This is a genomic window from Achromobacter sp. 1012554356 (assembly GCF_059760815.1).
In genome coordinates this window covers 1-54487 of the sequence record NZ_JCBANC010000028.1, presented here as the reverse complement: position 1 = coordinate 54487, position 54487 = coordinate 1, and the positions used below count along the sequence as shown (strand labels likewise).

56 protein-coding genes are annotated in these 54487 nt (G+C 65.6%); 24 read left to right on the top strand and 32 right to left on the bottom strand.

The window, feature by feature from the left end; translation table 11 throughout:
- Positions 1–43: 43 nt before the first annotated feature.
- From slmA to argB, 3 genes are read right to left on the bottom strand one after another with little or no spacing between them, the layout of a single operon-like run.
- Positions 44–619, bottom strand: coding sequence for a nucleoid occlusion factor SlmA (gene slmA / locus AC6LJW_RS16095; RefSeq protein ID WP_056560305.1), 576 nt, complete (start codon positions 617–619; stop codon positions 44–46).
- Between the two features lie 51 nt (positions 620–670).
- Entirely contained in the window at positions 671–1417 is a 747-nt protein-coding gene (locus AC6LJW_RS16090; RefSeq protein WP_056566402.1) for a pyrimidine 5'-nucleotidase, read from the bottom strand.
- 43 nt (positions 1418–1460) lie between these two features.
- Complete coding sequence (gene argB / locus AC6LJW_RS16085) at positions 1461–2363, bottom strand: acetylglutamate kinase (RefSeq protein WP_013396740.1); 903 nt, start codon at positions 2361–2363, stop codon at positions 1461–1463.
- A 273-nt stretch (positions 2364–2636) separates the two neighbouring features.
- Here argB and AC6LJW_RS16080 point away from each other — a divergent pair, with 273 nt between their 5' ends.
- Positions 2637–3425: a MetQ/NlpA family ABC transporter substrate-binding protein gene (locus AC6LJW_RS16080; protein WP_056560303.1), complete on the top strand. Its 789-nt coding sequence runs from the start codon at positions 2637–2639 to the stop codon at positions 3423–3425.
- Between the two features lie 298 nt (positions 3426–3723).
- On the opposite strand, the gene AC6LJW_RS16075 is transcribed toward AC6LJW_RS16080, so the two are convergent.
- The 4 genes from AC6LJW_RS16075 to AC6LJW_RS16060 form a co-directional block, all read right to left on the bottom strand.
- Positions 3724–4218 (bottom strand): peroxiredoxin family protein, encoded by a 495-nt coding sequence (locus tag AC6LJW_RS16075; RefSeq protein ID WP_056560300.1) that lies wholly within the window; start codon positions 4216–4218, stop codon positions 3724–3726.
- Positions 4215–4961 (bottom strand): BON domain-containing protein, encoded by a 747-nt coding sequence (locus tag AC6LJW_RS16070; protein WP_056560297.1) that lies wholly within the window; start codon positions 4959–4961, stop codon positions 4215–4217. The genes AC6LJW_RS16075 and AC6LJW_RS16070 overlap by 4 nt, the downstream gene beginning before the upstream one ends.
- Positions 4958–5551 carry a phosphoheptose isomerase gene (locus tag AC6LJW_RS16065; RefSeq protein WP_056560293.1) on the bottom strand — a complete coding sequence of 198 codons (594 nt, stop codon included), beginning with the start codon at positions 5549–5551 and terminating at the stop codon, positions 4958–4960. The genes AC6LJW_RS16070 and AC6LJW_RS16065 overlap by 4 nt, the downstream gene beginning before the upstream one ends.
- A gap of 85 nt (positions 5552–5636) precedes the next feature.
- Positions 5637–6116, bottom strand: a complete 480-nt coding sequence (locus AC6LJW_RS16060) for a YraN family protein (protein ID WP_056560290.1) — start codon at positions 6114–6116, stop codon at positions 5637–5639.
- Positions 6117–6181: 65 nt separating this feature from the next.
- Between AC6LJW_RS16060 and rsmI the strand changes: the two genes are divergently transcribed.
- The gene (gene rsmI / locus AC6LJW_RS16055; RefSeq protein ID WP_056560288.1) at positions 6182–7117 is read left to right on the top strand and encodes a 16S rRNA (cytidine(1402)-2'-O)-methyltransferase; all 936 of its coding nucleotides are present in this window, start codon (positions 6182–6184) and stop codon (positions 7115–7117) included.
- 3 nt (positions 7118–7120) lie between these two features.
- Positions 7121–7705, top strand: a complete 585-nt coding sequence (locus AC6LJW_RS16050; protein WP_498087749.1) for a methylated-DNA--[protein]-cysteine S-methyltransferase — start codon at positions 7121–7123, stop codon at positions 7703–7705.
- 12 nt (positions 7706–7717) lie between these two features.
- On the opposite strand, the gene AC6LJW_RS16045 is transcribed toward AC6LJW_RS16050, so the two are convergent.
- Both AC6LJW_RS16045 and rapZ read right to left on the bottom strand, forming a co-directional pair.
- Positions 7718–8683, bottom strand: a complete 966-nt coding sequence (locus AC6LJW_RS16045) for a septal ring lytic transglycosylase RlpA family protein (RefSeq protein ID WP_056560282.1) — start codon at positions 8681–8683, stop codon at positions 7718–7720.
- Positions 8680–9552 (bottom strand): RNase adapter RapZ, encoded by an 873-nt coding sequence (rapZ, locus tag AC6LJW_RS16040; RefSeq protein ID WP_056566400.1) that lies wholly within the window; start codon positions 9550–9552, stop codon positions 8680–8682. Before rapZ ends, AC6LJW_RS16045 begins: the two co-directional genes overlap by 4 nt.
- Before the next feature lie 195 nt (positions 9553–9747).
- Between rapZ and AC6LJW_RS16035 the strand changes: the two genes are divergently transcribed.
- Together AC6LJW_RS16035 and AC6LJW_RS16030 are read left to right on the top strand one after the other, a co-directional pair.
- Positions 9748–10506, top strand: coding sequence for a c-type cytochrome (locus AC6LJW_RS16035; RefSeq protein ID WP_498087748.1), 759 nt, complete (start codon positions 9748–9750; stop codon positions 10504–10506).
- A gap of 12 nt (positions 10507–10518) precedes the next feature.
- Positions 10519–11802 carry a c-type cytochrome gene (locus AC6LJW_RS16030; protein WP_498087747.1) on the top strand — a complete coding sequence of 428 codons (1284 nt, stop codon included), beginning with the start codon at positions 10519–10521 and terminating at the stop codon, positions 11800–11802.
- Positions 11803–11808: 6 nt separating this feature from the next.
- On the opposite strand, the gene AC6LJW_RS16025 is transcribed toward AC6LJW_RS16030, so the two are convergent.
- The 9 genes from AC6LJW_RS16025 to AC6LJW_RS15985 all read right to left on the bottom strand — a co-directional run bounded on the left by AC6LJW_RS16025 (position 11809) and on the right by AC6LJW_RS15985 (position 19284).
- Complete coding sequence (locus AC6LJW_RS16025) at positions 11809–13242, bottom strand: aminotransferase-like domain-containing protein (RefSeq protein ID WP_427988079.1); 1434 nt, start codon at positions 13240–13242, stop codon at positions 11809–11811.
- Between the two features lie 25 nt (positions 13243–13267).
- Complete coding sequence (hprK, locus tag AC6LJW_RS16020; RefSeq protein WP_006216298.1) at positions 13268–14194, bottom strand: HPr(Ser) kinase/phosphatase; 927 nt, start codon at positions 14192–14194, stop codon at positions 13268–13270.
- Between the two features lie 20 nt (positions 14195–14214).
- A complete protein-coding gene (locus tag AC6LJW_RS16015) occupies positions 14215–14670 on the bottom strand; it encodes a PTS sugar transporter subunit IIA (RefSeq protein ID WP_056560272.1) in 456 nt (151 codons plus the stop codon).
- Between the two features lie 346 nt (positions 14671–15016).
- Positions 15017–15355: a ribosome hibernation-promoting factor, HPF/YfiA family gene (gene hpf / locus AC6LJW_RS16010; protein WP_056319592.1), complete on the bottom strand. Its 339-nt coding sequence runs from the start codon at positions 15353–15355 to the stop codon at positions 15017–15019.
- Between the two features lie 216 nt (positions 15356–15571).
- On the bottom strand, positions 15572–16366 hold the full coding sequence (lptB, locus tag AC6LJW_RS16005; protein ID WP_056560267.1) for an LPS export ABC transporter ATP-binding protein: 795 nt from the start codon (positions 16364–16366) through the stop codon (positions 15572–15574).
- A 33-nt stretch (positions 16367–16399) separates the two neighbouring features.
- The gene (gene lptA, locus AC6LJW_RS16000; RefSeq protein ID WP_427987722.1) at positions 16400–17023 is read right to left on the bottom strand and encodes a lipopolysaccharide transport periplasmic protein LptA; all 624 of its coding nucleotides are present in this window, start codon (positions 17021–17023) and stop codon (positions 16400–16402) included.
- Positions 17020–17652, bottom strand: coding sequence for an LPS export ABC transporter periplasmic protein LptC (gene lptC / locus AC6LJW_RS15995; RefSeq protein WP_056560260.1), 633 nt, complete (start codon positions 17650–17652; stop codon positions 17020–17022). Before lptC ends, lptA begins: the two co-directional genes overlap by 4 nt.
- A gap of 37 nt (positions 17653–17689) precedes the next feature.
- Positions 17690–18298 (bottom strand): KdsC family phosphatase, encoded by a 609-nt coding sequence (locus tag AC6LJW_RS15990; RefSeq protein ID WP_082578795.1) that lies wholly within the window; start codon positions 18296–18298, stop codon positions 17690–17692.
- Positions 18295–19284 (bottom strand): KpsF/GutQ family sugar-phosphate isomerase, encoded by a 990-nt coding sequence (locus AC6LJW_RS15985; protein WP_056560248.1) that lies wholly within the window; start codon positions 19282–19284, stop codon positions 18295–18297. Before AC6LJW_RS15985 ends, AC6LJW_RS15990 begins: the two co-directional genes overlap by 4 nt.
- 104 nt (positions 19285–19388) lie before the next feature.
- Between AC6LJW_RS15985 and purT the strand changes: the two genes are divergently transcribed.
- The 8 genes from purT to AC6LJW_RS15945 all read left to right on the top strand — a co-directional run bounded on the left by purT (position 19389) and on the right by AC6LJW_RS15945 (position 28525).
- Entirely contained in the window at positions 19389–20606 is a 1218-nt protein-coding gene (purT, locus tag AC6LJW_RS15980; RefSeq protein WP_498087754.1) for a formate-dependent phosphoribosylglycinamide formyltransferase, read from the top strand.
- A 314-nt stretch (positions 20607–20920) separates the two neighbouring features.
- Positions 20921–21466 carry a GbsR/MarR family transcriptional regulator gene (locus AC6LJW_RS15975; RefSeq protein WP_056319609.1) on the top strand — a complete coding sequence of 182 codons (546 nt, stop codon included), beginning with the start codon at positions 20921–20923 and terminating at the stop codon, positions 21464–21466.
- Positions 21467–21592: 126 nt separating this feature from the next.
- Positions 21593–23167 (top strand): cytochrome ubiquinol oxidase subunit I, encoded by a 1575-nt coding sequence (locus AC6LJW_RS15970; protein WP_427987725.1) that lies wholly within the window; start codon positions 21593–21595, stop codon positions 23165–23167.
- A gap of 14 nt (positions 23168–23181) precedes the next feature.
- Positions 23182–24336, top strand: a complete 1155-nt coding sequence (gene cydB / locus AC6LJW_RS15965) for a cytochrome d ubiquinol oxidase subunit II (protein ID WP_056560233.1) — start codon at positions 23182–23184, stop codon at positions 24334–24336.
- A gap of 16 nt (positions 24337–24352) precedes the next feature.
- The gene (gene cydX / locus AC6LJW_RS15960; RefSeq protein ID WP_056560232.1) at positions 24353–24478 is read left to right on the top strand and encodes a cytochrome bd-I oxidase subunit CydX; all 126 of its coding nucleotides are present in this window, start codon (positions 24353–24355) and stop codon (positions 24476–24478) included.
- 77 nt (positions 24479–24555) lie between these two features.
- A complete protein-coding gene (gene cydD / locus AC6LJW_RS15955; RefSeq protein WP_498087753.1) occupies positions 24556–26223 on the top strand; it encodes a thiol reductant ABC exporter subunit CydD in 1668 nt (555 codons plus the stop codon).
- Positions 26220–27917: a thiol reductant ABC exporter subunit CydC gene (gene cydC / locus AC6LJW_RS15950; RefSeq protein ID WP_498087745.1), complete on the top strand. Its 1698-nt coding sequence runs from the start codon at positions 26220–26222 to the stop codon at positions 27915–27917. Before cydD ends, cydC begins: the two co-directional genes overlap by 4 nt.
- A gap of 53 nt (positions 27918–27970) precedes the next feature.
- Positions 27971–28525 carry an adenine phosphoribosyltransferase gene (locus AC6LJW_RS15945; RefSeq protein ID WP_056319625.1) on the top strand — a complete coding sequence of 185 codons (555 nt, stop codon included), beginning with the start codon at positions 27971–27973 and terminating at the stop codon, positions 28523–28525.
- Between the two features lie 30 nt (positions 28526–28555).
- Here AC6LJW_RS15945 and AC6LJW_RS15940 read toward each other — a convergent pair whose 3' ends face one another.
- Positions 28556–29446: a LysR family transcriptional regulator gene (locus tag AC6LJW_RS15940; protein WP_056319627.1), complete on the bottom strand. Its 891-nt coding sequence runs from the start codon at positions 29444–29446 to the stop codon at positions 28556–28558.
- A gap of 385 nt (positions 29447–29831) precedes the next feature.
- Between AC6LJW_RS15940 and AC6LJW_RS15935 the strand changes: the two genes are divergently transcribed.
- Together AC6LJW_RS15935 and AC6LJW_RS15930 are read left to right on the top strand one after the other, a co-directional pair.
- Positions 29832–30212, top strand: coding sequence for a DUF4148 domain-containing protein (locus AC6LJW_RS15935; protein WP_056560229.1), 381 nt, complete (start codon positions 29832–29834; stop codon positions 30210–30212).
- A 451-nt stretch (positions 30213–30663) separates the two neighbouring features.
- Positions 30664–31776: a porin gene (locus tag AC6LJW_RS15930; protein WP_056560225.1), complete on the top strand. Its 1113-nt coding sequence runs from the start codon at positions 30664–30666 to the stop codon at positions 31774–31776.
- Positions 31777–31948: 172 nt separating this feature from the next.
- On the opposite strand, the gene ilvA is transcribed toward AC6LJW_RS15930, so the two are convergent.
- Positions 31949–33457, bottom strand: a complete 1509-nt coding sequence (gene ilvA / locus AC6LJW_RS15925; protein WP_056560222.1) for a threonine ammonia-lyase, biosynthetic — start codon at positions 33455–33457, stop codon at positions 31949–31951.
- A 95-nt stretch (positions 33458–33552) separates the two neighbouring features.
- Between ilvA and AC6LJW_RS15920 the strand changes: the two genes are divergently transcribed.
- From AC6LJW_RS15920 to AC6LJW_RS15905, 4 genes are all read left to right on the top strand, one after another.
- Entirely contained in the window at positions 33553–34089 is a 537-nt protein-coding gene (locus AC6LJW_RS15920) for a YqaA family protein (RefSeq protein ID WP_056560219.1), read from the top strand.
- 133 nt (positions 34090–34222) lie between these two features.
- On the top strand, positions 34223–38182 hold the full coding sequence (locus AC6LJW_RS15915; protein WP_056560218.1) for a DUF3683 domain-containing protein: 3960 nt from the start codon (positions 34223–34225) through the stop codon (positions 38180–38182).
- A 219-nt stretch (positions 38183–38401) separates the two neighbouring features.
- Positions 38402–38845: an Hsp20/alpha crystallin family protein gene (locus tag AC6LJW_RS15910; protein ID WP_056560217.1), complete on the top strand. Its 444-nt coding sequence runs from the start codon at positions 38402–38404 to the stop codon at positions 38843–38845.
- A 32-nt stretch (positions 38846–38877) separates the two neighbouring features.
- A complete protein-coding gene (locus AC6LJW_RS15905) occupies positions 38878–39273 on the top strand; it encodes an Hsp20/alpha crystallin family protein (protein ID WP_498087744.1) in 396 nt (131 codons plus the stop codon).
- 171 nt (positions 39274–39444) lie between these two features.
- On the opposite strand, the gene AC6LJW_RS15900 is transcribed toward AC6LJW_RS15905, so the two are convergent.
- The gene (locus AC6LJW_RS15900) at positions 39445–40413 is read right to left on the bottom strand and encodes a Bug family tripartite tricarboxylate transporter substrate binding protein (RefSeq protein ID WP_427985044.1); all 969 of its coding nucleotides are present in this window, start codon (positions 40411–40413) and stop codon (positions 39445–39447) included.
- Positions 40414–40565: 152 nt separating this feature from the next.
- Positions 40566–41285, bottom strand: coding sequence for a YggS family pyridoxal phosphate-dependent enzyme (locus AC6LJW_RS15895; RefSeq protein ID WP_056560206.1), 720 nt, complete (start codon positions 41283–41285; stop codon positions 40566–40568).
- Positions 41286–41496: 211 nt separating this feature from the next.
- On the opposite strand from AC6LJW_RS15895, the gene AC6LJW_RS15890 reads away from it, so the two are divergent.
- Both AC6LJW_RS15890 and AC6LJW_RS15885 read left to right on the top strand, forming a co-directional pair.
- On the top strand, positions 41497–42738 hold the full coding sequence (locus tag AC6LJW_RS15890) for an aminotransferase-like domain-containing protein (RefSeq protein WP_056560203.1): 1242 nt from the start codon (positions 41497–41499) through the stop codon (positions 42736–42738).
- A gap of 171 nt (positions 42739–42909) precedes the next feature.
- A complete protein-coding gene (locus AC6LJW_RS15885) occupies positions 42910–43926 on the top strand; it encodes an amino acid ABC transporter substrate-binding protein (RefSeq protein WP_056319656.1) in 1017 nt (338 codons plus the stop codon).
- Between the two features lie 333 nt (positions 43927–44259).
- Here AC6LJW_RS15885 and AC6LJW_RS15880 read toward each other — a convergent pair whose 3' ends face one another.
- The 3 genes from AC6LJW_RS15880 to dprA form a co-directional block, all read right to left on the bottom strand.
- Positions 44260–44733 carry a hypothetical protein gene (locus AC6LJW_RS15880; RefSeq protein WP_056560201.1) on the bottom strand — a complete coding sequence of 158 codons (474 nt, stop codon included), beginning with the start codon at positions 44731–44733 and terminating at the stop codon, positions 44260–44262.
- Between the two features lie 24 nt (positions 44734–44757).
- A complete protein-coding gene (locus tag AC6LJW_RS15875; RefSeq protein ID WP_427985681.1) occupies positions 44758–45666 on the bottom strand; it encodes a hydroxymethylglutaryl-CoA lyase in 909 nt (302 codons plus the stop codon).
- A gap of 93 nt (positions 45667–45759) precedes the next feature.
- A complete protein-coding gene (gene dprA / locus AC6LJW_RS15870) occupies positions 45760–46875 on the bottom strand; it encodes a DNA-processing protein DprA (RefSeq protein WP_427985683.1) in 1116 nt (371 codons plus the stop codon).
- Positions 46876–47113: 238 nt separating this feature from the next.
- Between dprA and def the strand changes: the two genes are divergently transcribed.
- Positions 47114–47626, top strand: coding sequence for a peptide deformylase (gene def, locus AC6LJW_RS15865; RefSeq protein WP_056560192.1), 513 nt, complete (start codon positions 47114–47116; stop codon positions 47624–47626).
- 66 nt (positions 47627–47692) lie between these two features.
- A complete protein-coding gene (fmt, locus tag AC6LJW_RS15860) occupies positions 47693–48634 on the top strand; it encodes a methionyl-tRNA formyltransferase (RefSeq protein WP_498087743.1) in 942 nt (313 codons plus the stop codon).
- A 41-nt stretch (positions 48635–48675) separates the two neighbouring features.
- On the opposite strand, the gene AC6LJW_RS15855 is transcribed toward fmt, so the two are convergent.
- From AC6LJW_RS15855 to AC6LJW_RS15835, 5 genes are all read right to left on the bottom strand, one after another.
- Positions 48676–49197, bottom strand: coding sequence for a class IV adenylate cyclase (locus tag AC6LJW_RS15855; protein WP_056560190.1), 522 nt, complete (start codon positions 49195–49197; stop codon positions 48676–48678).
- Between the two features lie 14 nt (positions 49198–49211).
- Complete coding sequence (locus AC6LJW_RS15850) at positions 49212–49838, bottom strand: pyridoxamine 5'-phosphate oxidase family protein (RefSeq protein WP_498087742.1); 627 nt, start codon at positions 49836–49838, stop codon at positions 49212–49214.
- Positions 49839–49850: 12 nt separating this feature from the next.
- Positions 49851–50477 (bottom strand): HAD hydrolase-like protein, encoded by a 627-nt coding sequence (locus tag AC6LJW_RS15845; protein WP_056560188.1) that lies wholly within the window; start codon positions 50475–50477, stop codon positions 49851–49853.
- A 65-nt stretch (positions 50478–50542) separates the two neighbouring features.
- On the bottom strand, positions 50543–51109 hold the full coding sequence (locus AC6LJW_RS15840) for a hypothetical protein (RefSeq protein ID WP_056560182.1): 567 nt from the start codon (positions 51107–51109) through the stop codon (positions 50543–50545).
- A 36-nt stretch (positions 51110–51145) separates the two neighbouring features.
- On the bottom strand, positions 51146–51736 hold the full coding sequence (locus tag AC6LJW_RS15835) for an LOG family protein (protein ID WP_056560179.1): 591 nt from the start codon (positions 51734–51736) through the stop codon (positions 51146–51148).
- 234 nt (positions 51737–51970) lie between these two features.
- On the opposite strand from AC6LJW_RS15835, the gene AC6LJW_RS15830 reads away from it, so the two are divergent.
- Entirely contained in the window at positions 51971–52528 is a 558-nt protein-coding gene (locus tag AC6LJW_RS15830; protein ID WP_056560178.1) for a ferritin-like domain-containing protein, read from the top strand.
- Between the two features lie 77 nt (positions 52529–52605).
- On the opposite strand, the gene rimO is transcribed toward AC6LJW_RS15830, so the two are convergent.
- The gene (rimO, locus tag AC6LJW_RS15825) at positions 52606–53952 is read right to left on the bottom strand and encodes a 30S ribosomal protein S12 methylthiotransferase RimO (RefSeq protein WP_105241744.1); all 1347 of its coding nucleotides are present in this window, start codon (positions 53950–53952) and stop codon (positions 52606–52608) included.
- A gap of 142 nt (positions 53953–54094) precedes the next feature.
- Complete coding sequence (locus AC6LJW_RS15820) at positions 54095–54346, bottom strand: helix-turn-helix domain-containing protein (RefSeq protein ID WP_056559990.1); 252 nt, start codon at positions 54344–54346, stop codon at positions 54095–54097.
- Positions 54347–54487: the final 141 nt, after the last annotated feature.

The window sequence follows — 54487 nt, the reverse complement described above, 5'->3', positions numbered from 1 at the left end:
CACCACCGGGATTGTTCCGCGAAACGGCGCTAATGCCGGCGCGTCAACCCAGGGCCAGGCGTAGCTGTTCGTCCAGATGCAGCGTGGGCGTGACCCGCCATCCGCTCTGCGCGTAACGCAGCCAGCGGCCCAGCACCAGATGCGTGAGCAGGCTGGCATGCGCGGCGACGTTGGCTTCCTGCGGCAGGCCGCCGTCGGTGATGGCGATGCGCAGCGATTGCTTCAACGATGCCTCGATGCGGTCGTTGATGTGATTGATGCGTTCCTGTAGCCGGTTGTCTTCCGTGACCAGCGCATCGCCAGTCAGCACGCGCGTCATGCCCTTGTTGCGCTCCGAGAAGGTCAGCAGCATGGAGACCGTCTTGTGAGCCTGCGGCAATCCATAGGGCTCGGCGGTGGCGATCTGGTTCACCAGCGTGAAGATGCTGGTTTCAATGAACTCGATCAGCCCTTCGAACATCTGCGCCTTGCTCGCAAAGTGCCGGTAGAGGGCGGCTTCGGAGACTTCGAGGCGCGCGGCGAGGGCGGCCGTGGTGATGCGGGACGCGTGCGGCTGCTCCAGCATTTCGGCCAGAGTCTGCAGAATCTGGGTCTTGCGCTCGCCGGGTTTGCTCGCCATGGGAGGGACTGCTTCGCGCAGGATGACGGGTGGAGGGGATACTGCGTGCCGTCAGCCCCGCAGGGGGCGCCGGCGTAACAATAAATCACTGACGCAGTTTACCCGCAAGTCGACGTAGGCCGGGCGGTGCGAGCGTCCGCGTCCGAAGGGGGTGCCGGGGTGATACACGTGGACCGTCTTCAGGCCTGCCAGGCGGGCGCCCCGCAGGTTGGCCAGCGTGTCTTCCACCAGCACGGCGCGGTGGGCGGGCACGCCTTCGCGCGCCAGCACGTAGCGCAGCAGCGCCGCGGAGGGCTTGGGCCGGAACTCGCCGTGCAGCCGCATGTGCTCGATGGCCCACAGGCTGTCGAACTGGCGCAGGATACCCAGGTGCGACAGGACAGAGCGCGCATAGTGCAGCGGCGCGTTTGTCAGCAGCACCTTGCGCCCAGGCAGGCGGCGCAGCTTGTAGGCAAGCGCCTTTTCCGAGCGCAACAGCGGCGCGACGTCGAAGTCGTGGCTGCGATGCAGGAACTCGTGGGCGTCGACGCCGTGGTGGCGCACCATGCCAATCATGGTGGCGCCGTAACGCTTCCAGTATTGCGACCGCACGAGGTTGGCGGCGTCCACGTCCACGTTCAGCGCCTCGGCCACCGCCATCGTCATGCCGTGGTCGATCTTGGAGAAGATGGCGTGCGATGTGTCGTGGAGCGTGTTGTCCAGATCGAACAGCCACAGGCGCTCGGGCGCGCCTGTGGCAATCCCGCGGGAGCGGCGCATCCGCACTGCGGGCCGCAGCAATTGGCGTCGCACTTGCATCATGAGGCTTGCGCGGCGCGCCGTGCTGCTGGGGTGTGCTTCATCAGTGCGAGCTGATCATCGTGCCGACGCCCTGGTCGGTCAGGATTTCCAGAAGCAGGCAGTGCGGCACGCGGCCGTCGACGATGTGCACCGAGTTCACGCCGTTCTTGGCGGCATCCAGCGCGGACGAGATCTTGGGCAGCATGCCGCCGGAGATCGTGCCGTCGGCAAAGAGCTCGTCGATGGTCTGGGCCGACAGGCTGCGCAGCAGCTTGCCGCCCTTGTCCAGCACGCCCGGGGTGTTGGTCAGCATGAGCAGCTTCTCGGCGCCCAGCACTTCGGCCATCTTGCCGGCGACGACGTCGGCGTTGATGTTGTAGGCCGTGCCGTCCTCGCCATAACCGATGGGCGAGATGACGGGGATGAACTGGTCGTCCTGCAGGGCCTTCACGACGGCCGGTTCCACCATCGTGATGTCGCCGACGAAGCCGATGTCGATGGGTTCGGACGGGTTGTCCTTGTTGGCCATCAGCTTTTTCTGGGCCTGGATCAGGCCACCGTCCTTGCCAGTCAGGCCCACGGCCTTGCCGCCGACCTCGTTGATCATCATGACGATGTCCTGCTGGACCTGGCCGCCAAGCACCCATTCAACGACTTCCATGGTCTCGGCGTCGGTGACGCGCATGCCCTGGATGAAGGTGCCTTGCTTGCCGATGCGGCGCAGGGCGTCATCAATCTGCGGACCACCACCGTGGACCACCACCGGGTTCAGACCCACCAGCTTGAGCAGCACGACATCGTGCGCGAAGCTGCGCTGCAATCGCTCTTCCGTCATGGCGTTGCCGCCGTACTTGACCACGATGGTCTTGCCGTGAAATCGTCGGATATACGGCAGAGCCTCGGACAGCACGGCGGCTTTGACGGCGGGAGACGAAACGGCAGCAGGGTCGGGGGTGTCGGTCATGGCAGCTAAGTCGGCAGATAAATAACAGAAAAGTTGATGGGCGTTAAAAAAATGCCTGCACAAGAACGCGGTTGGAACGCGGCTAGCGCAAGCATACGACGGATTGTAGTACCCACAGGTTTCTTATGCTGCAAACCTATGTCCATATGCCCGACAAATAACGGGCATTCAGGTAAATTGGGGGCGTTTTCACAACGGCACGCCCCGCAAAAGGGGGCCTGCCCGAACCTGCGGGACATCGATCCCCGATTTTCACCATAAAAGAGGCAAGACATGCGTTTGAACTTTGTCCGTTCTGCCCTGGCGGCGTCGGTCCTCCTGGTTGCCGCCAACGCGGCCCACGCCGAAAAGGTCGTCGTGGGCGCCACGCAGGTGCCGCATGCCGAGATCCTTGAAGTGGTCAAGCCCAAGCTGGCCAAGGAAGGCGTGGAGCTCGACATCAAGGTGTTCAGCGACTACGTGCAGCCCAACCTGCAACTGGCGGACAAGCAACTGGACGCCAACTTCTTCCAGCACAAGCCGTACCTGGAAAGCTTCAACAAGGACCGCAAGGCGACCCTCGTGCCGGTGGCCCTGGTCCACGTCGAGCCGTTCGGTGGCTACTCCAAGAAGATCAAGAGCCTGTCCGACCTGAAGGACGGCGCCACGGTCGCCATCCCCAATGACCCGTCCAACGGCGGCCGCGCGCTGGTGCTGCTGCAAAAGCAGGGCGTCATCAAGCTCAAGGATCCGGCCAACATCCTGGCGACCGCCGCCGATGTCGTCGAGAACCCCAAGAAGCTGAAGTTCCGTGAACTCGAAGCCGCCATGCTGCCGCGTGCGCTGGACGACGTGGATCTGGCGCTGATCAACACCAACTACGCGCTGGAAGCGGGTCTGGTGCCGACCAAGGACGCGCTGTTCATCGAAGGCGCCGACTCGCCGTACGCCAACGTGCTCGTGACCCGCAGCGACAACAAGGACGCGCCGGGAATCAAGAAGCTGGTCGACGCGCTGCACTCGCCGGAGGTCAAGACCTTCATTCAGGAAAAGTACAAGGGCGCGGTCGTTCCCGCGTTTTGATGTGCGGAGCGCGGGTGGTTTGAACTGCCCGAGCCCGGCAATCGCCATGCCCTAAGTGAAAAGCCGCCCGCAATAAACGGGCGGCTTTTTGCATGGAAAGGTGTCAAAGGCCCTTTCGGCATACCGAGGTGTCTGACACCCGCAGAACCGCATGTCACATGCTGACGACACGCTCACCCGGGTGTCTGACGCCGTCCCCGCAGCGCCCCGTCCCACGCGGGTGCCGGATGCCCGAACCGCCCAAAAAAAATCGCCCGCAAGCGGCGGGCGATTCTTGGGGGCGCGCCGAGACGGCAGATCAGCCGGCGGCCAGGGCCTTTTCCACTGTGGCGTGGAACTCGGCCTTGTCGTATTCGCCCAGATAACGCTTGATGATGTGTCCCTCTTTGTCGATGAGGAACGCCGTGGGCGTCAGGCGGATGTCTCCGAAGGCGCGCGCGATCTCGCCTTTGGTGTCCAGCGCAACCGGGAACGGCAGCTTGCGCGTTTCGGCGAAGTTGAGCACGAAGTTGGGCGGGTCGTAGTTCATGGCGACCGCGATGGCTTCATACCCCTTGTCCGCGTACTCGTTGTAGGCGGAGATGGTGTCGGGCATCTGCTTCACGCAGGTCACGCAGCTGGTTGCCCAGAATTTGACCAGCACGACCTTGCCGCGCAGGTCCTGCATGGAGAAGGTCTTGCCTTCGAGCGTGGTGAAAGTAACGTCGGGCGCGGTTTGGGCCGGGCGCATGGCAAACCAGGCGCCGATGCCGACCGCCACGAGAACTGCGAGGGCTACGATGGCTTTTTTCATTTGATGGGCATTGCCTCGACGCCGCTGCTCGTGCCGCCGGTGCCAGCCGCGTTGTCGGTGGCCGGACCGGTGCCGCTTTCGATGGGCGCCTTGCTTTCGGTGGTGGCAGGTTTGGAGCCGCTGCCAGACAGGCGGATGGCTTCTTCGCGGCTGATGGTTTCAAAGAGCTTGACCACCTTGGTCACGCCGCCGACGTCCGCAGTGGCATTGGCGGCGTAGTCGCCTTCGGCCTGGGTGACCTTGCCCATCAGGTAGACGACGCCGCGGTCGGTGGTGACCGCGATGGTGCCGGAGGGCACGTACTTGGTGTTCAGGAGCGCGGTCTTGACCTTGGAGGTCAGCCAGGTGTCGTTGGAGCGCTGGCCGAACGACGCGATGGGGCCGACGTTGAGCTGGTTGATGACCTGCTTCACGTTTTCGACGCTTTGCGCGATGGCGGTGGCTTGGCTCTTGGCTTCTTCCGAGGGCACGTCGCCCGTCAGCAGCAGGTGGCCGCCGTAGGCCATGGCATTGACGCGCGCGGCGTCGCCCAGCTTTTGAGCGATCTGGCTCTGCGCCTTGAAGGCCATGTTCTGGTCTTCGAGCTGGACGCCGGACGTGCGGCGGTCGGTGACCACGACCGCCGTGGTGGCGGCGGCGCCGCCCACGATCAAGGGCGCGCAGGCCGTCAGCGAAAGCGCCGCGGTGGATAGCGCGGCGGCAAGCATCAGCGGGCGGACTGCGGGTCTGGCGTCAAGAATCATTCGGTGTCTCCAAGCAGAAGAGCGTCGATGCCGTCACACAGCGCGTGCAGCAGCAGAATATGGACTTCCTGGATGCGCATGGTGCGATCGCTGGGAACACATAGATGGACGTCCATCGGGGTAATGAGTTCCCCCATGACGCCGCCGCCCTTGCCGGTCAAGGCAAGTACGTGCATCTCGCGCGCGCTGGCGGCTTCCATGGCGCGGACCACGTTGGGCGAATTGCCGCTGGTCGAGATGGCCACGAGCACGTCGCCGGCCTGCCCGAAGGCGTTGACCTGCCGTTCGTAGACTTCGTCAAAGCCGTAGTCGTTGCCGACCGCCGTGAGGATCGAGGTGTCGGTGTTAAGCGCAATGCCCGCGAGCGGCAGGCGTTCGCGTTCGAAGCGGCCCACCAGTTCCGCGATGAAATGCTGCGCGTCGGCAGCCGATCCGCCATTGCCGCAAGCCAGAATCTTGCCGTTGTTCGCCAGGGCGCCGAACAGCACGTCCACGGCCACCGCCAGGGGTTCGGCCAGGACGTTCATGCTTTGTTCGTGAGCGGCCATGGCATCGCGAAAGTGCGACGTCATGCGAGAGGTCATATCCATGGGCGCGATTATCTCACGGGGCCGGGCTGCGGTTCTGTCCTTGCGCAACGAGGGCGGGGGCGGGCGCCGGGCAAGGCCTGCCGCATCACGGCAGCCAGAATGCGCCGCGCAGCCAGGCCGGGTCGCCGCCGTCGAAAACCACGGCGTCGAAGCGGGCGGGCGGGGCCGAGCCGCCCCAGTGCCGGCGGGCGAGTTCGGGCAGCCAATACGCCGCCGCCCGGGCAAGCCGCGTCTGCTTTTCGCGGCCGATGCTGGCGGCGGCGCCGCCGAAGCGGATGCTTGCGCGCGCCCGGACCTCGACGAAGACGAGCGTGTCGCCGTCGCGCATGACCAGGTCGATTTCACCGGCGCGGCAGGCCAGGTTGCGCGCCAGCAGCGTCAGGCCCCGCGCCGCCAGCAGGCGCAGCGCAGCTGCTTCATGGTGATCGCCCCGACGCTGGGCGGGGGAGCGGCGCGGGGGCGGACGGTCGGCAGGCAGGCGCCCCGCGCGGCGCTTGCGTTTTGCGGCGCGGCGGCGGGCGGCCAGGGCAAGTTCGCAGGCCAGGCGCAGGGTGTCGTCCGTCATGGGAATCCAAAAGCAGCGTGCATAGGCGGCTACACTGACATGGTTTTCCGTGTCAGCAGGCAGCAATGAATCAAAACGTCTCACCCCCCACTGCCGGCGATGCCTGGTCCCGCGTGTCGGAACGTGTGGCCGGCCAGCATTGGCCAGCCTCGACGTTGTATGTCGTGGCCACGCCCATCGGCAATCTGGGCGACCTGGGCCTGCGCGCCTGGCACGCCCTGCAGCGGGCTGACGTGATCGCTGCCGAGGACACGCGCGCCAGCCGCACGCTGCTCGATGCCTGGGGTGTCGGCACGCCGCTCATGGCGGCGCATCGCCACAACGAGGCCGCCGCGGCGCAGGCCATTTGCGAGCGCCTGGCGCAAGGCCAGCGCGTGGCCTTGGTGTCCGATGCCGGCGCGCCCGCGGTCAGCGACCCCGGCGCCCGTGTGGTCCGGGCCGTGCGCGCCGCCGGCTTTGCCGTCGTGCCGGTACCCGGCCCCAGCGCCGTGATCGCCGCCCTGATGGGGAGCGGCGTCACCACGGACGAGAACCCCGCCTACGCCTTCGCGGGCTTTGCCCCGCCCAAGGCGGTGGCCCGGCAGCGTTGGCTGCGCCAGTGGTGCGCGTTGCCCGCGCCGGTCGTGATGTTCGAATCGCCCCACCGCCTGGCGGCCACGTTTGCCGACCTGCTCGAGGTCTGTGGCCCGGAACGCGAACTGACCGTCGCGCGCGAGCTGACCAAACGCTTCGAAGAGATCGGCACCGTCAAGCTGGGCGAGGCTGCGGCATGGCTGGCCGCCGATGCGCATCGCGAACAGGGCGAGTTCGTGCTGATCGTCCATGCCGAGGCGGACGCGCCCGAGACCGGCGATGTCGATCCCGCCCACGACGTCCTGCTGGACGCCTTGCTGGAATCGCTGTCCGTGCGCGACGCCGCGCGCGTTGCGGCCAAGGTCACCGGCCAGCCGCGCGACGTGCTCTACAACCGGGCCCTGACCCGCAAGAAGGCGCAGGAGTAAGCCATGGTGTATTCGACTGTCGTGTCCAACAAGCCCGCCGACCCGCAAGAGCGGTTGACCTACCGCGACATGCCCACCCCGCTGGGAGATCTGCGCCTGTTGGCCAGCCCGAAGGGATTGCGCGGCGCGTGGTTCACCGATCAGGCGCTGTTGCCGTTGCCGGATGGATGGACGCTGACAGACAGCGATCCGTTCCTGGAACAGGCGCGGCGCGAGCTGGAAGAATGGTTTTCCGGCGAGCGCCGCGGGTTCGACGTAACGCTCGACCCGGTCGGCACCACGTTCCAGCACGAGGTCTGGCATGCGCTATGTGCGCTGGAATTCGGCACGCTGACCAGCTATGGCGAACTGGCCCGCACGGTGAACCGGCCCAAGGGCGCGCAGGCGGTGGGCGGCGCGGTGGGCCGCAATCCCATCAGCATCATCATTCCGTGCCATCGCGTGATCGGCGCGGACACTTCGCTGACGGGATTCGGCGGCGGATTGCCGCGCAAGCAGGCGCTGCTGGCGCATGAAGGCAACCGTTACCTCAGCCGCAGCGCGCACGCGCGCCGCGTGTGCGACGGGCAGGCGGAGCTGCCCTGGTAGCCGTCTTGCCGCTTACTGCGACGCGATCGTCGGCAGGATGCCGATGCGGTCGGAAACCATCGGCACGGCATTCAGCGCGCTTTGGCGATCGGGATACGGGCCGATCCGCACGCGGTACAGATTGTTGGCCTGTTCCACCGACGCCGGCGGCGCGCCTTCGGCGCCGAGCTGCGTGTTGATGCGGCTGACCAGCGATTGCGCATTGCCGGGCTGGCTGAACGCGCCCACCTGCAGGTAGATGCTGCCTGTACCCGTCCCGGCGCCGGCCGCCGGCCGCATCGGAGCGGGGCTGGGTGAAGCCGGCGCGAGGGGTTCCGGGGCCAGCGCCACGGGGGTGGACGCCACCGGCGCCATCACCGGCGTGGAGCCCGTGGCGGATTCGGGTTCTGGCGCAGAGGCCGCGGGCGCGCCTTGCGAGGCCAGGCGCCGGATCTCTTCGGCCTGGATGGCTTCCACGACCACTTGCCCGCTGCCCGGGCCGATGATGCCCAGCTTGTAGGCCGCGACGTAGGACAGGTCCATGATGCGGTCGCTGTGGAAGGGGCCGCGGTCGTTCACTCGCACGATGATCGTCTTGCCGTTGACCATGCTGGTCACCCGCGCGTAGCTGGGGATCGGCAGCGTGGTGTGCGCGGCCGTCATGGCGTACATGTCGTAGGTCTCGCCGATCGACGTGGAGTTGCCGTGGAATTTCTTGCCGTACCACGAGGCGATGCCGCGCTTCTTGTAGGCCTGGCCGCTGGTGTCCGGCACATAGCGCTGGCCGAACACGACGTAGGGCCGGTTCGCGCCGCTGGCGTAGGGTTCCAGCTTGGGCACCGCGTCGGGGATCTGATCCAGGTTGGACGGCGGATTGGCGTCCGGCCCGTCGTCCTTGTAATAGCCGCCCTTTTTGCGTCCGCCGGTGGAGGAACAGCCTGCCACCGCGATCGCGAGCAGCAGCACAAAGAGGAAATGCAGGGGGCGGGAACTCGTCATGCGGTTTCGTCGGGCAGTTGGGTGCGGTGGCGCACCAGCAGCGGGTCGTGGTCGGCAAAGCGCAGCGCCAGTTGCTCCACGACATACACCGAGCGGTGCTGGCCGCCGGTGCAGCCGATGGCCACGGTCAGGTAGTTGCGGGTGTCCTGCGTGTACAGCGGCAGCCAGCGCTTCAGGAAGCCTGCGATGTCGTCAATCATCAGGCCGACCTGCTCGTACCCGGCGAGCCACGTGGCCACGGGTTCGTCGCGGCCCGTCAGCGGACGCAGGTTGCGGTCGTAATGGGGGTTGGGCAGGCAGCGCACGTCGAACACCAGGTCCGCGTCGCCCGGCACGCCGCGCTTGTAGGCAAACGATTCGAACGTCAGCACCAGCGGCGCGCGGTCTGCCTTGATGAGATCGCGGATCCAGGCGCGAAGCTGGCCGGGCGTCAGCTCTGACGTATCGATGACGTGTTCCTGCTCGCGCAGCGGCGCCAGCAGCTCTCTTTCCAGCGCAATGCATTCGGTCAGCGACGGCGCCGTGCCGCCGCGTTGCAGGCGGTCGGTCAGCGGATGGCGGCGGCGCGATTCGGAGTAGCGCTGCACCAGCGTGGCCGTGTTGGCATCCAGGAAGACGACCCGCAGACTCGTGCCCATGGCGCGCAGCGCGGTGACCACGTCGGGCAGTTCGGCGAGTTCCCCCGGCGAGCGCACGTCGATGGCGACGGCGACGCGTTCCATGCCGTCATCGCGCGCCTGCGCAATGAATTCGGTCAGGAAGCGGACGGGAAGATTGTCGACACAGGTGTAGCTTGCGTCCTCGAGCATACGCAGCGCGACGGATTTGCCGGAGCCGGAAATGCCGGTGACGAGGACGACTTTCAACATGGACATGATTGTGGCACGCTTTTCCAGGACGATGCCGGCGGGATAGCATCTGATATGGCCATAAACTCAGGATCTGCGCCTGTTCCCTGCTGCACGCCCTGACGTAAGCTTGGGGCCGCAGACGCCGCAGTTCCATCGCAGTTCCACTTTTACGCGCCCCGCCGTCACGATTCGGGGTGTGGGAATTTGACCTAGATGTTAGCCCTCATTTCCTCTTGTAGTGTTTCACTGCCGCGGTTTTGGGCCTTCCGCAGCGCCTTTGCCGCTGCGGCTGTTGTGTTTATGTCCGCGCCGTCGCTGGCGCAGCAGGCGGCGCCGCCGACCCTGCAGCCGGACACCATGGCGGCCCGTGTTGCGGCCTGTACGGCGTGTCACGGCGCGCAGGGCAGGGCGGGCGCCGACGGCTACTATCCGCGGCTGGCCGGCAAGCCGCAGGACTATCTCTATCATCAGCTTCTGAACTTTCGCGATGGGCGTCGGCAGTACCGGCCCATGACGCACCTGCTGGCTGGGTTGCCCGACGACTACCTGCGCGACATGGCCGCGTACTTTTCTGAGCAGCATGTGCCGTATCCGGCGCCCGTTCGCGCGGACGTGTCCGCCGCCACGCTGAAGGCCGGACGCAAGCTTGCCAAGGAGGGCGATGCGGCGCGCGGTCTGCCGGCCTGTGCATCCTGTCACGGCGCGGCCCTCTCCGGCATGCTGCCCGCCATCCCGGGCCTGCTGGGCCTGCCGCGCGACTACATCGGCGCGCAGATCGGCGGCTGGAAGAACGGCCTGCGCCGCGCCGCCGCGCCGGACTGCATGGCCGACATCTCCCACAAGCTCACCCCTTCGGACATCGGCGCCCTGACGGCGTGGCTGTCGTCACAGCCCGTGGTCGAGCCCTACGTGCCCGACGCCGCGAACTCGGTCCGGCTGCCCGCGGAATGCGGCAGTCAGGCGCAACGCTGAACGGGGCCGCGAATGACGCTGATGAAAAGAATTCTGGTTGTTCTGCTGCTGGCGGTCGTGGTGGCCGCCGGCGGGTTGTATTGGCTGGGCACGCGCGACGATGCCAGCACCGGCCCCGCCGCGGCGGCGGCCGAGGGCGCCGCGCAGATCGAGCGCGGCCGCTACCTGGCGCTGGCCGGCAACTGCATGGCCTGCCATACCAGCCGGGGCGGCAAGGCGTTTGCCGGCGGCACGCCCGTTCCCACGCCGTTCGGCACGGTCTACGGCCCGAACATCACGCCCGACCCGGATACCGGCATCGGTGCGTGGACGGCCGACGACTTCTGGCAGGCGCTGCACAACGGCAAATCGAAGGACGGCACGCTGCTGTACCCGGCGTTTCCGTACACCGAATACACGCGTGTCACGCGCAGCGATTCCGACGCGCTGTATGCCTATCTGCGCAGCGTTTCGCCCGTCAAGCAGGCCAACCGTCCGCCCGAGATGGAATTCCCGTATGACCAGCGGATGCTGCTGGCGGCGTGGCGCGCGCTGTATTTCAAGCCGGGTGTGCAAGATGCGGACCCCGGCCAGTCTGTCCAGTGGAATCGCGGCCGCTATCTGGTCGAAGGGCTGGGTCATTGCGCGGCCTGCCACACGCCACGCAACAGCCTGGGCGCGACGCGCGCGGGCGATGCGCTGGCCGGCGGCGTGATTCCCGTGCTGGACTGGTACGCGCCGCCGCTTACTAACGACATGCAGACCGGCATGGGACGCTGGACCGCGCAGGATATTGCCACGCTGCTCAAGACCGGCATTGCCGCGCATTCGACGGTCAGCGGGCCGATGGCGGAAGTCGTGCTGGGCAGCACGCAGCACCTGACCGACGACGACGCGCTGGCCATCGGCGTCTATCTGAAATCGCTGCCCGCCACGCCGCCCGCGACGGACGCGCGTGCGGCTGCCCCCGCGCCTGCGGCCATGGAGCTGGGCGGCAAGCTGTACAGCCAGCAGTGCGCGCAATGCCACCAGGCCGACGGCAAGGGTAGCGGCACCGCGTGGCCCGCGCTCGCCGGCAATCCGTCGGTGACCGCGCCGTCGTCCGTCAACGCCATCCGCATGGTGCTGGACGGCGGGTATGCGCCCGCCACAGCCGCGAACCCGCGTCCCCACGGCATGCCGCCGTTCGGCCAGGTGCTCAACGACAACGACATTGCGATGCTCGTGACATACATCCGCAATAGCTGGGGCAACGAGGCGGGCGGGACGAGCGCGCTGGAGGTCAAACGCGCGCGGGCGTCGTCAACGTTGAATTAGCGCCGGCTAGCGCGCTGCGGCAGCCGCCCGGCAGGCCTCGTGCGCCAGGTCGCCCAGCGTGCGGATCGCCGCTTCGATGCCGGCTTCCCACGGATGCCCGTAGTTCAGGCGTAGCGCGCTGCCAAACTGGCCGCTGGCCGAGAAGATCGGGCCGGGCGCCACGCTGATGCCGCGCGCCAGCGCTTGGCGGTGCAGCGACAGCGCATCCACGGCGGCGGGCAGTTCCAGCCACAGGAAGAATCCGCCCTGCGGCCGCGTCACGCGCGTGCCGGCGGGAAAGGCCTGCGCGATGGCGTCGGCCATGCGCTCCTGCTGCGCCTGCAAGGTTTGGCGCAGGCGCCGCAGGTGGCGGTCGTAGCCGCCTTGTTCCAGGTATTCGGCAATCGCACCCTGCGCGGGGCCTGATGCCGACAGCGTCGATGACAGCTTCAGGCGCTGCACCTGCTGGGCATAGCGTCCGGCGCTGGCCCACCCAATGCGATAGCCGGGCGCCAGGCATTTCGAGAACGACGAACAATGCAGCACCAGTCCGCGCGTGTCGTAGGCCTTTGCGGGCACGGGCCGCGTCGTGCCAAAGTACAGCTCGCCATAGACGTCGTCTTCGATCAGCGGAATGTCGTGCCGCGCAAGCAGTTCGACCAGCTGCCGCTTTCTGTCGTCCGGCATCAGGCAGCCCAGCGGGTTCTGAAACTGCGTCATCAGCCAGCAGGCGCGCGGCGAGTGCCGCTGGATGGCGGCCTGCATCGCGTCCAGGTCGATCCCGGTGCGCGGATGGGTAGGCACTTCCAGCGCTTTCAGCCCAAGGCGTTCCAGCGCCTGCAGCGCACCGTAAAAGGTGGGCGCCTCGACCATGACGGTGTCGCCCGGTTGCGTGACCGCTTGCAGGCAGAGATTCAACGCTTCCAGGGCGCCGTTGGTGACGACGATATCGGTGGCGGGCAGGTTGATGCCGCCGATCAGGTAGCGCAGCGCGATCTGCCGTCGCAGGCGCGGATTGCCGGGCGCCAGGTCTTCGACGGTGTCACGCGGATCCTGACGCTTCAGATGCGCGGCCATGGCCTGCGCCAATCGCGGTAACGGAAACAACAGCGGGGAGGGGAAGGCCGAACCGAGCGGCGTGACGTCGCGGTTGCGGACCGAGCCGAGGATGTCGAAGATCCGCTCGCTGATTGCCAGTTCGGTGGATTCGCCGTCGGGGCACGAGGCCCCCGGTTCGGGCGGCAGCGATTCGGCGGGGGCGTTGACGTAGTAGCCCGAGCGCGGCTGCGCGCGGATCAGGCCGCGGGCTTCGAGCAGGTAGTAGGCCTGGAAGACGGTGGAGGGGCTGACGCCGCGCGCGGCGCACGCGTCGCGCACCGAGGACAGCTTGTCGCCGGCCCGCAGGACGCCGCTTGCGATCGACGAGGCGATCTCGTCGGCCAGGGTTTCGTAAAGGCTCACGATGCCGCAGGGCGACGTTGCGGGCTCATTTGCTGCTTTGGAGGATCGCCATGGCCTGGCGTTCCATGAATTCGCCCAGCGTGTCGATGCCGCGCAGCTTGAGGATGGTATTGCGCACCGCCGCCTCGACCAGCACAGCCAGGTTGCGGCCCGCGGCCACTTGCAGCATCACCTTGCGTACGGGCAGGCCCAGCATGTCTTGCGTGATGTCCTGCAGCGGCAGGCGTTCGAACTTGTCCTGCGCGGTGGCGCGCACCAGGTGCACGATGAGTTTGAGCCGCATCTTGCGGCGCACCGAGGTTTCGCCAAAGATCGTGCGGATGTCGAGCAGGCCCAGGCCGCGGACTTCCAGCAGGTTCTGCAGCAGTTGCGGACAGTGGCCTTCGATCATGTTGGGCGCGGTGCGCGAGAACTCGACCGCGTCGTCGGCCACCAGGCCGTGGCCGCGCGAAATCAGTTCGAGCGCCAGTTCGCTTTTGCCCAGACCCGATTCGCCCGTGATCAGGACGCCCAGACCCAGCACGTCCAGGAACACACCGTGCACCGTGGTGGTGGGCGCGAGCTTCTTGCCGAGATAGATGCGCAAGAGGTCAATGAGCTGCGCGGCGGCAACCGGCGTGGACAGCAGCGGCACCTGGTGCTGGTCGCACTGGTCGACCAGATCCTGCGGCGGCGTCAGGCCATCGGCCAGCAGAATCGCCGGCACGCCGCCGATCAGCAGCTCGTCCATGTGGTGCATGCGGCGGCGCAGGTCGAAACGCGTGTAGTACGCCAGCTCTTCCTGGCCGAACACCTGGATGCGCGACGGGTGAATAAGGTTCAAGTGGCCGACGAGATCGGCGGCCGCCATGCCGTCATCGGGAATCGCGCGGTCCGCGGCGCCCTGGCCCGAGATCCAGTTAAAGGGGATTTTGTCGGCGTTGTCGTCGACGAGTTCCTGCACCGTGAGCATGGCAGCGATTCCGCGTGGGATCAGAGTTGGCCGGTCGTGAGCATTCTGTGGACGATGGCCGCATCCGGCTCGGTGGCCAGGGCCTCGCGCAATGCCTTGTTGGACATGAGCTGGGCGAGTTCGGCCAGGATGTCCAGGTGCTGCTGCGTGGCGGTTTCAGGCACCAGCAGACACAGCAGCATCGACACGGGCTGTCCGTCGGGCGCGTCGAAGGTGATGGGCTGAGCAAGGCGGATGAACGCCGCCAGTGCCTGCTCCAGACCTTTCACGCGGCCGTGCGGCACGGCAACGCCCTGACCCAGGGCGGTAGACCCCAGGCGCTCGCGGGCAAAGAGGCTGTCGAACACGAGGGCGCGTGCCAAGCCGTTGTTGTTTTCAAAAAGCAGACCGGCCTGTTCGAACGCACGTTTCTTGCTCGTGGCGAGCATATCGAGCACGACGTTGCCGGCGGGGAGGATGCGCGACAAATGATTCATCAGGTCATTATATGGTTATATGACGCACTGCAACAATCAACCGCCCCGTGCCTCGGAGGACCGAGGAGCCAACGGGACCACAAGAGCGACAGCATAGTCTGATCGCGATACCTTGTGGACATTCTGGGCCTGGCAGGGTTCCCGCAGACGCACGTATCGGACAAACGCAGGGAAAACGCCAAGTGGCCGGCAGGCGGCAGCGAGATGAAACAGGGGATTGGGTGGTGCAGGAGGGGAGTTTGCCGATGCCCCAGCTGGACGTGAGGTCTAGCGGGACACCGGGACTTAGGCAGGATCGTGGGATCGCTGTACTGCTAGTCGCTCAGGTGAGCGGTCATGAAGCGCGTTACTGCTGGGGTGGCGAGAGGGTCGCCGCTTGCCGCTTCACGGACTCTGCTGAATGACTTCTTACCTTGTCCTTGTGCTTGATGACCTGACGGTCGACTTTGTCAGCAAGAAGGTCGATGGCTGCATAGAGGTTTTCATCGGTTGCTTCACAATGAATGTCCTTGCCGCTCAGACGCATGGTGATTTCGGCTCTATGCCGCAGGGGCTCTACTGAGAGCATGACCTGGGTATCGATGACGTGATCGAAATGCCGCAGCACTCGCGCCAGTTTGTTCATGACATATTCCCGGATGGCCGGGGTGACGTCGAGGTGACGACCGCAGATGCTCAGGTTCATAGTGTGCTCTCCTTCTAAAAGAGGAAAAAAGTGCGCAAAAGGCGCGGTAAGTTCGTAGGCGTTCTCCTTCAATAAGCAGGGTTCGTTTAGCTCTAGTGTATAGACTCGGGCCGATAAAACAAGCTGACCTACCGCAACTTCATGGCATTTTTATGGCTGAGCCCGAGAGCGTATGGCGGTCTTTTTTCATGCGTTACGGGGTCTTTCAGGCGGTGGTTACATACGGAAGTGTTCGCCCAGGTATACCCGGCGAACGGCGGGGTCGCCCACGATTTCCTCGGGGTGGCCGTCGGTCAGCACCTTGCCTTCACTGATGATGTAAGCGCGATCGCAGATGCCCAGGGTTTCGCGCACGTTGTGGTCGGTGATCAGCACGCCGATCCCGCGGCCCTTCAGGAAGCGCACGATGCGCTGGATCTCGATGACGGCGATGGGATCCACGCCGGCAAACGGTTCGTCCAGCAGGATGAAGCGCGGGCTGGTGGCCAGCGCGCGCGCGATTTCCACGCGCCGGCGTTCACCGCCCGACAGCGAGATCGCGGCGTTGCTGCGGATGTGCCCGATCTGCAGCTCTTCGAGCAGCGATTCCATCTGTTCGTTGATCTTGGGCGTCGTCAGCGGACGGCCATCCGGACCCACTTGCAATTCCAATACCGCGCGGATGTTCTGCTCCACCGTCAGGCGGCGGAACACGGAGGCATCTTGCGGCAGATACGACAGGCCCATGCGCGCGCGCTTGTGGATGGGCATCGCGGTGATGACGGAGCCGTCGATTTCGATACGGCCCGCGTCCGCCGGCACCAGGCCGACGATCATGTAGAAGCTGGTGGTCTTGCCTGCGCCGTTGGGGCCCAAGAGGCCTACGACTTCGCCGCTGACCACGGACAGGGACACATCCTGCACGACGGTGCGGCCGTTGTAGGTCTTGCGCAGTCCGGTTGCGCGCAGGCTGCCCTGCTTGACGCCCGAAGGGGCGGAGGTCACGGGGGTCGGCACTGAAGGTTGATTCATCGTGGCTGCGATTGGTGTGGCGGGGGAAGCGCTTCAGCGCCCTTTCTTGGTTGCCTGCTGCTTGCGGCATTCAGCGACAGCGGCGTCCAGCTTGGCGCGCGGTTCGGCCAGGGACCGCACGCGTCCGCCAGCCGCGGCGGAGTTCGGGCCGCCTTGCGCTTCGTAGGTGCCGGACTTCTCGTTGTAGCGTACCCGCTCGCCGCGAATGGTATCGAACGGTTTCCCACAGACGTAGCGGACGATGACGGCCTGGCCGATCAGGTCGAACGTGCTGTTGGTGCCGTCGTATTCGGCGCGCAGGCCCTTGCCTTCGATGAGTTCGAAGCTGTCGGGGCGCTCCTGGCGGATCGTGACCACCTTGCCTTTGTCGGCGATGGCCGTGCCGTATTGGTTGCCCTGCGCATCCTCGTTCATTTGCAGCGTGTCTGACGACAGCGTCATCAGCCCGCGCGTCAGGTTGACGTTGCCGGTGAACACGCTTTGTTTCTTCACGTCGTCGTAGTGCAGCGTGTCCGACAGGATCAGCGTGCTGGGCTCTTCGGCCGGCGTGGCCGCTTTCGGTTCCGCCGCGTGCGCCGGCGCAAGCGCGCAGGCCGTCAACAGCACGGCGCCCATCAGGCGGGTCGTCGGGGCGAGGAAGGTCCGAAGGTCGGTCATGGCTTTTTCTGGTTAGAGTTGTTGGCAGGAATTTCGGTGCGGCGCTGCTGCTTGCCTTCCGAACCGGCAATTTCCACGTCGGTCGATGCCGAAACCTGCAATTGGCGAGTCTTGTTGTTGTAGTGCATGCCCGTGCCCTGCATGCGCGAGCGGCCCTTCAGGACCGTGGCGGGCAGGTCGGTGAAGACCACGTCTTCGTCGGGCAGGATGATGAGCTGCTGGCTGCGCACGTCCAGCATGTCGTTCTCGGCGTCGGGCTGGCGCAGCACATGGGCATCGCCTTGCATGACGATGCGCTTGCCGCCCTGTTCCATCACGGCCGTTTTGGAAACGGCCACCGTGATCGGATTGGACTCGCGCTGGCCCACGGCGCGCGGCGCCGTGACGTGATACGAGTCGTCGTCGGGAAAATGCTCCATATAGTCGCCTTCGAGGCGGTTGATGGGCTTGCCCGTGGGATCGGTGCGCAGCATCACGAATTCGCGCGACCACGCATCCATTTCGTGGGTGACGCGGCGCGGCGGGTCCACCTGGATGGCGCGCTGCGCGTAATCGGCCGCCCACCACGAACTGGTGACCAGCACCAGCAGCAGGAACAGCGCGATCAGTGAGGGAAAACGTTCTTTCATCGGGTGCGCCGCGAGGGCGTATTCGTTGAGGGCGGAATCACTGGATCGCCCCGGGGCCCAGCAGGCCCGGCGCAGCCAGGAAGGCGCCCAGGCGGCCTTGCGAGGCCAGGAGGAGATCGCAGCATTCGCGCACGGCCCCGCTTCCGCCGGGCAGGGTCGAAACCCAGTGCGCGGTCTGGCTGACGTAGCCGGGGGCGTTGGGCACGCTGGCGGCAAAACCCGCGCGCTGCAAGGCCGGCAGGTCGATGATGTCATCGCCCATGTAGCCGGTTTGATTCAGTTGGACACCGCAGCGCTGCGCAAGTTCGGTCAGGGCGGTGCCCTTGTCGCGCACGCCCTGGATCACTTCGGCGATGCCGAGTTCGGCCGCGCGGCGCGCGACGATGGGGCCGGAACGGCCGGTGATCAGCGCGACTTTCAGCCCGCCTTCCATCAGCAGCCGCAGCCCGTGGCCGTCCAGCGCGTGGAAGCGTTTTTGCAGTTCGCCGCCTTCGCCGTAATAGAGGCTGCCATCGGTCAGCACGCCGTCCACGTCGAAAACCATCAGCCGCACGGCCGCGGCGCGTTCGCGCACGATGGCGGGGATACGGGCAAGCACCAGCGCTTCGGCCGGGTGATTCACGGAAGCAGAGAGATTCATAGTCATACCACTTTAGCGGCCATCAGATCGTGCATGTGCAATGCACCGACCAGCGCGCCGTCATTGTCCATCACCAGCATGTGATTGAGCCGTTGTTCGTCCATCTGCCGGGCGGCCTCGACGGCGAGTGCCTCGGGGTTGATGCTGCGCGGCGATCGCGTCATGCCCGCCTCGACGGTCAGGCTGCGGATGTCGCCGTGCCGCGCGATCAGACGGCGCAAGTCGCCGTCGGTGAAGATGCCCAGCGGGCGGTGCTGTGCGTCGGTCACGACCGTCATGCCCATGCCCTTGGCCGACATGACCTCCAGGGCCTGCGACACCGGGGTGTCCGCCGTGACGATGGGCAGGGCGTTTCCCTGGCGCATGACGTCGCGCACGTGGGTGAGCAGCCGGCGGCCCAGCGCGCCGCCCGGGTGCGAGCGGGCAAAGTCCTGCGGGCCGAAACCGCGCGCTTCCAGGCAGGCGACGGCCAGGGCGTCGCCCAGCGCCAGTGCGGCCGTGGTGCTGGCGGTGGGGGCCAGGTTCAGCGGGCAGGCTTCCTGGGCCACGCTGGCATCCAGATGGATGTCGGCCTGGCGGGCCAGTTCGGATTGCGGGTTGCCGGTGATCGCCACCAGCCCGGCGCCCATGCGACGCACCACGGGCAGGATGGTCAGCAGTTCCTCGCCCGAGCCCGAATAGGAGATGGCGATGAGCACGTCGTCGCGGGTGATCATGCCCAGGTCGCCATGGACGGCCTCGGCGGCGTGCACGAAGAAGGCGGGGGTGCCGGTGGACGCCAGCGTCGCGGCGATCTTGCGGGCGATGTGTCCCGTTTTTCCGATGCCGCTGACGACCACCCGGCCGCGGCAGGCAAGCAGCAGGTCGACGACCCGCGTGAAGCTGTCATCCAGCCGGGCGGACAGGTCTTGCAGGCCCTGGCATTCAATCTGTAGCGTTCTGCGCGCAGATGCCAGCGCGGTGCCGGACGATGAGGTGGGATGGTCGGTCATGGGGCGGATTTTAATCTCAGTATGCTAGTTTGCCCCGCGCAGGGGCGTATGGCATGCTGGCGAGTCTTTCAATGGCTTTCAAACTTTCCTTCCAGGCCCGCTCCATGTCCAGCATTTCCAGTCCCGTCCTTGGCACGCCACTGTCCCCCCTGGCCACCCGCGTCATGCTGCTGGGGTCCGGTGAACTGGGCAAAGAGGTCATCATCGCCCTGCAGCGCCTGGGCGTCGAAGTCATTGCGGTGGATCGGTATGCCGACGCCCCGGGCCATCAGGTGGCGCACCGGGCGCATGTGGTCTCGATGACGGACCCGCAGGCCTTGCGGCAGGTCATCGAGCAGGAGCAGCCGCACGTTATTGTCCCTGAAATCGAGGCCATTGCCACCAGCTTGCTGGTGGAACTGGAAGCGGCCGGCGTGGCGCGGGTCACCCCGACGGCCCGCGCGGCCCAGCTCACCATGAATCGCGAAGGCATCCGCCGCCTGGCGGCCGAGACCCTGGGCCTGCCGACTTCGCCCTACAGCTTCGTCGACACCGAGGAAGAATTGCGCCAGGCGATCGACGGCGGCATCGGCTATCCGTGCGTCATCAAGCCGGTCATGTCGTCGTCGGGCAAAGGCCAGTCGGTCATCAAGAGCGCCGACGACGTGGCCTCCGCCTGGCGCTATGCCCAGGAAGGGGGCCGGGTCGGGGGCGGCCGCGCCATTGTCGAGGGGTTCATCCGCTTCGACTACGAAATCACGCTTCTGACCGTGCGCGCCCGTGGCGCCGACGGCCAGGTCGAGACCCGGTACTGCGAGCCCATCGGCCACAAGCAGGTCGACGGCGACTACGTCGAAAGCTGGCAGCCGCACCCCATGTCGCCGGCGGCGCTGCAGCGCGCCCGCGACATCGCGCTGGCCGTCACGTCCGAGCTGGGCGGCCTGGGCATCTTCGGCGTCGAGCTCTTCGTGGCGGGCGACCAGGTCTGGTTCTCGGAAGTCAGTCCGCGTCCGCACGACACCGGCATGGTCACCATGATTACCCAGGTGCAGAACGAATTCGAACTGCACGCCCGTGCGCTGCTGGGGCTGCCGGTCGATCCCAGCCTGCGCCAGCCGGGCGCCAGCAGCGTCATCTACGGTGGCGTGGAAGCCGGTGCTGTGTCGTTCCATGGCGTGGCCGAGGCCCTGGCTGAGCCCGGCACGGACATCCGTCTCTTCGGCAAGCCCGAATCGTTCGTCAAGCGCCGCATGGGCGTGGGCCTGGCCGTGGCCGAGGACGTAGCCGCCGCCCGCGCCAAGGCCAAGCGCGTGTCCGCCGCCGTGACCGTCAAGGCCGGCTGATCGCCCTGAACCCTGCGTCGCTGACGGGGTAAAAGCCCCCGGCAACCCCCAGCTTTTCCTCCCCTTGAACGCCACCCGCCTCACCGGCCGGTGGCGTTTTTGCCGTCCGCCGCCTCCGCCAAGTGTTGTATGGCTGTCACGTTGAACGGCTAATTTGCCGTGCGCGCCCTCTGAATGGCGTTGGTTTGCGCTCTTGCCCCTGCTGCAGGTGTGGTTTGCGCTTTCTCATCGTTTGTTCGATAATTTCAGAAATTTCTGAAATCAACGTAACTGCATATGTCGTGCAGGATTCGTTGTGTGACTGGCTGATCCTCATGGCGCTTTCCCCCCAGATTGAACGTTTCGTCCTGCACTTCGGTGAGATGGGCAGCCGTTGGGGCGTAAATCGCACCGTCGGCCAGATCTACGCACTGCTGTTCCTGGCGCCGCAGCCGCTCAACGCCGACGATATCGCCGAGGCCCTGGGCTTTTCGCGCTCGAACGTCAGCCTCGGGCTGAAGGAGCTGCAGTCCTGGCGCCTGGTCAAGCTGATGCATCAGGTGGGCGACCGCCGCGACTACTTCGAGACCCCCAAGGACGTCTGGGAAATCTTCCGCATCCTCATGGAAGAGAAGCGCAAGCGCGAAGTCGACCCCACCCTTACGCTCCTGCGCGACACGCTGCTGGAGTCGCCGTCCGGGCCCGACGAGGCTTACGCGCAACAACGAATGACCGAAATGCTGGAGCTCATCGAACTATCCACGGGGTGGTTCGATGAGGTTCAACGGCTGCCGCCCGAAACCCTGCAAAGCCTCATGAAACTTGGTTCCAAGGTGCAGAAGGTGTTGGGATTCGCCGGCAAATTGCGGGGCAAGGGCTGACCCGTCACGCCTCGATTTTTCAGGAAACCTCTATGAAGTTGTATGCAACGCCCCTAACATGGCGCGTCAGACGGCCTGGGAACCATGCCGGTTGCCGCAGCGCGTCGACGCCTTGGGAGCAGCCTCATGATTGATATCGATGTCGTGAATCTCTCGCGGTTCCAGTTCGCCGCGACCGTGCTCTACCATTTCATCTTTGTCCCGCTCACGCTTGGCCTGTCGTTCATCCTGGCCATCATGGAAAGCGTGTACGTCATGACCGGCCGCCCCATCTGGAAAAAGATGACGATGTTCTGGGGCACGCTGTTCGGCATCAACTTTGCGCTGGGCGTGGCGACCGGCGTGGTGATGGAGTTCCAGTTCGGCATGAACTGGTCCTACTACAGTCACTACGTGGGCGACATCTTCGGCGCGCCGCTGGCGCTTGAAGGGCTGATGGCGTTCTTCCTGGAAGCCACCTTCGTCGGCCTGTTCTTCTTCGGCTGGAACCGCATGTCCAAGGTCAGCCACCTGGCCGTGACCTGGCTGGTGGCCTTTGGCACCAACTTCTCGGCCCTGTGGATCCTGATCGCCAACGGCTGGATGCAGAACCCGGTCGGCGCGATCTTCAATCCGGACACGATGCGCATGGAAATGACCGACTTCGCCGCGGTCATCTTCAACCCTGTCGCGCAAGCCAAGTTCGTGCACACCGTCAGCGCCGGCTACGTGGCAGGCGCCATGTTCGTCATGTCGATCAGCGCCTGGTATCTGCTGCGCGGCCGCCATATCGACCTGGCCAAGCGCTCGATGGCGGTGGCCGCCAGCTTCGGTCTGGCCGGCGCGCTGTCGGTGGTCGTGCTGGGTGACGAAAGCGGTTACCTCACCACCGAACACCAGAAGATGAAGATCGCGGCCATGGAGTCCATGTGGCACACCGAGCCCGCGCCCGCATCGTTCAACCTATTCGCCATCCCGAACCAGGCCGAGCGCCGCAACGATTTCGCGATCGAGATTCCCTATGTCATGGGCATCATCGGCACGCGGTCGCTGACCACGCCGCTGCTGGGCATCAACGACCTGATCCTGCGCGCCGAGAATCGCATCCGCGACGGCCTCGTGGCCTATGAAGCCCTGCAGAAGATCCGCGCCAATCCCAAGGACGTCGATGCCCGCATGGTGTTCGACAAGACCTGGCCGGACCTGGGCTATGCGCTGCTCGTCAAGCGCCATGAGGAGGACCTCAGCAAGGTCACCGAGGCGCAGATCAAGCAGGCCGCGATCGATACCGTGCCGACCGTGGCGCCGCTGTTCTGGGCGTTCCGCATCATGGTCGCAGTGGGCATGTACCTGATCCTGTTCTTCGGCGTGGCGTTCTGGCTTGCGTCTCGCGGCCGCCTGGATAGCAGTCCCCGTCTGCTCAAGGTGGCGCTGTGGAGCCTGCCGCTGCCGTGGATCGCCATCGAAAGCGGCTGGTTCGTCGCCGAGTACGGCCGCCAGCCCTGGGTGATCGAAGGCGTGCTGCCCACGTATTACGCGGCATCGGGCCTCACGATCACCGACCTCGTCATCAGTCTGACGATCTTCCTGGTGCTGTACACGATCCTGCTCATCATCGGCGTGAAGGTCATGCTGCATGCCATCAAGGCCGGACCGAAATCCGACGGGCCGGCGCCGGGTGATGCCGCCGCCGATCCCGTCCACGCCGCCGTGCGCGCCTAAGGGGAGAAACGCAAATGGATACCCTTATTCCTTTCGACTACGGCACGCTGCGCGTGGTGTGGTGGGCGTTGATGGGCGCGTTGCTCATCGGCTTTGCCGTCATGGATGGCTTTGACTTGGGCGTGGCCGCGCTGTTGCCGGTGGTCGCCAAGACCGACGCCGAGCGCCGCATCGTGATTAACGTGGTGGGGCCGGTGTGGGAAGGCAACCAGGTCTGGCTCATCACTGCGGGCGGCGCCATCTTCGCCGCGTGGCCGTTGCTTTATGCCGCGTCGTTCTCGGGCTTTTACCTGGCGATGATGCTGGTGCTGCTTGCGCTGATTCTGCGGCCGGTCGGCTTCAAGTACCGCAGCAAGATGGAAGGCACGCGCTGGCGCAACCGCTGGGATGCCGTGCTGTGCTTCTCGGGCGTGCTGGCGTCGCTGGTGTTTGGCGTGGCCATGGGCAACGTCATCCTCGGCGTACCGTTCACGTATGACGCGGTGACGCTGCGTCCGATGTACGAAGGGCATTTCTTCCAGCTCTTCATGCCCTTCGCCTTGCTGGCAGGCGTACTGAGCGTGGTGATGTTGACCATGCACGGCGCGGTGCTGCTGGCCTGGCGCACGGATGATCCCGTGTCCTCGCGGGCGCGCAACTGGGGCCGGCTGTGCGCAATGCTCACCGCCGTGCTCTTCGTGGCCGGTGGCTTCTGGGTCGCGGGCGGCGTGCCGGGCCATGCGATCACCAGTGTGGTCGACCCGGCCGCGCCGTCGGACCCGATGCTCAAGTCCGTGTCGGTGCAGACCGGCGCCTGGATGGCCAACTACGCGAAGTGGCCGTGGATGTGGATCGCGCCCGCGCTGGGCGTGGCCGGCGCCTTGCTCGCGGGGCTGCTGCTGACCGTGCGCGCCAACATGCTGGCGTTCCTGTCGTCCTCGGCGTCCATCGCCGGCGTGATCCTGACGGTGGGCTTCTCGCTCTTCCCGTTCATCATGCCGTCCTCGGTCAATCCGAAGGCAGGCCTGACGGTATGGGACGGCTCGTCCAGCCATCTGACGCTGTGGATCATGGTGATCGCGGTTGCCGTATTCCTGCCCATCGTGACCCTCTACACCGCCTGGGTGTATCGCGTCATGCGCGGCAAGGTCACCCATGATTCGGTTGGCGATACGCCCAACTCGTACTGATAAAGGAACCAACACCATGTGGTATTTCTCATGGATCCTCGGCCTGGGCCTGGCGTGCGCTTTCGCCATTCTTAATGCGATGTGGTTCGAGTTGCGTGAAGGTCAGAGCCATGACCCGCGCGCCAGCCGCGGCGACGAGTGAGCGGCGGCGCAAGCAGCCTCGAGCACGACCCGTCGGCGTCCCTGCAGAAGCCGCCGCGCGAGCAGTCGCGGTGGCTGATGGGGCTGGCCCGGTCGGCGCGGTTCCCGCTCATTTTTGCGGGCGCCGCGCCGCTGGTAAGCGGCGTCTTGCTGGTCGTGCAGGCCTGGCTGCTTGCCAGGGTGCTCGATTCGGCGATCGTCGGCCATTTCCCGCGAGCTGAACTGCTGGGCAGCATCGCCGCCATCGCGGGGCTGATGCTGGTGCGCGCGTGCATCACGTGGGCCGGCGAGCGCGCCGGCGCGGATGCTTCCGAGCGCATCAAGCGCCACGTGCGCCAGTCCCTGTTTCAGCGGCTGGTGCAGAAAGGTCCTTACTGGAGCCGCGGCAAGGCGTCGGGTGAACTGGCGAGTGCGGTGGTCGACCAGGTGGAGGCGCTGGATGGCTTCTTTGCCAAGTACCTGCCCGCGATGGCCGCGGCCGCAATGCTTCCCGTGGCGTTTTCGGTGGTGCTGCTGCCGGTTGACGTGATTGCCGGCCTGGTGCTGTTGATCACCGCGCCGCTGATTCCGCTCTTCATGGCGCTGGTAGGGTGGGGCGCGCAAGGCGCCAGCCGCCGCCACTTGCGCGCCTTCGCTCGCCTGTCGGGCTTTTTTGCTGACCGGCTGCGCGGGCTGTCCACACTGAAGCTGTATGGACGCGCGCAGGCCGAGGCCCAGTCCGTCGTGGCGGCCAGCGATGCGCTGCGCCAGCGGACGATGTCGGTGCTGCGCATCGCGTTCCTGTCGTCGGCCGTGCTGGAATTCTTTGCCGCGCTGGGCGTGGCGGGCGTTGCCGTCTACATCGGCCTGACCTACCTGGGATTCCTGGACGTGCGCTGGTCGCCTCTGACCTTGCAGGCCGGGCTCTTCTGCCTGCTGATGGCGCCCGAGGTCTATGCCCCGCTGCGCCAGTTTGCGGCCCACTATCACGATCGCGCGACAGCGCTTGCCGCCGTGACGCAGATCGCCGTGCTGTTCGATGGCCTGCCGCAAGCCGAAGCCGAGGACACGTCCGCATTGCGCGGCCGGCCCGCGCACGCCGGCCTGGGCGCTGCGGTCGCCATCGGCGGTCTGCGCGTCGAGGCGCCGGGCCGTGGCCAGCCAGTGCTGGCGGATGCCGCTTTTGATCTGGCGCCGGGCGAACACGTGGCGCTGATGGGACCCAGCGGCGTCGGCAAATCCACATTCATCGAGGCCATCGCGCGTCTGCGGCCAGCCGACGGCGACATCCGCATCGATGGCCTGCCCCTGGCGCAATGGGATGAGGCCGCCTTGCGCCAGCGCGTGGCGCTGATCGGCCAGCGGCCGCAGTTGCTGGCTGGCTCAATCGCCGACAACATCCGGCTGGGGCAGCCGGGCGCCACGGATGCGCAGGTGCAGGACGCCGCGCGCCGCGCGTGCGTGCTGGAATTCACGCAGGACCTGCCGCAAGGCCTGGACACTGCGCTCGGCAGCCGCGGCCATGGTCTGTCCGGCGGCCAGGCGCAGCGCGTGGCGCTGGCCCGCCTGTTCCTGCGCGACCCCGGCCTGATTCTGCTGGACGAACCCACCGCCCATCTGGACGAAGCAACGCAGGCCCGCGTGCTGGACGAGATCCTGCAGTTTTCCGCCGGCCGCACCCTGGTGCTGGCGACGCATTCGCCCGCGGTGGCGGCAAGATTTGGCCGCGTGGCGCGCGTCGCCAACGGCACGGTAATAGACGCATGAAGAACCTGTTGTTGCTCCTGCCCCTGTACGCGCGCCGAAAAGGCGGGCTTTTGCTCGCATTGTTCTGCGCGCTGGCCACCGTTGCCGCTGGCGTGGGTCTGCTGGGCGTGTCGGGCTGGTTCCTGACCGGCGCGTTCCTGGCCGGCGCAGGCAGCGTCTTCAACCTGTTCGCGCCTTCCGCGCTGGTGCGCGGGCTGTCGTTCCTGCGCATCGTGTCGCGCTACGCCGACCGCGTGGTCGGGCATGCCGCCACCTTGCGTCTGCTGGCGGATCTGCGCGCCATGGTGTTCGCGGCGCTGATCCGGCTGACACCGCGCCAGTTGGCGCGTTATCGAAGCGGCGACCTGGTCGCCCGCATGACGAATGACGTCGACGCGCTGGATACGGTCTTTCTGTTTGTGCTCGCGCCGCTGGCCACCGCAATCATTGCCGGCGCGGTGCTCACCGCCGTGCTGGGGCAATGGGTGCCCGCCGCGGCGCTGGTCTTTGCGTTGGCGGTGCTGACGGCGTGCGCGGTGGTGCCGTTGTGGCTGTTGCGCGCGGCGCGCAAGCCCGGCGTGGCAGCACAGGAAAGCGCGGCAGGGCTGCGCGCCGCCACGCTGGACGCGGTGGACGGCCACGCGGACATGGTCGCGCTGCATGCGCAGGACCAGACGTTGGCGCACTTCGAGCGCCTGTGCGAAGCCAGCGCCCTGGCGCGGCGCAGTCAGGCGCGGGTGGCTGTGCGCGGGCAATGGTTCCTGCAGGTGGCCGCGGGCGCCGCGGTGATGGCGCTGCTGTGGTTCGGTCTGGCCGAGCATGAGGCGGGGCGGATCGAAGGCCCCGTCCTGGCCGGCCTGCTGCTGGCCGTCATCGGCATCTTCGAGGTTGCGGGCCCCATCATGCGCGGCGCTTCCCGGATGGGATCCGCGATGTCGGCAGCCGCGCGCATCCGAGAGATCACGCAATGCGAACCCGACATGCAGGATCCGGTTGTGCCGCGCCCGCTGCCCAATCACGGGGCGCTGGAACTGGAAGGCGTGCGCTTTGCTTACCCGGCGCGCGCGGCTGGCGACAGCGCGCCGGTGCTGCAGGACATCAACCTGCGCATCGAACCGGGTGAACGCGTGGCGATCGTGGGTGCAAGCGGCGCGGGCAAGTCCACGCTGCTGCATCTGATCCTCAGGCTGGAGGATCCGCAGGGTGGACACGTGCGGTTCGGCGGTTGCGATGCGCGCGAATGCGCGCAGGCGGACTGGCATCGGCGGATCGTTCTGCTGTCGCAGGATGCGCCCGTGTTCCTGGGCACGCTGCGCACCAATCTATTGATCGGCGATGCCACAGCCGACGATGCCGCCCTGTGGCGCGCCCTGGATGCGGCAAGGCTCGGCGAATTCGTGCGCGGCCTGCCCGACGGCCTGGACACGTGGGCGGGCGAGACGGGCTCGCAGTTGTCGGCCGGACAGGCGCGGCGCCTGTGCCTGGCCAGAGCCTTGCTGGCGCCTGCCGCGGTCATCGTGCTGGACGAGCCGACCGCGGGACTGGACGCCGCGGCTGAAGCCGCGTTCTTCGCGGACCTGGAACAGGCGGTGCGCGGGCGCACGGTTGTGCTGGCCACGCATGCGGCGTTGCCTGAAGGCGCGGTGCATCGTTGCCATGTGTTGCGTGACGGGCAATTGCATGACATGTCATCGCGCGCGGCAATCCTGGCTTAAGCGCGGCGGCGCGGTTATAGTTCGCCTTGCTTCAATTCTTCAGGGCCGTATCCATGCAGACCGACAACGCCGAGTTCATCCGGCGCACCATCCGCAGCGTTCCGGACTGGCCCCAACCCGGTGTCACGTTCCGCGATATCACGCCGGTGCTGCAGGACCCCCGTGCGTTCCGTGTCCTGATCGATCTCTTCGTCTATCGCTACATGCGCCAGCGCCTGGATCTGGTGGCGGGCGTGGACGCGCGCGGCTTCATCGTGGGCAGCGTGCTGGCTTATGAACTGAACCTGGGGTTCGTGCCCGTGCGCAAGAAGGGCAAGCTGCCCTACCGCACGGTGGCCGAGGAATACTCCCTGGAATACGGCAATGCCGCCGTCGAGATGCACACCGATTCGGTCCGCACGGGCCAGCGCGTTCTGCTGGTGGACGACCTGATCGCCACCGGCGGCACCATGCTCGCGGCCATCAAGCTGCTGCAGCGCCTGGGCGCCAACGTGGTGGAAGCGGCCGCCATCATCGACCTGCCGGATCTCGGCGGTTCCGCCAAGGTGGCCGCCACCGGCACGCCGCTCTACACGGTCTGTCAGTACGGCGCGGACACGACGCCGTAATTCGACGCCGTCCCTGACGACTTCCCTGGCTTACGCGTCGGACAGGCGAGGCTGGATGAAATCCAGAAACGCCTTCGTTTTGGCGGGCAGCATGCGCGAAGGCAGCAGCGCAAACAAGGGCAGGGGAGTCAGGCTCCATTCCGGCAACACGCGAACCAGGCCCGTCTGCTTGATGGCGCGCTCCATCGCATCAAACACCAGCAGCGGCGTGATGCCCAGCCCTTGGCCGGCCAATCGCCCCAGCATCCCAACGTTATTGGCCGACAGACGGCCAGATACTTGCACGCGCTCGACCTTGTCGCCCGAATGGAGCATCCAGAAGGATGACTCCTCGCGCATGGTCGGGCGCAGGCATTCGTGGTGCGTCAGGTCCGCCGGCACACGCGGTTCGCCGTGGCGGGCCAGGTATTCCGGCGACGCATAGAGCTGGTGCGCCATCAGCACGATCTTGCGCGAGATGAGGCTGGAATCGGGCTGTTGCCCGAAGCGCAGGATCAGGTCGAACGGATTGCTGATGGGATCGATCGGGCGCATGCTCAGGTCAAAGTCGCACTCGATGTCGGGATGCTGCTCGCGGAATTCGCGGATCACGGCGGGCAGGAACAATTGCGCAAGACTGGTGGGCAGCGAGATCCGCAGGCGGCCCTTGGGCTGCACGGCCATGTCCAGCAATTGGTCATGGGCGATGCGCGCCTCTTCGACGATGTGCCGGCAGCGTTCGAAATAAATGGCGCCCGCTTCGGTCAGGTCGATCTTGCGGGTGCTGCGATTGAGCAGCCGCATGCCAACGCTGCGTTCCAGCTCACTGACCCGGCGCGACAGCGTGGAGGTCGGGATATTCAGGGCTTCGGCGGCGTGGCTGAAGTTCTTGCGCTTGGCGACCTCGACGAATAGCGCGATGTCGTTAAGCTGGATGTCCATGAATGCCCTCGAGACTCAAATTTCCATTTCTGGCAGATTCGTATCATAAATGGAATTATTGTCCCGCCAGTAGAAATGTCTATTTCTCCACCTTGCACAACAGGGCCCTTGCGTGGCGCGTTGCGATTGCGTTACCTAGCTTGCGGGAAACTGAATGGCGGCAAGGGCCTTCACCATAGTGCATGCGCACGCAAAGGCCTTCATGCGCGGCGCCCGCCGCGGATACGACTTGCAATTGTCCCATCCGTGCAAATATGTTCACCAAATTAAGGGTTTTTACTAGGCGCTAATAACCAGATACTTCGTCCCAGCAATCAAATTGTCATATCGAATGCCGCCAACCCGGCGCAAGACGATGTGCAACGTTTAGGATGGAGTCATCAAAATGAAAGCCCTAGCAACCGCACTCATGGTTACCGCTACCCTCGTCGGCATGTCCGCCGCTCACGCCGATGGCAAGACGCGTGAACAGGTCCAGCAGGAACTGCAAGCCGCCAAGGCCGCCGGCACCGTCACCTTTGGCGAGCTGGACTATCCGCCCGCCGTCGCCCAGACCACCAGCCTGTCGCGCGAACAGGTGCAGCAGGAACTGCAAAGCGCCAAGGCCGCAGGCCAGGTGACGAGCGCCGAACTGGATTACCCGCCCAAGGCCGTGGCGCAGACCGCCGGCAAGAGCCGTGCAGAAGTCCGCCAGGAATTGGCCGACGCCAAGGCGCGCGGCGAATACACGTTTGGCGAACTGGACTACCCGCCCAAGGGCCGCTGAGTTCCAGCGCCGGCGCACCGCGCCGCCCGGCAGGTCACCGAAAGAACCCCTTGTGACGCCGAGGGGTTTTTTTGCGCCTCGCGCTTTTGTCGCCTGCCGAAACAGTGTGGCGTTTACGCCGCAAAAATTATTCCGCCTGCGCCACATGTGTTGGCGGTGGGCATGTCGCCGAACGCCGCATCCGGCCTTACTGTTCCGTGATGCGAGCAATGATTCATATTTGAGATCAAGGCCTTAGCAAGCGTTTTGGATCAAGCCGGGGCTTCAGCTTCGCGTCATTATCCCAACCATGGAAAGTAGTTCGTCGAAATCCGGGTTACTACGAACTGCTACAAGCCGGACACTACGCCCAGTGCATCGCCGCTCGATTCAACGTTGCGGCATGCGAGGGCTCGCGGTGTTTGCCGGCGCCCCGCAATGCGCCTTTCATCTCGCCATTTTGGGGATTCAAATGAAGAAGACGTTTTTGGCCGTCGCGTTGCTGACCGGCTTTGCCGGCGCCGCGCAGGCCGCCGATTCCGTGACGCTGTACGGCTTGATCGATGCTGGCCTCGGCTACGAAAAAGTGAAGTTCAAGGGCAACTCGCAAAGCCGTATCGGTGCGGTTCAGGGCGTGAGCAGCGGTTCGCGCTTTGGCCTGCGCGGCACGGAAGATCTGGGCGACGGCCTGCGCGCCGTGTTCACGCTGGAAGGCGGCTTTGGTCCCCTGAACGGCAACTCGCTGCAGAACGACCGCCTGTTCGGCCGCCAAGCAACGGTTGGCCTGGACAGCGATTCGTGGGGCCGTCTGGAATTCGGCCGTCAGACGAACCTGGCGTCGAAGTACTTCGGCTCGATCGACCCGTTCTCGATCAGCTACAACAACGCCAACATGGGTACCACGTTCGGCAGCGCCAACACGATGCGCCTGGACAACATGGTCCTGTATCAAACCCCGAGCCTGGGCGGTTTGAAGGTCGGCCTCGGCTACGCGTTCAGCGCGGACGACACCGTCACGGATACGACGCAGAAGGGCTTCGCCACGGGCGACAACAACCGCGTGATCACCGCCGGTGTGCAATACGTCAACGGCCCGCTGAACCTGGCGGCTGCTTACGACCGCTTCAATCCGTCCAACGACCGCGTTGGCGGCAAGGACGCGGCGCGCATCCAGGAATACATCGTCGGCGGTTCGTACGACTTTGAAGTCGTGAAGGTCGCGGCTGCGTTCGGTCAGACCCGCGACGGCTGGTTCGTCGGTCAGAACATGGGCACCACGCCCGACGGCATGAACAAGCTGGGTTCGTTCAAGCTGGCTGATGGTTTCCGCGCCAACTCGTACATGATCGGCGCCACCGTGCCGCTGGGCCGCCACGCCGTGTTCGGTTCGTGGCAGCGCGCCACCGCCAGCAACGACAAGCTGACGGGCGACGACGCGACGTTCAACGTGTACAGCCTTGGCTACACGTACGACTTCACCAAGCGCACGAACCTGTACGCGTACGCCTCGTATGGCGACAACTACGCGTTCCAGCACGACGCGACCGACACGGCTGTCGCCGTCGGCCTGCGTCACCGTTTCTAAGCAACGGGACGTCCGGCTGAACCTTGCTGAATGTGCGGGCCATTCTCCGTGGCCCGCTGAGTGACAGCGAACCCCCCCCTAGATCGGGTTCAGCCGGGCGCGCCTCGCGCACAGAAGGGAAGGGCCTCCGCAAGGAGGCCCTCTCGCATTCAGGACACCTGAATCCCGCCCGTTACAGGAAAAGCTTGTACGCCGGGTTGTCGGTTTCGTTCCAATGCGGATAGCCCAGTTCCGCCACGAAGTTGCGGAACTGCTTCTTGTCCGCCGGCGGCACCTGGATGCCGATCAGGATGCGGCCATAGTCCGCGCCCTGATTGCGGTAATGGAACAGGCTGATGTTCCAGTCGGGATTCATCGCGTTCAGAAAGCGCATCAGCGCGCCCGGCCGCTCGGGGAACTCAAAGCGGTACAGCAGTTCGTTGCGCGCCAGCGCCGAGCGGCCGCCCACCATGTGCCGCAGGTGGGTCTTGGCCATTTCGTCGTGGGTCAGGTCCAGCGTGTCGAACCCGTGTCGGCGGAAGTTCGCCGCGATCTTGTCGGGTTCCGCGGCGGAAGAGACCTGGATGCCGACGAACACGTGGGCACGGTCCGCATCCGAGATGCGGTAGTTGAATTCGGTGACGCTGCGTTCGCCCACCAATTCGCAGAAGCGTCGAAAGCTCCCGCGCTGCTCGGGCATGGTGACGGCGAACACGGCCTCGCGCATTTCGCCGACCTCGGCGCGCTCGGACACGAAGCGCAGCCGGTCGAAGTTCATGTTGGCGCCGCACGCAATGGCCACCAGCGTCTTGTTCTTCAGGTGGTGTTCGGCAACGTACTGCTTGGCGCCCGCCACGGCCATGGCGCCGGCCGGCTCCAGCACGCTGCGCGTGTCCTGAAAGACGTCCTTGATGGCGGCGCAGATCGCATCGGTGTTGACCACCACGTAATCGTCCACGTACTTGCGCGCCAGCTTGAAGGTTTCAGCGCCCACCATCTTGACCGCCGTGCCGTCCGAGAACAGGCCCACGTCGTTCAACTGAACGCGCCGGCCCGCGCGCACGCTGCGCAGCATGGCATCGGAGTCCTCGGTCTGCACGCCGATGATCTTGATCTCGGGCCGCAACTGCTTGATGTAGGCCGCCACGCCGGCGATGAGGCCGCCGCCGCCGATCGCCACGAAGATCGCGTCGATGTGACCGGGATGTTGGCGCAGGATTTCCATGCCCACGGTGCCCTGACCGGCGATCACGTCGGGATCGTCGAAGGGATGGACGAAGGTCAGCTTTTCTTTCTTTTCCAGCACCTGCGCATGCGCGTAGGCGTCCGAAAAGCTTTCGCCGGCCAGCACGACTTCGCCGCCAAGGCGGCGCACGGCGTCGATCTTGACCTGAGGGCTGGTCGTGGGCATGACGATCACGGCGCGGCAGCCCAGGCGGGCGGCCGCCAGGGCGACGCCCTGCGCGTGGTTGCCGGCCGAGGCCGCGATGACGCCGCGATTGCGCGCCGCCGGAGCGAGGTTGGCCATCTTGTTGTACGCGCCACGCAGCTTGAAGCTGAACACCGCCTGCGTATCCTCGCGCTTGAGCAGCATCGTGTTCGACATCCGCTGCGACAGCAGGGGCGCTGCCTCGAGCGGGGATTCGACCGCGACGTCGTAAACCTTGGAAGTCAGGATGCGTTTCAGATAATCAGTGGACATGGACCGCGCGACAGGGCAAGAGTGGGGACTGGCCTGGATTATTGCAGGGAATGCGTGTCGCCTTCCGGGTTTCCCGCGGCTACACTGCCGCAACCATGGAAGAAAGTCTCTTATCCGCAGTTCATTGGCTCTTGGGGGTGCTGGCGCTGCCCTCGGTGGGCCTGTCGGCCATCTTCACCGTTTCGCTCGTGTCCGCGACGCTGCTGCCGCTGGGCTCCGAGCCGGCGGTGTTCGGCTACATCAAGCTTTCGCCGGACATGTTCTGGCCCGCCATCCTGGTGGCCACCGCAGGCAATACCGTGGGCGGGGCCATCAGCTACGCCATGGGCCTGGGCGCCGAGAAGGCGGTCGAGCGCTGGAAGGAAAAGCACCCCCATCCGCATCCCGATGCGACGGAAGGCGGCCGCATGCGCGGGCGCTGGAACGAGCGCGCCCATGACTGGCTGCACCGGATGGGACCGCCTGCGCTGCTGTTGTCCTGGTTGCCCGCCGTGGGCGATCCCCTGTGCGCGGTTGCCGGCTGGCTCCGTCTGCCGTTCTGGCCCTGCGTTTTCTACATGGCCATCGGCAAATTCATGCGCTATCTGTTCATGACCGCCGGGCTGCTCTGGTTCTTTCCCGGAAAAATCTAGCCCTGACACCGGTCTTAAACGGGGACGTTACATACCGTCCCCGTCGCGCTTTTGGACGCCTTTCCAGACTTATTAGGGGTCAAGTCGGGACAATGGCATAAAATACTTTTTTAAGGGCCCCCTTCTTGCCGCCATGAACGCCCCACTCGCCAGCCACATCTTGAACGGGGCGATGCCGCCCGCCGCACCCGCGCGATTGCGCGAAATCCCCTACAACTACACGTCGTTTTCCGACCGCGAAATCGTGGGCCGGTTATTGGGTGAAGACGCCTGGAGCCTGCTGAGCGACCTGCGCGGCGAACGGCGCACCGGCCGCTCCGCCCGGATGCTGTACGAAGTGCTGGGCGACATCTGGGTCGTGCGCCGCAATCCGTATCTGCAGGACGACCTGCTCGACAATCCCAAGCGCCGCAAGCAGCTCATTGAAGCGCTGCATCACCGCCTGGGCGAAATCGACAAGCGCCGCGACCCCAGCGCGCCGGCTGAAGCCGGCCACGATCCGCATCGCGACGAAAAGGTCGTCGGTCTGCTGGCCCGCGCGCGTTCCGCCATCGCTGCCTTTGAAGGCGAATTCGACCAGACGGCCATGATGCGCAAGCAGGCGCAGAAGGTGCTGGGCCGCATCACGGCGCGCGACAACATCAAGTTCGACGGCCTGTCGCGCGTATCGCACGTAACGGACGCGACCGACTGGCGCGTGGAGTATCCCTTCGTCGTGCTGACGCCCGACTCCGAGGACGAGATCGCCGCGCTGGTCACCGCCTGTATTGAACTAGGCCTGACCATCGTGCCGCGCGGCGGCGGCACCGGCTACACCGGCGGCGCCATTCCGCTGACCTGGAAGTCGGCGGTCATCAACACCGAAAAATTCGACAAGCTGGGCAAGGTCGAGTCCTGTATTTTGCCCGGGCTCACCGAGCCCGTTGCGGTCATCCACGCCGGCGCCGGCGTGGTCACCAAGCGCGTGTCCGAGGCGGCCGAGGCGGCCGGCTTCGTGTTCGCCGTGGACCCGACGTCTGCCGAGGCCTCGTGCGTGGGCGGCAACATCGCCATGAACGCCGGCGGCAAAAAGGCCGTGCTGTGGGGCACCGCGCTGGACAATCTGGCCTGGTGGCGCATGGTCGATCCGGACGGCAACTGGCTGGAAGTCACGCGCCTGGACCACAACATGGGCAAGATCCATGACGTGGAGCTGGCCCGCTTCGAGCTCAAGTGGTTCGACGGCAAGGGCAAGCCCGGCGAGCGCCTGCTCAAGACCGAAACGTTGGAAATCCAGGGCCGCGTGTTCCGCAAGGAAGGCCTGGGCAAGGACGTCACCGACAAGTTCCTGGCGGGTCTGCCCGGCATCCAGAAAGAAGGCTGCGACGGTCTCATCACGTCGGCGCGCTGGGTGCTGCACCGCATGCCGCGCCACACGCGCACCGTCTGCATGGAATTCTTCGGGCAGGCACGCGACGCCATCCCGTCGATCGTCGAGGTCAAGGGCTATCTGGACGGCGAGGGCAAGGCGCGCGGCGCCATCCTGGCCGGCCTGGAGCACCTGGACGAACGCTATCTGCGCGCGGTGGGCTACGCCACCAAGAGCAAGCGCGGCGTGCTGCCCAAGATGGTCCTGATCGGCGACATCGTCGGCGATGACGACGACGCGGTGGCCGCGGCCGCCAGCGAAGTCGTTCGTCTGGCCAACACGCGCCACGGCGAGGGCTTTGTCGCCGTCAGCCCCGAGGCGCGCAAGAAATTCTGGCTGGACCGCTCGCGCACCGCCGCGATCGCGCGTCACACCAATGCCTTCAAGATCAACGAAGACGTCGTGATCCCGCTGCCCCGCATGGGCGAATACACGGATCACATCGAGCGCATCAACATCGAACTGTCGACCAGCAACAAGCTCAAGCTGCTGGGCGAACTGGATGCCTACCTGTGCACGCCGCTGCCGGTCGGCAAGATCGACGACGCCGACATCGAAACCACGCGCGCCGAGGTGCTGGCCGAGCGCACGCGTCAGGCGATCGAATTGATCGCCGCGACGCGCCAGCGCTGGCAGTGGCTGCTGGACAATCTGGACCTGCCGCTGGGCGACGCGCTGCCGCAGCTCGAAGGCCTTGGCCTGGGTGAGCTTCACGCCACGCTGACCGCACGCCTGGCCGCTCAACCCGCCGCCCGCGTCTTCGACGTGGTGCAGGACCGCACCATCCGCGTGTCGTGGAAGACCGAAGTGCTGGCCGGCCTGCAGCGCGCCTTCTCGGGCGCGGCCTATAAGAAGATCGTCGACGAGCTCGTCGCCATCCATGGCCGCGTGCTCAAGAGCCGCGTGTTCGTCGCGCTGCACATGCACGCCGGCGATGGCAACGTGCACACCAACATTCCGGTCAACTCGGACGACTACGGAATGCTGGGCGAGGCGCATGCCGCCGTCGAGCGCATCATGCAGATCGCGCGCGACCTGGACGGCGTGATTTCGGGCGAGCACGGCATCGGCCTGACCAAGTACGAGTTCCTGACCGAAGCCGAACTGGCCCCGTTCCAGGACTACAAGCGGCGTGTGGACCCCAACGGCCACTTCAACGCCGGCAAGCTCATGCCCGGCGCGGACCTGCGCCACGCCTGGACGCCCAGCTTCAACTTGATGGGCCACGAGTCGCTGATCATGCAGCAGAGCGACATCGGCGCCATCTCGGAGTCCATCAAGGACTGCCTGCGCTGCGGCAAGTGCAAACCCGTGTGCGCCACCCACGTGCCGCGCGCGAACCTGCTGTATTCGCCCCGCAACAAGATCCTGGCGACGTCGCTGCTGGTCGAGGCCTTCCTGTACGAAGAACAGACCCGTCGCGGCGTCAGCCTGAAGCACTGGGAAGAGTTCGAGGACGTGGCCGACCACTGCACCGTCTGCCACAAGTGCTACAACCCCTGTCCGGTCGATATCGACTTCGGCGACGTGTCGATGAACATGCGCGCCGTGCTGCGCCGCATGGGCCGCAAGTCGTTCAATCCGGGCACGGCCAGCGCCATGTTCTTCCTGAACGCCAAGGATCCGGCCACCATCAACGCCACCCGCAAGGCGATGGTGGGCGTGGGCTACAAGGTGCAGCGCGCCGCGCACGACCTGTTCTCCGGCCTGGTCAAGAAGCAGACCGCCAAGCCGCCGGCCACGGTGGGCAAGCCGCCGCTGCGCGAGCAGGTGGTTCACTTCGTGAACAAGAAGATGCCCGGCGGATTGCCCAAGCAGGCCGCGCGCAAGCTGCTGGATATCGAAGACGCGAACTACGTGCCGATCATCCGCGACCCGAAGGCCACCACGGCCGACACGGAAGCGGTGTTCTATTTCCCGGGCTGCGGTTCCGAACGCCTGTTCTCGCAGGTCGGCCTGGCCACGCAGGCGATGCTGTGGCATGCGGGCGTGCAGACCGTGCTGCCGCCGGGTTACCTGTGCTGCGGCTATCCCCAGCGCGGCAACGGCATGACCGACAAGGCCGAGCAGATCATCACCGACAACCGGGTGCTGTTCCATCGCGTGGCCAACACGCTGAACTACCTGGACATCAAGACCGTGGTGGTCAGTTGCGGCACGTGCTACGACCAGCTTGCCGGGTATGAGTTCGAAAAGATCTTCCCGGGCTGCCGGCTGATCGACATCCACGAATACCTGCTGGAAAAGGGCATCAAGCTGGAAGGCGCCAAGGGCGTGCGCTACATGTACCACGACCCCTGCCACACGCCGATGAAGCTGCAGGAGCCCATGAAGACGGTGCGCGCGCTGGTGGGCGATGGCGCGGTCAAGAGCGACCGCTGCTGCGGCGAGTCGGGCACGCTGGCGGTCAGCCGTCCCGACATTTCCACGCAGGTGCGCTTCCGCAAGCAGGAAGAACTGCTCAAGGGCGACGCCGCGATGCGCAGCGATGGCTTCACGGGGGACGTGAAGGTCCTGACTTCGTGCCCGTCGTGCTTGCAGGGCCTGTCGCGCTACGAGGGCGACACCAAGATGGAGGCCGACTACATCGTGGTCGAGATGGCCCGCCACATCCTGGGCGAAGGCTGGATGGAAGACTACGTGCGCCGTGCGAACGCGGGCGGGATCGAACGGGTCCTGGTGTAGGCGTCAGCACGCACCAAACAGAAACCGCGGCCAGCGATGGCCGCGGTTTTTTTTGTGCTTCCGGGCAGCGGGCGTCGCGTGTTCAGCCGGGTCGCATAGACCTCTTGAAACGCCAAAAACCGATCCCATACTCGGACTGAAGCGATCAGACCTGCGGTCGCCGGCATCGCGGCTGTGATGGGTCTGCGTCGGTCCCTTTTTTCGTTCGAGGAGATCTTCATGAGCAACTTTCCCTTCAACGATAGTGGCTTTGCCAGCGCGTTCGACGCGATCCAGGAACACATGGGCCGCGTGCTGCGCAATGCCGGCGTGCCTGCCGCCTTGCGGGCCACGCCGCAGGCGTACTTTCCGCCGGTAAACGTGGGCGTGTCGGGCGATTCCATAGAAGTCGTGGCCTTTGTGCCCGGGATGGAACCCGAAGGCCTGAACGTGTCCATCGAGAAGAGCCTGCTGACCATCAGCGGCGAACGCAAGCCGCAGGCGCTGCCCGAAGGCGCCCGTTATTACGCGCGGGAACGCACGCAGGGCCGCTACACGCGCATCATCGAGCTGCCCGCGGACGCGGATCCCGACAATGTGCAGGCGCGTTATACGGATGGCTGCCTGGCCATTTCCATCAAGCGCCGCGAATCGGCCAAGCCGCGCACCGTGACCGTGCAGTGACCCGCTAACGCAACCGCATAGGAGTATCGATCATGAATGAACGCAAAGACCTGACCGTGCCCGCCGAAGCGGCCGTTTCCGATAAGCGCGACGGGCGCAGCGTGACCGTGCCAACCGTGGATATCTTCGAGGACAAGGAAGGCATCACGCTGCTGGCGGACCTGCCCGGCGTGTCCAAGGAAAGGCTGCGCATCAACGTCGAGGCCGACGTGCTGCAGATAGAAGGCGAAGCCTCGGTCGACACGCCGAGCGACCTGCGGCTGGTGCTGGGCGAAATGCGTGCGCCGCTCTATCGCCGGTCGTTCCGGCTGGGGCAGGAGTTTGACCGCGCGCAGATCAGCGCCAGCCTGAAGCAGGGCCTCCTGACGCTGCGCATCCCGCGCGTGCGTGAGGCACAGCCGCGGCAGATTCCTGTAGTGGCTGGCTGATCCGGGCATCAGGGCGTCATTTGCGACCCAGGTGTCCGACACCCGTTGAGATGGCGTCACAATTTGACGACCGTCTCCGCCGGGTGTCTGACACCGTCCCAAGCACGCCCACGAAAAAGCCGCAGTCGACTGACTGCGGCTTTTTGCCTTGCCGGATGACGCCGGGGGCGATCACTCCAGCTTGATGTTCGCCTTCTTGATGACGTCCGCCCAGGCGCTGCGCTCCTGATCGGCATACGTCTTGAAGTCCTGCGCCGACATCGGCATGGGGATGACGCCCATGTCCAGCATCTTCTGCGACACCGCGGGCGACTTGAGCGTGGCGTCCAGATCGGCGGACAGCTTCTTCACCACCGCTTCAGGCAGACCGGCCGGGCCAACCAGGCCTTGCCAGGCGTAGGCCGTGAAGTTGGCGACGCCCTGTTCGGCCATCGTCGGGACATCCGGCAGCACCGTCACGCGTTCGGGCGTGGCGGCGGCCAGTACGCGCAGCTTGCCGGCCTTGACGTTGGGCAGGCCCGAGCCCAGATCGATGAACATCATGTCCACCTGGCCGCCCAGCAGATCCTGGATGGCGGGCGCGGCGCCCTTGTAGGGGACGTGCAGGACGTTAGCGCCGGTGCGCTGCTTGAACAGCTCCAGCGCCAGGTGATGCGGCGAGCCCGCGCCGGCGGAGGCCGACGTCAGCTTGCCCGGTTCCTTCTTGGCCGCGGCGAGCACGTCTTCGACCGTCTTGTACGGCGAGTTGACGTTCACGGCCAGCAGCAGCGGGAACTTGGCGATGCCGCCGATGTAGGTGAACTTGGCGGGGTCGTAGGACAGCTTGGCGTACAGCGACGAATTGAACGCCAGCGTGCCGGAGTCGGCGGTGCCCACCAGGTAGCCATTCGGTTCCGCCTGGGCGATGGCCGTGGCGCCGATGATCGTGCCGGCGCCCGGACGGTTCTCGACCACGATGGTCTGGCCGAGCGTCTTTTCCAGGCTGCTCGCGACCGTGCGTGCGACCACGTCGGTGCCGCCGCCGGCAGGGTAGGGAACGATCCAGCGGACCGGTTGCGTGGGCCAGGATTGGGCTGCGGCCGCGGTGGCGGCCAGCGACAGGGCGGCAAGCGCCAGCAGGCGCTTTGCGTGCTTGTGCATGAAGTGTCTCCTCGTGCGGGGTATCGTGAGCGCGGCGTCCGCGTGTTGATCGACGTCAACTTTCGCCGCATTTTTTGCGTCGCTATTATGCCTCGCGCCTACGCAAAAAGGGGCCCGTGCATTGGGCCCCTTCCGCTCACCGCCCGTCTGCCCTATTGCGGGTCGGGATAATGCCGTGCGCCGAAGATGGCCGAACCGATGCGGACCTCCGTCGAGCCTTCCTCGATAGCCAGTTCAAAGTCGCCGCTCATGCCCATCGACAGGCGATCCAGCGACACGCCGGGAATGTTCTCCCGGACCAGTCCATCCCGCAGCTCGCGCAGCGCGCGAAAGCACGCGCGGACTTCGTTGGCATCAGGCGAGTTGACCGCGAGGGTCATCAGGCCCTGCACGCGCAGCGTCGGGTATTCCGAGGCAATGCGGCGCAGGAACGGGGAGACCTCCTGGGGCTCCATGCCGAACTTGCTGGGCTCGGACGAGGTCTTGACCTGCACCAGCACGTCCAGGGTGCGGCCCTCATTTTGGAGACGCCGGTGCAGGGCGTCGGCCAGCTCCACTCGGTCCAGGGATTGCACTTCGGCGGCGTCGCGGGCGGCGTCCTTGGCCTTGTTGGTCTGCAGGTGGCCGATCAGCACCCATTGCAGCCCGTCGCCTTCGAACGCGGCGGCCTTCTGGCGGATCTCTTGTGTCTTGTTTTCGCCAAAGCGCTTCAGGCCCAGCGCCATCGCCTCGCGGATGGCGTCCTCGCCAAAGGTCTTGCTGACGGGAAGCAAATTCACGCTGCCGGGGGCGCGGCCCGCGCGCTCGCAGGCCTCTCGGATGCGTTGCTGGATCTGGGCGAGGCGCCCGGCCATGGTGTCTTCGGCGGTCATGCGGTTCTCTGGCAAAAACAGGAAGTCCCATAGTGTAGGACGTGTTTCGGGCCTGCTGCCGCACGGGTATCCGCCGCCTTCAAACCCGCCGTTGACCCTGTCTGATTGGCAGGCTTAGAATTTGCGGAGATTTGTTTATATTTCAAAGTTCTATGCCGTCCGGCGCCGCCCATTCGGGCGACACGTTTCCCTCCTACTCAGCCCCCACGCCATGTCCAGTGCAGCGCCCGAATACGTCTTTGCCACGCCCTTCCTGAATCCCCCCGCCTCGCCCATCCGATCGCTCATGCCCTACGCCATGCGTCCGGGCACCATTTCGCTGGCCGGCGGCTATCCGGCCCAGGAATTGTTCGACGTCGACGGCTTGTCGATCGCTTCGTCGCAGGTCACGGCCCGGCTGGGCGCTTGCCTGCAATATTCCAACATCGACGGCCAGGCCAGCCTGCGGCACGAGCTGGCGCGCCTGTCCGCGGCGCGCGGCCTGCACTGCAATGCCGACACGGAACTGGTTGTGACGGGCGGCTCGCAGCAGGCGCTGGCGCTCTTGACCCGCGTGATGCTGCAGCCGGGCGACCACGCCATCATCGAGTCGCCGGCGTTCCCGAACTCCGTGCAGGCCTTGCGCTACACGGGCGCCACGGTGCATACCGTGCCGTCGGGCCCCGATGGCATCGACGTGGACGCGCTGGACGAACTGGCATCGCGCGTGAAACCCAAGATGGTTTGCGTCGTCGCCACGTTCTCGAATCCCTGCGGCGCCACCCTGACGCGCGAGCGCCGGCTGCGCTTGCTGGAGCTGGCCGTCAAGCACCGCTTCCTGATCGTCGAGGACGACCCCTACAGCGAACTGCGCTTTGCCGGCGAAGCCGTGCCGCCCATCGCGGCGCTGGCCGAGGGCGAAGCCCGCCACTGGGCGGTGTACATGGCCAGCATGTCCAAGACGATGGCGCCCGCGCTGCGCATCGGCTGGCTGGTCGCGCCGCCCGAGATCCGCCGCCGCTGCGTTGGCGCCAAGGCGGCTGACGACATGGCGTCCTCGGCCTGGATCCAGGAAATCGTCGCCCAATATCTGGCCAACGGCCGCTACGACGAACACGTGCCGCGCATCCGCGCCGCCTATGGCCTGCGCTGCGCTGCCATGGCCGACGCGCTGGCGCGGGAGCTCGACGGCCGCATCACGTTCAGCAAGCCCGAGGGCGGCATGTTCTTCTGGGCGCGGCTGACGGGCGATGTGGATGCGACGCGTCTCTTGCCCTACGCCATCGAGCACGAGGTGGTCTATGTGCCCGGCAAGGCGTTTTACGCCGACGCGGCGAAGGCGGATCTCTTCGCCATGCGCATGTCGTTTGCCACCATGAACGAAAGCCAGATCGCGCAGGGCATGGTCCGCCTGGGCCGCGCGCTGGATGCGTGCCAGGCCAACGAACCGGTGTCGATCTCGCTGGCGGCTTGACGGCGCGCAGCGCCACGCCCGCCCCGCATTGCTATCCTTTCTGCGCAGGCCGCCGGCACCCGCCGGCGGCATACCTAAATAAGCGCTCGTTATTTGGCGGGGGCGCTTCATGTCTATAAGCTTCTTGCCTTGGCGGGCTTTCGCGCCCGGTAGCAGAAAGGAATTGAGGTCATGAACATTGCAAAAGGGTTGGTGGGCGCGGCGCTCTTGATGGCGGCAGCGCAGGGCGCGCAGGCGGCAACGCTGGACGTCGTGAAACAGCGCGGTGCCGTGGCTTGCGGCACGACCACGGGTTTCGCGGGTTTTTCCGCCCCTGATGCGCAGGGCAAGTGGCAGGGCCTGGACGTGGACCTGTGCCGCGCCATTGCCGCCGCGGTGTTCGGCGACGCGAACAAGATCAAGGTGGTCCCGCTCAATTCGCAGCAACGCTTCACCGCGCTGCAGTCCGGCGAGGTCGACGTGCTGACGCGCAACACCACCGTGACGCAGCAGCGCGACACGGCGCTGGGCATCATCCACGCCGGCATCAACTTCTATGACGGCCAGGGCTTCCTGGTGCCCAAGTCACTAGGCGTCAAAAGCGCCAAGGAAATCAACGGCGCCACGGTCTGCCTGCAGACCGGCACGTCCAACGAAAACACCCTGGCCGACTGGGCGCGCGCCAACAACGTGACCTACAAGCCGGTCGTCATCGAAACCTTCAACGAAGTCGTCAACGCGTTCGCGTCCGGCCGCTGCGACGTGTTTTCGACCGATGCGTCGGGCCTTGCGTCGATCCGGATTTCCAAGCTGCAGAACCCCGACGATTACGTCGTGCTGCCCGAAATCATCTCCAAGGAGCCGCTGGGCCCCTTCGTGCGCCAGGGCGACGACGCGTGGCTGAACATCGTGCGCTGGTCGCTGTCGGCCATGATCGAAGCCGAGGAATACGGCGTGACGTCCAAGAACGTGGACGAACAGGCCAAGAGCGCCAACCCCAACATCAAGCGCATCCTGGGGGTTACGCCGGGTAGCGGCGCCAATCTGGGGCTGGACGAGAAGTGGGCTTACAACATCGTCAAGCAGGTGGGTAATTACGGCGAGAGTTTTGAGCGGAACGTGGGCGAGGGAAGTCCGCTGAAGATCAAGCGCGGATTGAATGCGCAGTGGACGCAAGGCGGGTTGATGTACGCGTTGCCTATCAGATAACCCCGCGTGTCTGACACCTTGTGTGTCTGACACCGGCTAACTTTGGCGGCCGTCATGGTGTTGACGGTCGTCTTTGTCTTGACGGTTGTTTAGATATGGCTGGTGTCAGACACGCAAGGTGTCAGACACGCAGAGTTTAGATATGGCTGGTGTCAGACACGCAAGGAGTCAGACACGCAGAGTTTAGGTATGGCTGGTGTCAGACACGCAAGGTGTCAGACACGCAGAGTTTAGATATGGCTGGTGTCAGACACGCAAGGTGTCAGACACGCAGAGTTTAGGTATGGCCGGTGTCAGACACGCAGAAAATGGGGCTTGTCAGACACGCAGGGCTTAAGAACTTTTATACAACTGGGCGATCTTCACAAAGGCCGCCCGCAGTTCCCGCGTGCCGCCCTGAAAAATCACCGGCTTGCCCCGATGCGTGAACACCACAAGCCGCTTCGAAAACACCATCGGCACAAACCGCGCCAGGCGCACGTCTTCCCAGGCCACTTCGCGCCGGGTGAACCAGGTCTGGCTAATGCCGCGGTCGTCGATCGTGGTGATGGACGTCTGCATGTGCCACGACACGAACAGCAGCGCCACGAAGCACAGCACCACGGCCACTGCCAATAGCGTGTCGAAAGGCTGCGAGGGCGCGCGGATCGCGGTGGTCACCACCTGCACGCCCAGCACGGCGAGCAACACCCACGTCAGAATGCGCACCCAGTCCGGCCAGGCCTGGCCCGACAGGGGCAACGGGCCGATGGCGCGGAGCAGCGCCGCGAGGTCTTCGGGCGCGGAGGGGGCATTCTGTGTGGTCATGCGGTGCGGGTCATGCAGCCGGGATCAAGCTGCGCGCTTGGCGGCAATGGCGTTGCCGGCGCGGCTGGAACCCTTGCGGTTCAGATGTGCGGACATCCATTGCCCGATGTCGACCACGGCGTCGAAGTCCACACCCGTGTCGATGTCCAGGCCGCGCAGCATGTACAGCACGTCTTCCGTCGCGACGTTGCCGGTGGCGCCCTTGGCGTAGGGGCAGCCGCCCAGGCCGGACACCGAGGTGTGGAAGATGGAAATGTCGCTCTCCAGCGCTGCCAGGATGTTGGCAAGCGCCTGGCCATAGGTGTCATGAAAATGGCCGGACACACGCGCCGGGTCCACGACGCGCGTGACGGCGGCCATCACTTCGCGCACGCGCTTGGGCGTACCGACGCCGATGGTGTCGGCCACGTCGATCTCGTCCACCTGCATCGCCAGGTAGCGTTGCGCCACGTCCACCACGGCTTCGACGGGGACTTCGCCCTGGTAGGGACAGCCCAGCGCGCAGCTGATGCTGCCGCGCACGCGGATGCCGGCTTCGCGCGCGGCTTGCACCACGGGTTCAAAGCGCGCGATGGATTCGGCGATGGAGCAATTGATGTTCTTCTGGGAAAAGGCCTCGCTGGCGGCGCCGAAGATCACGATTTCGTCCGCGCGGGCGGCCAGCGCCGCTTCAAAGCCCTTCATGTTCGGCGTCAGCACCGAATAGATGGTGCCGGGACGGCGCTCGATGCGCGCCATCACGTCGGCGCCGTCGGCCATCTGCGGCACCCATTTGGGCGACACGAACGACGCGGCTTCCACATTGGGGAAGCCCGCGGCGGCCAAGCGGTTGACCAGTTCCACCTTGATGTCGGTGGGGACGAATTCCTTTTCGTTCTGCAGTCCGTCGCGAGGCGATACCTCGACGATCTTCACGCGGGAGGGCAATGCCATGTCTCTTCCTGTATCGGTATTGGGTGACCGGCGCTACAAGGCTGCGGCGCTGCCGAACATATTAGCGCCATCGCATCCGGCCCCGTTGCAGTGCTAGTGCAAACGCTGGTAGCGGCCATCGTCCAGCCGGGCGATGTGGCCCTGCAATTCCAGTTCGACCAGTTGCGTCTGCAGGGCGGCGGTTTCCAGCCCGCAGCGCGCCTGGATGGCATCCAGGTGCAGCGGGTCGAATCCCAACGCGTCCAGCACCGGATGCGACGGGGGGGCGGCAGGCACGGCCTCCTTGGGCGAGGGCCGCGCCGGCGTGGGCCCGCCGCCGAGTTCATCGGTGATGTCCATGGCGGTTTCGACCAGCTTGGCGCCTTGGCGGATCAAGGCATGGCAGCCGCGCGACAGCGGCGAATGAATCGAACCCGGGATGGCGAAGACCTCGCGCCCGCATTCGCCGGCAAGCCGCGCCGTGATCAGCGATCCGCTCTGCTTGGCTGCCTCCACCACCAGTACGCCGCGCGCCAGGCCCGCCACGATGCGGTTGCGCTTGGGAAAATGCTGGGGCCGCGCGCCGGTGCCCAGCGGCAGCTCGGACACCAGCGCGCCGTGCGCCGCGATGCGATGCGCCAGATCGCGATGGCTGGCCGGATAGATGCGGTCGATGCCCGTCCCCATGACCGCCACGGTGCCGGCGCCTTGCGGGCCGGCATCCAGCGCGCCCTCGTGCGCGGCGGCGTCGATGCCCAGCGCCAGGCCGCTGACGACGCGCCAGCCGTTGCCCGCCAGATGCCGGGCAAAGGCGCGCGCGTTTTCCTGGCCACCGGGCGTGGCGTTGCGCGCGCCCACGACCGCCAGCGACGGTCCCTGCAGAAAGGCGGGATCGCCCGCGACGTAGAGCAGGATCGGCGGATCGGCGATCGTCAGCAGGCTTTGCGGATAGGTGGGCTCAGCCAGCGTCAGGATGTGGCGGCCGGGCGCCTGCACCCATTCCAGCGCGCGCTCCACCTGTTCCGCCATGTCTGCCGGCATGGGCGCCGCCAATTGCCGCGCCAGCGCTTCGGGCACGTGCCGCGACAGCGCGGTGGCGCGTTGCGCATAGATCTGGTCGGGCAGACCCAGCGCGCTGAGCAGCATGCAGGCGGTGGCCGAACCGATGTTGGGTTCGAGGGACAGCCGCAGCCAGGCGGCGAGTTCTTCGGAGGTTTGCGTCAGCGGCATGAAACGGGCGGAAAAGGACGCGGAAAAGGCGCCGGGGGTCCGAGAGTGTCGCATGCGCCGCGCGCGGCCGCGGGCGACGGGTGGATGGATATGCGTCTAGTGAGCCCGTCGCTGGAATGCCTGAAAAATGGGTGCCGTAGCAATGTCCGCAATGCCGGAATTAGCCGAAAACTATTAGAAATCAAGACTCTAATGAATTAAACTCTCGAACAAGCATTCCTACTGGCATCCCCATTCAATGGCTTTACTTCCAATCCTTCGCTACCCGGACCCGCGCTTGCACAAAAAAGCCAAGCCGGTTGCCGAGGTCGACGACCGCATCCGCCAACTCGTGCGCGACATGGCCGAAACCATGTACGACGCGCCGGGTGTCGGCCTGGCCGCGACGCAGGTCGACGTGCATGAGCGCGTGGTCGTGATCGACGTGTCCGAAGACAGCAATGCACTGCTGACGCTGATCAATCCTGAGATCACCTGGCGCAGCGACGACTACAAGATCTACGAAGAAGGCTGTCTGTCCGTGCCCGGCGTCTACGACGAAGTGGAACGCGCGTCGCGCATCCGCTGCAAGGCGCTGGACATCGACGGCAAGCCGTTCGAGTTCGAAGCCGACGGCCTCCTGGCCGTGTGCGTGCAACACGAGCTGGATCACCTGGAAGGCAAGGTGTTCGTCGAATACCTGTCGAACCTCAAGCAGAACCGCATCAAGACGAGGCTCAAGAAGGCCGAGCGCGAAGCGCTGCGCGCCTGACCCCGGGCCGGACTTCGGCCCATTTTCGCCCTGCCGCCTTCGTTCACCTCTTCTGCTGTCACCCTCATGCGCATCGTTTTTGCCGGCACTCCGGAATTCGCCCGTATCGCGTTCGACGCCCTGCGGGCCGCCGGCCACGAAATCCCCTTGGTCATGACGCAGCCCGACCGGCCGGCGGGGCGGGGCTTGAAGCTCACGCCCAGTCCGGTCAAGCAGGCCGCGCTGGATGCCGGCATTGCCGTCGCTCAGCCGCGCAGCCTGCGTCTAGATGGCCGCTATCCCGATGAGGCCGCCGAAGCGCGCGCCCTGCTGGAAAGCGTGGCGCCCGATGTCATGGTGGTGGCCGCGTACGGATTGATCCTGCCGCAATGGGTGCTGGACCTTCCGCGCCTGGGCTGCCTGAACATCCACGCCAGCCTGTTGCCGCGCTGGCGCGGCGCGGCGCCGATCCAGCGCGCCATCGAAGCGGGCGATGCGCGCACCGGCGTCACCATCATGCAGATGGACGAGGGCCTGGATACGGGCGACATGCTGCTCGAACGCATCGTGCCGATTTCTGACGACACCAATGCAGCGCAGTTGCACGACGCGCTGGCGCTGGCCGGCGGCGAAGCCATCGTCGAGGCGCTGGACGCGCTGGCCAAGGGCGGCCTGACCGCGCGCAAGCAGCCGGAAGACGGCGTGACCTACGCGGCCAAGCTGGACAAGGCGGAAGCCGCGCTCGATTGCACCCAGCCGGCCGAATTGCTGGCGCGCCGCGTGCGCGCCTTCAATCCGGTGCCCGGCGCCAGCATCCGTTTGCCGGGACTGCCCGATGCGGTGAAGGTCTGGCGCGCCGAGGCGCTGGCTGAGGCCACCACTGCCGCACCGGGCAGCGTGCTGCGCGTCGATGCGGCGGGCATCGACATCGCCACCGGCCAGGGCGTGCTGCGCCTGCTTGAGCTGCAAAAGGCGGGCGGCAAGCGCCAACCCGTGGATGTGTTCGTGCGCGGCTGGCAGCCGGCCTGAACCCGCCCCAAGGCAGATCACGTCCGGCGGCGCGCGAGGGATCAGCCCTTGCGGCGCGCCGCCAGCAGATCCAGGTAGGCGCCCGACAGCAATTGCTCGGGCGCGACACCCAGCCCGGCCATCAGCGTGCGGGCTTCTTCCATTCCTGCCTCGACGGTTTCGTCCTCGCGCAGCACCACTTCCAGTTCCAGGAATTCGCCCAGCCCTTCCACCCGGTCCAGATGGATGCGGGTGCGTCCGGCCATGAACACCGTCCGGTGTTTTTTCACGCGGCCGATCACGCCGTACGCATGCGACAGGGCTTCGCGCAGGGAATCGGGTTCGTCCGTGGGCGAGATGACGTAGAAGCTTTCCTTGGGGCCGCAGTCGTCGGCGCGCTGATAGAAGATCAGTTGGCCCGAGCCGTCCGCGAAGGCGCGCAGTTTCAGGCGGCCATTGACGCACGTGAAGAAGGTGTCGTCCTGGTCCACGAACGTGGGCTCATTGCCGGACAGCGCCGCGGCCAGATGTTCGATGGCGTCCAGGCTGTCGACTCGCGCCTTGATCTCCACGTTGCGTGCCATGCGCGCCTCCGGGTTCAGTAGAGCGAACTGGCCACACGGGCGGGCAGGTCGCGGTCGTAGGCCACGCCGTCAAAGGTGCCGGACGTCAGATCGGAAAGCATGCGGCCGACGCTGGGCAGCGCGGTGCGCGGAATCTGCGTTTCCGGATCCCACAGGCGCGAGCGCAGCAGCGCGCGAGAGCACTGGAAGTAGACCTTGTGCACGTCGACGATCAGCACGGAGCGCGGCAGCTTGCCGTCCATCTCGAAGCGCGCCAGCAGTGCGGGGTCGACGCTGATGCGCGCCTCGCCGTTGACCCGCAGCGTCTCGCCCACGCCCGGCACCAGGAACAGCAGGGCCACCCGCGGATCGGCGATGACGTTGAGCAGGCTGTCCACGCGGTTGTTGCCGCGGCGGTCGGGCAACAGCAGCGTCTTCTCGTCTTCCACCACGACGAACCCCGCAGGATCGCCGCGCGGGGACGCGTCCAGCCCGTCCGGACCCGCGGTCGCCAGCAGCGCGAAGGGCGCGGCCTCGATGAACGCGCGGTAGTGCGGATGCACATGGTCCACCTCCTTTTTCAGGGAGGCTTCGCCGGGCGAACCGTAAAGCGCTTGCAGGGTGCTGGCGTCGGTAATCAGGTGGGCGGGATCGGTGTGCATGGGATCTGGGCGTTACGCCAGTGCGTTGGGAAGGTCTTCGACCGTCAGGAAGAGTTCATCGGGGCCGCGGCCACGCAGGGCGTCCGGGTGGTTGTAGCCCCAGGCGACCGATCCGACGCGCACGCCCGCCTTGCGGGCCGCGTCGATGTCGCGCATCTCGTCGCCCACCAGCAGAAAGCGCTCCGGCGCGGTGCCGTGTTGCTTGAGCAAGCGGTCGATCTTGGCGGCCTTGCCGAACAGGTCGGTGCCGCATTCGTAGTCGTCAAAGAGCGCGGCGGTTTCTTCGCCCAGTACGCGCCGCACGTTCTCGACAGAGTTGGAGCTGACCACCGCCAGGCGCAGGCCGCTCGCCTTCAGGCGGGCCAGCGCTTCGGGGATGCCGTCGAACAACTGGACGCTGGGGTCGATCTCCTGCATCAGCGAGCGCACGTGCGTCATGATCGCTGGCAGCTTCCACAGCGGGATGTTCAGGTACTTCAAGATCTCCATCGCATCGCGGCTGCGCAGTTGCTCGCGTTCGGCCGCATCGATCTGGCGAAAGTTGTACTTGTCCGCCACGGTGTTGAGGATGGAGTTGAACCACGGCATGGTGTCTGCCAGGGTTCCGTCAAAGTCGAAGGCTGCAATGTCGTATTTCAATTCTTGGAATCCAGTGCCGGCAGGCCGGGCAAGGACGCCCGTTTCACAGGCGCCTTGCGCGAGCCCTACACGCCGTGCGGGTGAAGAAGATAGTGCACGACCGGCGCCAGGTCTTCAAGCGGCGGGGCGCCGGCGACCACGCGCGCCGCGCTGGTCCAGGGGTAGTCCAGGGCCAGCAGCCAGCCGAACACCGCGGCCGTATTTCCGGGCGGCAGGCTCACCATGGTTTCGATCGTGATGGTCAGGCGTTTGGCGCGATACGGATCGGGCTGAAACTCCCAGTCGTAGCGGCCACAGCCCACGCGCACGTTGCCGGTGGCTTTTTCCGTCATGCCGACCAGCCAGTCGCAGTGGTACTCGGACAGGCGTGCGTCAGCGTCGGGGCGCGACAGGTAATAGGTGTAGACGTTGTCGTAGGTCTGGCCGAACTTGCGCACCAGCGTGTCGGTGATGGCGGCCAGGCCATGCGATTCGGGCGGAAAGGCGATGGCCTGCGTGCGCAGCGCCATCTTCAGCGCCGCGTCCGGCGCGAATGCGCGGGCCATGTAATGCGGGCGGTTCTCGTCCTTGGCGTGAAAATAGTCGCGCAATACGGACTCGGTGCAGGCGGGGAACAACGAATCGGTGGGCATTGCGGGGGGCTTCCGTTCAAGTCTCAAGCGTCGGTGTCAGGGCTTTCTGACCGGATCAAACCACTTCGAGACGTTGGGCGGCTCGTAAATGGCGTAGCGATCCAGCAGCAAGGCGGGGTCTTCTTCCACCACCAGCATGTCGCGATGCTGGGGACGGATGAATGCTTCTTCGACGGTGTGGTCGATAAATTGCATCAGGGCATCGTAGTACCCGGCGACGTTCAGCAATCCACAGGGCTTCTGGTGCATGTTCAGTTGCGCCCAGGTCCAGACCTCGAAGAACTCTTCCAGTGTGCCAGCGCCGCCGGGCAGGGCGATGAAGCCGTCGGCCTTCTCCATCATCATCGCCTTGCGCTCGTGCATGTTCTGCACCATGTGAAGCTCCGTCAGGCCCAGATGCGCCTGCTCCTTTTTGAGAAGCAGCTCGGGAATCACGCCGATCACGCGGCCGCCGCCAGCCAGCACTTCATTGGCCACCACGCCCATGATGCCGACGATCGAGCCGCCATACACGAGGCCCAGATCGCGCTTGACGAGTTCGCGTGCCAGCACGCGGGCCTGCTCGACGTAGTCCGGGCGCGTGCCCGGGTTGGAGCCGCAATACACGCAGATATTCTTCAGAGTCATAAAAACGGTGGGAAATTGCCGGCCGCGTTACAGATTGCGTCACGATGCCTTTCGCGAAGCCGATAGTTTACGCAAGGTTGCGCAGGAGCCTTTTTGCGGGCAGCAAGTCCGGGCCGTGCGGCACGGGCAATGTTTGGACACAGCATGTTCTGGCACGGCCGGTAGACTGAATATTGCGAAAACGACTGGAAGTCCAGCGTCGTGCTGCTTTCACTGACTAGAGGAGCTAACGATATGGAACAAGCAACCCGCACCCCGCAGCAAACGAATCGTCCGTTCAACATGGACGTGCAGGCGATCCGCGCCAAGGCGCGCAAGGACATCGAGTCCGGAGCCATCACCGACACGTATCGCGCCGACCGTGAAACCGTGCTCAAGCTCTTGAACGAAGCGCTGGCCACGGAAGTGGTCTGTGTGCTGCGCTACAAGCGCCACTATTTCATGGCCCGCGGCTTGAATGCCGAACCCGTTGCCGCGGAATTCGCCGAGCATGCGGCGCAGGAACAGGAGCACGCCGACAAGCTGTCCGAGCGCATCGTGCAGCTCGGCGGCGAGCCGGACCTGTCGCCCAAGGGGCTGCTGGAGCGCAGCCACTCGGAATACGTCGAAGGCAATACGCTGGAAGAGATGATCAAGGAAAACCTGATCGCCGAGCGGATCGCCATCGACAGCTATCGCCAGATGATCGAATACATCGGCGAACAGGATTCCACCACGCGTCGTCTGCTGGAGGAAATCCTGGCGGTCGAGGAGGAACACGCCGACGATCTGTCGGACTTCCTGGATAAGTGACGCAGCGTTAAGCCGTCAATGCAAAACGCCGTCCGGCGCGCGATGCGCCGGACGGCGTTTGTCTGCATGAAGCCGGATCAGATCGCGTCGGCCCAGAGGTCGTATTCGTCGGAATCGGTGACGCGCACGCGCACCATGTCGCCCGGTTGCAGGGGCTTGTCGGAACTGACGTAGACGCAGCCGTCGATCTCGGGCGCGTCGGCCGCGCTGCGGCCCACGGCGCCGTCTTCATCGACCTCGTCGATCAGCACGTCGATCTCGCGGCCCACCTTGAGCGCCAGACGCTCGGCCGAGATGGTCTGCTGCAGCGCCATGAAGCGTTCCCAGCGGTCCTGCTTGACGTCGTCCGGCACCGGATCGTCCAGCAGGTTGGCGGGCGCACCTTCGACGGGCGAATACTGGAAGCAGCCCACGCGGTCGAGCTGCGCTTCCTGCATCCAGTCCAGCAGGTACTGGAAGTCTTCCTCGGTTTCGCCGGGAAAGCCCACGATGAAGGTCGAGCGGATCGTCAGGTCCGGACAGATTTCGCGCCAGCGCTTGATGCGCGCCAGCGTCTTGTCCTCGAAGGCCGGGCGCTTCATCAGCTTCAGGATGCGCGGGCTGGCGTGCTGGAACGGAATGTCCAGGTAGGGCAGGATCTTGCCCTCGGCCATCAGCGGAATCACTTCGTCCACGTGCGGGTACGGGTACACGTAGTGCAGACGCGTCCAGACGCCCATTTCGGACAAGGCCATACAGAGCTCGGTCATGCGCGTCCTGACCGGGCGGCCGTTCCAGAAGCCGCTGCGAAACTTCATGTCCACGCCATAGGCGCTGGTGTCCTGCGAGATCACCAGCAGTTCCTTCACGCCGGCCTTCACCAGGCGCTCGGCTTCGTTCAGCACGTCGCCGACCGGACGGCTGACCAGGTCGCCGCGCATCGAGGGGATGATGCAGAAGCTGCAGCGATGATTGCAGCCTTCGGAGATCTTCAGATAGGCATAGTGGCGCGGCGTGAGTTTCACGCCCTGCGGCGGCACCAGGTCCACGTAGGGGTTGTGGTCCGTGCGGGGGGGCGCTGCGCTGTGCACGGCGCGCACGACCTCTTCATATTGCTGGGGGCCGGTCACCGACAGCACGCTGGGGTGCACGTCACGGATCACCGATTCCTCGACGCCCATGCAGCCGGTCACGATGACCTTGCCGTTTTCGGCAAGGGCCTCGCCGATGGCTTCCAGCGACTCGGCCTTGGCGCTGTCGATGAAGCCACAGGTGTTGACGACGACGACGTCCGCGTCGTTGTACTCGGGCGTGACTTCGTAGCCTTCGGTGCGCAACTGGGTCAGGATGCGTTCGGAGTCGACCAGCGCCTTCGGACAGCCCAGCGACACGAAGCCGACGCGCGGCGCGCGGCCGGGGTTGGCCTCTTGCGCGGCGGCGGTGATGGCGTCGAGAGTCGCGCTGTTGCCGTTGCTGGGGGCAGTGCCGGCGCCTTTGCCGGGCCGGGATTGTTCAATAACTTCCAATCTAATTCACCGTAGGTTCGCGCACGGGCATTCGGCGTGCGGCGGGGTCATCGTCAAAGGTTCAGGGCCAGGCCGGGGCGTCTTGGGAGGACAGGTGGCGCAGCGTTTCCGGATGAAGCATGGCGACGCGCAGCAAAGTCTGCGCGGCGCCGGAGGGGTTGCGCCGGCCTTGCTCCCAATCTTGCAAGGTGCGCACGCTCACGCCCAACAACTCCGCGAAATCCGCCTGCGGCAGGCCCACGCGATTGCGCGCTTCGCTGATATGCGACGCCTGCCACCGGACGGGCCGGGCAGGCGGTACAGCCTTCTTCATAACTCGATCACTGGGAGGGGGCGGTGCGGCGTCTATGCCCGCCGGCAGGATTCAGCCGGCGGCCGCACCAATGGGGATAGCGGGGCAGCGCGGAATTATACGGCATTGCCGTAGGCGGGGGTAGCGCGGCGTGGTGGCGGC

Excerpts from the sequence above, each read along its gene's own strand:
- slmA (WP_056560305.1), bottom strand. The coding sequence starts at position 619 with ATGGCGAGCAAACCCGGCGAGCGCAAGACCCAGATTCTGCAGACTCTG.
- AC6LJW_RS16090 (WP_056566402.1), bottom strand. The coding sequence starts at position 1,417 with ATGCAAGTGCGACGCCAATTGCTGCGGCCCGCAGTGCGGATGCGCCGC.
- argB (WP_013396740.1), bottom strand. The coding sequence starts at position 2,363 with ATGACCGACACCCCCGACCCTGCTGCCGTTTCGTCTCCCGCCGTCAAA.
- AC6LJW_RS16080 (WP_056560303.1), top strand. The coding sequence starts at position 2,637 with ATGCGTTTGAACTTTGTCCGTTCTGCCCTGGCGGCGTCGGTCCTCCTG.
- AC6LJW_RS16075 (WP_056560300.1), bottom strand. The coding sequence starts at position 4,218 with ATGAAAAAAGCCATCGTAGCCCTCGCAGTTCTCGTGGCGGTCGGCATC.
- AC6LJW_RS16070 (WP_056560297.1), bottom strand. The coding sequence starts at position 4,961 with ATGATTCTTGACGCCAGACCCGCAGTCCGCCCGCTGATGCTTGCCGCC.
- AC6LJW_RS16065 (WP_056560293.1), bottom strand. The coding sequence starts at position 5,551 with ATGGATATGACCTCTCGCATGACGTCGCACTTTCGCGATGCCATGGCC.
- AC6LJW_RS16060 (WP_056560290.1), bottom strand. The coding sequence starts at position 6,116 with ATGACGGACGACACCCTGCGCCTGGCCTGCGAACTTGCCCTGGCCGCC.
- rsmI (WP_056560288.1), top strand. The coding sequence starts at position 6,182 with ATGAATCAAAACGTCTCACCCCCCACTGCCGGCGATGCCTGGTCCCGC.
- AC6LJW_RS16050 (WP_498087749.1), top strand. The coding sequence starts at position 7,121 with ATGGTGTATTCGACTGTCGTGTCCAACAAGCCCGCCGACCCGCAAGAG.
- AC6LJW_RS16045 (WP_056560282.1), bottom strand. The coding sequence starts at position 8,683 with ATGACGAGTTCCCGCCCCCTGCATTTCCTCTTTGTGCTGCTGCTCGCG.
- rapZ (WP_056566400.1), bottom strand. The coding sequence starts at position 9,552 with ATGTTGAAAGTCGTCCTCGTCACCGGCATTTCCGGCTCCGGCAAATCC.
- AC6LJW_RS16035 (WP_498087748.1), top strand. The coding sequence starts at position 9,748 with ATGTTAGCCCTCATTTCCTCTTGTAGTGTTTCACTGCCGCGGTTTTGG.
- AC6LJW_RS16030 (WP_498087747.1), top strand. The coding sequence starts at position 10,519 with ATGACGCTGATGAAAAGAATTCTGGTTGTTCTGCTGCTGGCGGTCGTG.
- hprK (WP_006216298.1), bottom strand. The coding sequence starts at position 14,194 with ATGCTCACGGTGCAGGAACTCGTCGACGACAACGCCGACAAAATCCCC.
- AC6LJW_RS16015 (WP_056560272.1), bottom strand. The coding sequence starts at position 14,670 with ATGAATCATTTGTCGCGCATCCTCCCCGCCGGCAACGTCGTGCTCGAT.
- hpf (WP_056319592.1), bottom strand. The coding sequence starts at position 15,355 with ATGAACCTGAGCATCTGCGGTCGTCACCTCGACGTCACCCCGGCCATC.
- lptB (WP_056560267.1), bottom strand. The coding sequence starts at position 16,366 with ATGAATCAACCTTCAGTGCCGACCCCCGTGACCTCCGCCCCTTCGGGC.
- lptA (WP_427987722.1), bottom strand. The coding sequence starts at position 17,023 with ATGACCGACCTTCGGACCTTCCTCGCCCCGACGACCCGCCTGATGGGC.
- lptC (WP_056560260.1), bottom strand. The coding sequence starts at position 17,652 with ATGAAAGAACGTTTTCCCTCACTGATCGCGCTGTTCCTGCTGCTGGTG.
- AC6LJW_RS15990 (WP_082578795.1), bottom strand. The coding sequence starts at position 18,298 with ATGACTATGAATCTCTCTGCTTCCGTGAATCACCCGGCCGAAGCGCTG.
- AC6LJW_RS15985 (WP_056560248.1), bottom strand. The coding sequence starts at position 19,284 with ATGACCGACCATCCCACCTCATCGTCCGGCACCGCGCTGGCATCTGCG.
- purT (WP_498087754.1), top strand. The coding sequence starts at position 19,389 with ATGTCCAGCATTTCCAGTCCCGTCCTTGGCACGCCACTGTCCCCCCTG.
- AC6LJW_RS15975 (WP_056319609.1), top strand. The coding sequence starts at position 20,921 with ATGGCGCTTTCCCCCCAGATTGAACGTTTCGTCCTGCACTTCGGTGAG.
- AC6LJW_RS15970 (WP_427987725.1), top strand. The coding sequence starts at position 21,593 with ATGATTGATATCGATGTCGTGAATCTCTCGCGGTTCCAGTTCGCCGCG.
- cydB (WP_056560233.1), top strand. The coding sequence starts at position 23,182 with ATGGATACCCTTATTCCTTTCGACTACGGCACGCTGCGCGTGGTGTGG.
- cydX (WP_056560232.1), top strand. The coding sequence starts at position 24,353 with ATGTGGTATTTCTCATGGATCCTCGGCCTGGGCCTGGCGTGCGCTTTC.
- cydD (WP_498087753.1), top strand. The coding sequence starts at position 24,556 with ATGGGGCTGGCCCGGTCGGCGCGGTTCCCGCTCATTTTTGCGGGCGCC.
- cydC (WP_498087745.1), top strand. The coding sequence starts at position 26,220 with ATGAAGAACCTGTTGTTGCTCCTGCCCCTGTACGCGCGCCGAAAAGGC.
- AC6LJW_RS15945 (WP_056319625.1), top strand. The coding sequence starts at position 27,971 with ATGCAGACCGACAACGCCGAGTTCATCCGGCGCACCATCCGCAGCGTT.
- AC6LJW_RS15940 (WP_056319627.1), bottom strand. The coding sequence starts at position 29,446 with ATGGACATCCAGCTTAACGACATCGCGCTATTCGTCGAGGTCGCCAAG.
- AC6LJW_RS15935 (WP_056560229.1), top strand. The coding sequence starts at position 29,832 with ATGAAAGCCCTAGCAACCGCACTCATGGTTACCGCTACCCTCGTCGGC.
- AC6LJW_RS15930 (WP_056560225.1), top strand. The coding sequence starts at position 30,664 with ATGAAGAAGACGTTTTTGGCCGTCGCGTTGCTGACCGGCTTTGCCGGC.
- ilvA (WP_056560222.1), bottom strand. The coding sequence starts at position 33,457 with ATGTCCACTGATTATCTGAAACGCATCCTGACTTCCAAGGTTTACGAC.
- AC6LJW_RS15920 (WP_056560219.1), top strand. The coding sequence starts at position 33,553 with ATGGAAGAAAGTCTCTTATCCGCAGTTCATTGGCTCTTGGGGGTGCTG.
- AC6LJW_RS15915 (WP_056560218.1), top strand. The coding sequence starts at position 34,223 with ATGAACGCCCCACTCGCCAGCCACATCTTGAACGGGGCGATGCCGCCC.
- AC6LJW_RS15910 (WP_056560217.1), top strand. The coding sequence starts at position 38,402 with ATGAGCAACTTTCCCTTCAACGATAGTGGCTTTGCCAGCGCGTTCGAC.
- AC6LJW_RS15905 (WP_498087744.1), top strand. The coding sequence starts at position 38,878 with ATGAATGAACGCAAAGACCTGACCGTGCCCGCCGAAGCGGCCGTTTCC.
- AC6LJW_RS15900 (WP_427985044.1), bottom strand. The coding sequence starts at position 40,413 with ATGCACAAGCACGCAAAGCGCCTGCTGGCGCTTGCCGCCCTGTCGCTG.
- AC6LJW_RS15895 (WP_056560206.1), bottom strand. The coding sequence starts at position 41,285 with ATGACCGCCGAAGACACCATGGCCGGGCGCCTCGCCCAGATCCAGCAA.
- AC6LJW_RS15890 (WP_056560203.1), top strand. The coding sequence starts at position 41,497 with ATGTCCAGTGCAGCGCCCGAATACGTCTTTGCCACGCCCTTCCTGAAT.
- AC6LJW_RS15885 (WP_056319656.1), top strand. The coding sequence starts at position 42,910 with ATGAACATTGCAAAAGGGTTGGTGGGCGCGGCGCTCTTGATGGCGGCA.
- AC6LJW_RS15880 (WP_056560201.1), bottom strand. The coding sequence starts at position 44,733 with ATGACCACACAGAATGCCCCCTCCGCGCCCGAAGACCTCGCGGCGCTG.
- AC6LJW_RS15875 (WP_427985681.1), bottom strand. The coding sequence starts at position 45,666 with ATGGCATTGCCCTCCCGCGTGAAGATCGTCGAGGTATCGCCTCGCGAC.
- dprA (WP_427985683.1), bottom strand. The coding sequence starts at position 46,875 with ATGCCGCTGACGCAAACCTCCGAAGAACTCGCCGCCTGGCTGCGGCTG.
- def (WP_056560192.1), top strand. The coding sequence starts at position 47,114 with ATGGCTTTACTTCCAATCCTTCGCTACCCGGACCCGCGCTTGCACAAA.
- fmt (WP_498087743.1), top strand. The coding sequence starts at position 47,693 with ATGCGCATCGTTTTTGCCGGCACTCCGGAATTCGCCCGTATCGCGTTC.
- AC6LJW_RS15855 (WP_056560190.1), bottom strand. The coding sequence starts at position 49,197 with ATGGCACGCAACGTGGAGATCAAGGCGCGAGTCGACAGCCTGGACGCC.
- AC6LJW_RS15850 (WP_498087742.1), bottom strand. The coding sequence starts at position 49,838 with ATGCACACCGATCCCGCCCACCTGATTACCGACGCCAGCACCCTGCAA.
- AC6LJW_RS15840 (WP_056560182.1), bottom strand. The coding sequence starts at position 51,109 with ATGCCCACCGATTCGTTGTTCCCCGCCTGCACCGAGTCCGTATTGCGC.
- AC6LJW_RS15835 (WP_056560179.1), bottom strand. The coding sequence starts at position 51,736 with ATGACTCTGAAGAATATCTGCGTGTATTGCGGCTCCAACCCGGGCACG.
- AC6LJW_RS15830 (WP_056560178.1), top strand. The coding sequence starts at position 51,971 with ATGGAACAAGCAACCCGCACCCCGCAGCAAACGAATCGTCCGTTCAAC.
- AC6LJW_RS15820 (WP_056559990.1), bottom strand. The coding sequence starts at position 54,346 with ATGAAGAAGGCTGTACCGCCTGCCCGGCCCGTCCGGTGGCAGGCGTCG.